40 protein-coding genes are annotated in these 47,830 nt (G+C 33.9%); 23 read left to right on the top strand and 17 right to left on the bottom strand.

Translation table 11 applies throughout. The annotated features are described in order from the left end of the window. Together AC1DVP_RS19640 and AC1DVP_RS19645 are read right to left on the bottom strand one after the other, a co-directional pair. The coding region (locus tag AC1DVP_RS19640) for a hypothetical protein (protein WP_477185174.1) at window positions 1–205 on the bottom strand (205 nt) is incomplete at its 3' end. Window positions 206–561: 356 nt separating this feature from the next. After that, entirely contained in the window at window positions 562–1,779 is a 1,218-nt protein-coding gene (locus AC1DVP_RS19645) for an MDR family MFS transporter (RefSeq protein WP_477185175.1), read from the bottom strand. A 413-nt stretch (window positions 1,780–2,192) separates the two neighbouring features. On the opposite strand from AC1DVP_RS19645, the gene AC1DVP_RS19650 reads away from it, so the two are divergent. The 5 genes from AC1DVP_RS19650 to AC1DVP_RS19670 all read left to right on the top strand — a co-directional run bounded on the left by AC1DVP_RS19650 (window position 2,193) and on the right by AC1DVP_RS19670 (window position 5,970). Next, the gene (locus AC1DVP_RS19650; protein ID WP_477185176.1) at window positions 2,193–2,795 is read left to right on the top strand and encodes a DUF1684 domain-containing protein; all 603 of its coding nucleotides are present in this window, start codon (window positions 2,193–2,195) and stop codon (window positions 2,793–2,795) included. Further along, window positions 2,795–3,448: a TatD family hydrolase gene (locus tag AC1DVP_RS19655; protein WP_477185177.1), complete on the top strand. Its 654-nt coding sequence runs from the start codon at window positions 2,795–2,797 to the stop codon at window positions 3,446–3,448. The genes AC1DVP_RS19650 and AC1DVP_RS19655 overlap by 1 nt, the downstream gene beginning before the upstream one ends. Window positions 3,449–3,560: 112 nt before the next feature. Then, a complete protein-coding gene (locus AC1DVP_RS19660; protein ID WP_477185178.1) occupies window positions 3,561–4,277 on the top strand; it encodes a tRNA threonylcarbamoyladenosine dehydratase in 717 nt (238 codons plus the stop codon). A 119-nt stretch (window positions 4,278–4,396) separates the two neighbouring features. Continuing rightward, window positions 4,397–5,050 (top strand): HAD family hydrolase, encoded by a 654-nt coding sequence (locus AC1DVP_RS19665; protein ID WP_477185179.1) that lies wholly within the window; start codon window positions 4,397–4,399, stop codon window positions 5,048–5,050. Between the two features lie 74 nt (window positions 5,051–5,124). Beyond that, window positions 5,125–5,970: a DUF2911 domain-containing protein gene (locus AC1DVP_RS19670; RefSeq protein ID WP_477185180.1), complete on the top strand. Its 846-nt coding sequence runs from the start codon at window positions 5,125–5,127 to the stop codon at window positions 5,968–5,970. A 118-nt stretch (window positions 5,971–6,088) separates the two neighbouring features. On the opposite strand, the gene AC1DVP_RS19675 is transcribed toward AC1DVP_RS19670, so the two are convergent. From AC1DVP_RS19675 to AC1DVP_RS19685, 3 genes are all read right to left on the bottom strand, one after another. Then, window positions 6,089–7,090: a hypothetical protein gene (locus AC1DVP_RS19675; protein ID WP_477185181.1), complete on the bottom strand. Its 1,002-nt coding sequence runs from the start codon at window positions 7,088–7,090 to the stop codon at window positions 6,089–6,091. 215 nt (window positions 7,091–7,305) lie between these two features. Next, window positions 7,306–9,048: a sodium:solute symporter family transporter gene (locus tag AC1DVP_RS19680; protein ID WP_477185182.1), complete on the bottom strand. Its 1,743-nt coding sequence runs from the start codon at window positions 9,046–9,048 to the stop codon at window positions 7,306–7,308. Window positions 9,049–9,160: 112 nt separating this feature from the next. After that, the gene (locus AC1DVP_RS19685; RefSeq protein ID WP_477185183.1) at window positions 9,161–11,692 is read right to left on the bottom strand and encodes a PIG-L family deacetylase; all 2,532 of its coding nucleotides are present in this window, start codon (window positions 11,690–11,692) and stop codon (window positions 9,161–9,163) included. Between the two features lie 301 nt (window positions 11,693–11,993). Between AC1DVP_RS19685 and AC1DVP_RS19690 the strand changes: the two genes are divergently transcribed. Further along, complete coding sequence (locus AC1DVP_RS19690) at window positions 11,994–12,950, top strand: alpha/beta hydrolase (protein WP_477185184.1); 957 nt, start codon at window positions 11,994–11,996, stop codon at window positions 12,948–12,950. 106 nt (window positions 12,951–13,056) lie between these two features. Here the strand turns inward: AC1DVP_RS19690 and AC1DVP_RS19695 are convergent, their stop codons facing one another. The 6 genes from AC1DVP_RS19695 to AC1DVP_RS19720 are packed head-to-tail and all read right to left on the bottom strand — an operon-like array spanning window position 13,057 to window position 17,017. After that, window positions 13,057–13,584 carry a hypothetical protein gene (locus tag AC1DVP_RS19695; protein WP_477185185.1) on the bottom strand — a complete coding sequence of 176 codons (528 nt, stop codon included), beginning with the start codon at window positions 13,582–13,584 and terminating at the stop codon, window positions 13,057–13,059. 50 nt (window positions 13,585–13,634) lie between these two features. Further along, window positions 13,635–14,168: a mechanosensitive ion channel domain-containing protein gene (locus AC1DVP_RS19700; protein ID WP_477185186.1), complete on the bottom strand. Its 534-nt coding sequence runs from the start codon at window positions 14,166–14,168 to the stop codon at window positions 13,635–13,637. A gap of 16 nt (window positions 14,169–14,184) precedes the next feature. Further along, window positions 14,185–14,766, bottom strand: coding sequence for a Maf-like protein (locus AC1DVP_RS19705; RefSeq protein WP_477185187.1), 582 nt, complete (start codon window positions 14,764–14,766; stop codon window positions 14,185–14,187). Continuing rightward, window positions 14,759–15,691 (bottom strand): geranylgeranylglycerol-phosphate geranylgeranyltransferase, encoded by a 933-nt coding sequence (locus tag AC1DVP_RS19710; RefSeq protein WP_477185188.1) that lies wholly within the window; start codon window positions 15,689–15,691, stop codon window positions 14,759–14,761. Before AC1DVP_RS19710 ends, AC1DVP_RS19705 begins: the two co-directional genes overlap by 8 nt. Window positions 15,692–15,744: 53 nt before the next feature. Beyond that, window positions 15,745–16,272: a KdsC family phosphatase gene (locus AC1DVP_RS19715; protein WP_477185189.1), complete on the bottom strand. Its 528-nt coding sequence runs from the start codon at window positions 16,270–16,272 to the stop codon at window positions 15,745–15,747. Beyond that, window positions 16,256–17,017, bottom strand: coding sequence for a Rossmann-like and DUF2520 domain-containing protein (locus AC1DVP_RS19720; RefSeq protein WP_477185190.1), 762 nt, complete (start codon window positions 17,015–17,017; stop codon window positions 16,256–16,258). The genes AC1DVP_RS19715 and AC1DVP_RS19720 overlap by 17 nt, the downstream gene beginning before the upstream one ends. A gap of 181 nt (window positions 17,018–17,198) precedes the next feature. On the opposite strand from AC1DVP_RS19720, the gene AC1DVP_RS19725 reads away from it, so the two are divergent. The 6 genes from AC1DVP_RS19725 (at window position 17,199) to AC1DVP_RS19750 (ending at window position 24,926) form a co-directional block, all read left to right on the top strand. Next, the gene (locus AC1DVP_RS19725; RefSeq protein ID WP_477185191.1) at window positions 17,199–17,531 is read left to right on the top strand and encodes an ArsR/SmtB family transcription factor; all 333 of its coding nucleotides are present in this window, start codon (window positions 17,199–17,201) and stop codon (window positions 17,529–17,531) included. A 19-nt stretch (window positions 17,532–17,550) separates the two neighbouring features. After that, window positions 17,551–18,018, top strand: coding sequence for a DUF6428 family protein (locus tag AC1DVP_RS19730; protein WP_477185192.1), 468 nt, complete (start codon window positions 17,551–17,553; stop codon window positions 18,016–18,018). A 29-nt stretch (window positions 18,019–18,047) separates the two neighbouring features. After that, window positions 18,048–18,677 carry an arsenate-mycothiol transferase ArsC gene (locus tag AC1DVP_RS19735; RefSeq protein ID WP_477185193.1) on the top strand — a complete coding sequence of 210 codons (630 nt, stop codon included), beginning with the start codon at window positions 18,048–18,050 and terminating at the stop codon, window positions 18,675–18,677. A gap of 5 nt (window positions 18,678–18,682) precedes the next feature. Next, window positions 18,683–19,753 (top strand): ACR3 family arsenite efflux transporter, encoded by a 1,071-nt coding sequence (arsB, locus tag AC1DVP_RS19740; protein ID WP_477185194.1) that lies wholly within the window; start codon window positions 18,683–18,685, stop codon window positions 19,751–19,753. Window positions 19,754–19,967: 214 nt separating this feature from the next. Further along, window positions 19,968–23,165, top strand: a complete 3,198-nt coding sequence (locus AC1DVP_RS19745; protein ID WP_477185195.1) for a cytochrome c biogenesis protein — start codon at window positions 19,968–19,970, stop codon at window positions 23,163–23,165. A gap of 1,215 nt (window positions 23,166–24,380) precedes the next feature. Next, window positions 24,381–24,926: a glutathione peroxidase gene (locus AC1DVP_RS19750; RefSeq protein WP_477185196.1), complete on the top strand. Its 546-nt coding sequence runs from the start codon at window positions 24,381–24,383 to the stop codon at window positions 24,924–24,926. A 100-nt stretch (window positions 24,927–25,026) separates the two neighbouring features. Here the strand turns inward: AC1DVP_RS19750 and AC1DVP_RS19755 are convergent, their stop codons facing one another. From AC1DVP_RS19755 to AC1DVP_RS19765, 3 genes are all read right to left on the bottom strand, one after another. After that, window positions 25,027–25,374 (bottom strand): anti-sigma factor domain-containing protein, encoded by a 348-nt coding sequence (locus tag AC1DVP_RS19755; RefSeq protein WP_477185212.1) that lies wholly within the window; start codon window positions 25,372–25,374, stop codon window positions 25,027–25,029. Window positions 25,375–25,497: 123 nt separating this feature from the next. Then, complete coding sequence (locus AC1DVP_RS19760) at window positions 25,498–26,445, bottom strand: tRNA dihydrouridine synthase (protein WP_477185197.1); 948 nt, start codon at window positions 26,443–26,445, stop codon at window positions 25,498–25,500. Between the two features lie 85 nt (window positions 26,446–26,530). Continuing rightward, window positions 26,531–27,031, bottom strand: a complete 501-nt coding sequence (locus tag AC1DVP_RS19765) for an N-acetyltransferase family protein (RefSeq protein WP_477185198.1) — start codon at window positions 27,029–27,031, stop codon at window positions 26,531–26,533. A gap of 136 nt (window positions 27,032–27,167) precedes the next feature. Between AC1DVP_RS19765 and menD the strand changes: the two genes are divergently transcribed. The 3 genes from menD (at window position 27,168) to AC1DVP_RS19780 (ending at window position 32,001) form a co-directional block, all read left to right on the top strand. Further along, window positions 27,168–28,829: a 2-succinyl-5-enolpyruvyl-6-hydroxy-3-cyclohexene-1-carboxylic-acid synthase gene (gene menD, locus AC1DVP_RS19770; RefSeq protein WP_477185199.1), complete on the top strand. Its 1,662-nt coding sequence runs from the start codon at window positions 27,168–27,170 to the stop codon at window positions 28,827–28,829. 158 nt (window positions 28,830–28,987) lie between these two features. Then, window positions 28,988–31,393 carry a hypothetical protein gene (locus AC1DVP_RS19775; protein ID WP_477185200.1) on the top strand — a complete coding sequence of 802 codons (2,406 nt, stop codon included), beginning with the start codon at window positions 28,988–28,990 and terminating at the stop codon, window positions 31,391–31,393. A 266-nt stretch (window positions 31,394–31,659) separates the two neighbouring features. Continuing rightward, window positions 31,660–32,001, top strand: a complete 342-nt coding sequence (locus AC1DVP_RS19780) for a DUF2853 family protein (protein ID WP_477185201.1) — start codon at window positions 31,660–31,662, stop codon at window positions 31,999–32,001. A gap of 74 nt (window positions 32,002–32,075) precedes the next feature. Here the strand turns inward: AC1DVP_RS19780 and AC1DVP_RS19785 are convergent, their stop codons facing one another. Continuing rightward, complete coding sequence (locus tag AC1DVP_RS19785; RefSeq protein WP_477185202.1) at window positions 32,076–32,954, bottom strand: helix-turn-helix domain-containing protein; 879 nt, start codon at window positions 32,952–32,954, stop codon at window positions 32,076–32,078. 267 nt (window positions 32,955–33,221) lie between these two features. Here AC1DVP_RS19785 and AC1DVP_RS19790 point away from each other — a divergent pair, with 267 nt between their 5' ends. The 4 genes from AC1DVP_RS19790 (at window position 33,222) to AC1DVP_RS19805 (ending at window position 38,072) form a co-directional block, all read left to right on the top strand. After that, window positions 33,222–34,874 (top strand): alpha-L-fucosidase, encoded by a 1,653-nt coding sequence (locus tag AC1DVP_RS19790; RefSeq protein ID WP_477185203.1) that lies wholly within the window; start codon window positions 33,222–33,224, stop codon window positions 34,872–34,874. A gap of 71 nt (window positions 34,875–34,945) precedes the next feature. Then, entirely contained in the window at window positions 34,946–35,290 is a 345-nt protein-coding gene (locus AC1DVP_RS19795) for an L-rhamnose mutarotase (RefSeq protein ID WP_477185204.1), read from the top strand. Window positions 35,291–35,492: 202 nt separating this feature from the next. Further along, window positions 35,493–37,103 carry a family 43 glycosylhydrolase gene (locus AC1DVP_RS19800; protein ID WP_477185205.1) on the top strand — a complete coding sequence of 537 codons (1,611 nt, stop codon included), beginning with the start codon at window positions 35,493–35,495 and terminating at the stop codon, window positions 37,101–37,103. 114 nt (window positions 37,104–37,217) lie between these two features. Next, the gene (locus AC1DVP_RS19805; protein ID WP_477185213.1) at window positions 37,218–38,072 is read left to right on the top strand and encodes a CvfB family protein; all 855 of its coding nucleotides are present in this window, start codon (window positions 37,218–37,220) and stop codon (window positions 38,070–38,072) included. A gap of 62 nt (window positions 38,073–38,134) precedes the next feature. On the opposite strand, the gene AC1DVP_RS19810 is transcribed toward AC1DVP_RS19805, so the two are convergent. Further along, window positions 38,135–38,971, bottom strand: coding sequence for a hypothetical protein (locus tag AC1DVP_RS19810; RefSeq protein WP_477185206.1), 837 nt, complete (start codon window positions 38,969–38,971; stop codon window positions 38,135–38,137). A 1,040-nt stretch (window positions 38,972–40,011) separates the two neighbouring features. Next, window positions 40,012–40,866: a DUF3943 domain-containing protein gene (locus tag AC1DVP_RS19815; RefSeq protein WP_477185207.1), complete on the bottom strand. Its 855-nt coding sequence runs from the start codon at window positions 40,864–40,866 to the stop codon at window positions 40,012–40,014. A gap of 367 nt (window positions 40,867–41,233) precedes the next feature. On the opposite strand from AC1DVP_RS19815, the gene AC1DVP_RS19820 reads away from it, so the two are divergent. From AC1DVP_RS19820 to AC1DVP_RS19835, 4 genes are all read left to right on the top strand, one after another. After that, window positions 41,234–42,268: a LacI family DNA-binding transcriptional regulator gene (locus AC1DVP_RS19820; RefSeq protein WP_477185208.1), complete on the top strand. Its 1,035-nt coding sequence runs from the start codon at window positions 41,234–41,236 to the stop codon at window positions 42,266–42,268. A 250-nt stretch (window positions 42,269–42,518) separates the two neighbouring features. Beyond that, window positions 42,519–44,684, top strand: a complete 2,166-nt coding sequence (locus AC1DVP_RS19825; protein ID WP_477185209.1) for an alpha-glucuronidase family glycosyl hydrolase — start codon at window positions 42,519–42,521, stop codon at window positions 44,682–44,684. A gap of 68 nt (window positions 44,685–44,752) precedes the next feature. After that, complete coding sequence (locus AC1DVP_RS19830; protein WP_477185210.1) at window positions 44,753–45,904, top strand: endo-1,4-beta-xylanase; 1,152 nt, start codon at window positions 44,753–44,755, stop codon at window positions 45,902–45,904. Window positions 45,905–46,026: 122 nt separating this feature from the next. Continuing rightward, on the top strand, window positions 46,027–47,460 hold the full coding sequence (locus AC1DVP_RS19835; protein WP_477185211.1) for an MFS transporter: 1,434 nt from the start codon (window positions 46,027–46,029) through the stop codon (window positions 47,458–47,460). Window positions 47,461–47,830: the final 370 nt, after the last annotated feature.

Raw genomic sequence — 47,830 nt, forward strand, 5'->3', positions numbered from 1 at the left:
ATTGATTGATTGATTGATTGATTGATTGATGATTGATTGATTGATTGATTGATTGATTGATTGATTGATTGATTGATTGATTGATTGATTGATTGATTGATTGATTGATTGATTGATTGATTGATTGATTGATTGATTGATTGATTGATTGATTGATTGATTGATTGATTGATTGATTGATTGATTTTGTTTTAGTACATAACAAACCTACAACTATATTTTTAGTTTACAAACTATAAATGTAGTTATTTAACTAAAAATTTAGTTTTGTACTGGTTTTATTGATATTAAAGCAAATATTAGGCACATAATAAAATGATTTTCACATATTAAATCCTTGAAACATTTTGATCTGTAACAATTTCAGCTTGTAGTTTAGTTTGAAGGTTATTATCTATAAAAGCTGCTTTAATACACAATTGTTGAGGTTTAGAAGCAAACTACTGTAGTAGTGCGTATAGCTCCGACCGCTGATAGGGAAAAGGGCAGTGCACACGGAACTAGCCCTTTTTTTGCCCATACAAGCATCAGAAAACGGATGAAATAATGATTCTTTTGGAATTATTTTTGTGTGTTGTGAATCATTTTGTTGAGCCAAAAACAGCAAAGTAAAGATAGAGCACCCAAAGTTCCCATAACAAACCAATTGACTTGATAGTTATAGTGAGCAATAATTTCCAGACCCGTTTTTGAACTGACAATATGCGCCAGACTGAAACTCATGGTGTAAAATCCCATATATCGTCCTTCCTGACCTTTTGGTGCTCGGTTGAGGGCAACGGCATTGACAAAAGGGAACGAAAAGATTTCTCCAAAAGTGAGGAATATGATGCTGATGGAGAGTATGCCTACCCAAGAATCGAGTAACAAAATGTAATATCCAAGCGTAATGAATAGTGATCCAATTGCTATACTCTTTATTTTGTTGGTTTTTTTTCTTTCCAGCATGCTTACTATTGGCATTTCTAAAAGGAAAACTAACAGCCCGTTGATCGAAAGAAGCATTCCGGTTTGGAATTCGCTTAGACCGAATTTTTCATTATGATATAAAGGTATAGTAGAAAAAATTTGCAGAAAAACCATGAAAGTTATAAAACTGATAAAGAGCAGTAACCAAAAAGCTTTGTCTTTGTAAATGGATTTTGGAATGCTTGATACTGTATTATCGGATGTATTTATTGGGATTTTCTTTTTTTCTTTAATACACAAAGCAAATATCAGAATTGAGATGATGCAGGTGCTTCCATCGACCCAAAACAGGCCTTGATACCCCATTCCCAAAATAATTAATCCACCCAAAGCTGGGCCGGCTGTAAAGCCTAGATTTACGGCTAAGCGAACTAAAGACAGCGCACGAACTCGGTTTTCGGGTTTGGCATACACGCTTAGCGATACAAACATGGCTGGACGAAACATATCGGAAATTGCCATAATGATGAACATTCCAAAGCATAATCCCCAAAAGCTTGTAATATACTGCAGCAGAATAAATAGAATTCCGCTCGTAAAAAGACTAAAAATCATGATTTTATAAAACCCGATTTTATCGCTCAGTTTGCCTCCAATCCACGAGCCTAGCATGGAACCCAATCCAAAAGCAACCATAATCCATCCCACTTCACCGTAGCTGAAATTCAAATCTTCCTTTAAATATTTGGATAAAAAAGGCAGAACCATTGTTCCTGCTCTGTTGATAAAAGTGATCAGGGCAAGTATCCAAACTTCGCGTGTGAAGCCTTTGAAATTATTAATGTAACGACCGATGGCTGTTTTGAGCATGTAGTAAATTCTTATTTATTGCAAATCTACAAAGTTTTTTGGGAGCTATTTCCAGCTATTCGCTGCAATATTTTATTTAAAAAAAAATAAAAAGATTTTCACTGCAAATGAAGTTCACTGAACTCCCATGAAAATAAATGTTAAGTAAGTAATCTGGGCTAGGGCATTCGTTTTATTAAATAGGCTATTTTTTAAAAGAAGCGCAATGTGATTAAATTAAATTTTTTCTCACAAAGTAGCTAAGGTGAAAAGTTTAAAACTGTATTGTTCGCACTTCTGCGTCTTTGCGAGAAGCTGATTCTACAAAATTCTAGCGTGAATATTAGGGTCGGTATGAAAAACGATTGGCTACTAAAACATAAACTTTGCGGCTACGTAACTTTAAACTATTTTTGCATAAAATTTAAATTAATATGAGAGTTGTACCGACTTTGGTTCTGCTGATGCTGTTCAATTTTGGCTTTGGCCAAGAAAAATTTGATGTTACTGTTGTAGAAAAATTCCAAAAAGATCTCAATACCGAATATGCAGATGCAAAGACAAGCCCTTTGACTGCTGATGATTTGGCAAAATTTAAGTCATTAGATTTTTATCCAATAAATGAAAAAGCTTTTGTTGTAGCTCAATTCATTAGAACTAAGAACGAAAAACCATTTGGAATGCAGACTTCAACTGCCAGAAAACCAATATACGTAAAATATGGAGAGGCACATTTTCAGCTGGAAGGAAAAGAGCTTAAACTGAATATTTACCGCAACATTGAGCTTTCAAAAAAAGAGGAATACAAGGATTATTTGTTTTTGCCTTTCTCAGATTTAACTTCGGGTAAAGAGAGTTATATTGGCGGGAAATATATTGATTTGAAAATTCCATCAAGTAACACGATTGTGATTGATTTTAATTTATCATACAATCCGTATTGTGCTTACAATCATAAATATTCGTGTCCAAAAGTGCCTTTGGAAAACGATTTGACTATCGAAATAAAAGCGGGTGTAAAGAAATTTCATGATTAATGAGGTTTTTTAATTTACATACTCACAAATTTACGAATCAGGAAACTGTTTTGGAACTCGTCAATCAATATCCTCAGGAATTTGACGCTTCAATTGCGTATTATTCGATTGGTATTCATCCGTGGTATATCAATGAGGAAAAATTGGAACTCGATCTGCAGATTATTGAAAGTAAACTGCAGGAGAAAAATTGTCTCGCTCTTGGCGAATGCGGATTAGACAAACGTATTGAAAAGCCGCTGGAGTTACAGCAAATGGTTTTCGAAAAGCAATTGCTTTTGGCGCAAAAACACAATAAACCAGTTGTGGTACATTGTGTGGCCGCTTTTCAAGAGGTAATTGCTGCCAAGAAACGGTTGAAAATTACCGTTCCAATGCTGATTCACGGATTTTCGAAGAATAAACAAGTGGCCAAGGAATTGATCGATAACGGATTTTATATTTCGTTTGGGAAATATTTATTGCATAATCCAGAACTTGAAACTGTTTTTCTAAGCATTCCTAATGATCGATTTTTTTTGGAAACCGATACAATAGAAGAAGGGATCGAAGCTGTATATGATTTGGCCTCCCGATATAAAAAGTGGAGTATGGATGAACTCAAACAACAAATAAACAGTAATTTTGCAACCGTTTTTAAAAAACATCTTTAACGATGGGTTTAGATTATGGATTTTGTGCAATGAAAAGATTGAGAAGTTAAACCTTAAAACAGATAACTAAAGTCTGAATAGGGACTACAAACAAAAATAAAATACATTTGATATGGCAGAGTGGACAGAAAGAGCCGAATTATTATTTAAAAAAGAAGGATTACAAAAATTACAGGATGCCCATGTAATGGTTGTTGGTCTTGGAGGAGTAGGTTCCTTTGCGGCAGAATTTTTGGCAAGGGCAGGAGTGGGAACGATGACAATTGTAGATGGAGATGTAGTGGATATTACCAATATAAACAGGCAATTACCGGCATTGCACTCTACTGTGGGAGAACCCAAAGTGACTATTGTAGGAGACCGTTTGATGGATATTAATCCTGAGTTGAAACTGATCAGAGTAAAAGAATTTCTTTCGCCAGAACGTGCTTATGAAATTGTTTCTAATGAATATGACTATGTTTTAGACTGCATTGACAGTGTTACTCCAAAATTAAATCTGATTATTTCGGCTAAAAGAAAAAAAATCCGAATCATAAGCAGTATGGGAGCTGGCGGAAAAATGGAAGCTTCTAAAGTGAAAGTAACTGATATTGCCAAAACCGTAAATTGCCATTTGGCTAAAACGATCAGAAAGCGCTTGAAAAAAGAGAAGATTAATAAAGTCAAAGTAGTTTTTTCTTCTGAAATTCAAGATGAATGCAGTTTGCGCATGACAGATGGTTCTAATTTTAAAAAATCTTTTTACGGAACTAACAGCTATATGCCAGGATTATTCGGACTTCATGCTGCAGAAACAGTTATACGATATTTGCTTAAAAAAGAGTAAAAGTATAGGAGTTTAAAATTGTTTAAACGACTTTGAACAGAATTAACCAATTTAAATAAAACTATAAACAAAATGCTTAGTTTAATAGAAACTCGGCATCTTAGAAATTCAAAAAAAGAATGATACAAACCGTAATTTTCGATATGGATGGTGTGATTGTTGATACAGAACTAGTGCACCGTTATGCTTATTTTAAACAATTTGGTGAACTCAATATTGAAGTTCCCGAAGAAATGTACACTTCATTTACAGGATTGTCAACCCGCAATACTTTTCAAAAATTAAAAGATCATTATCAGTTAGAACAGGAAGTAGAAGATCTGATTTTTAGAAAAAGATCTATTTTCAATGATGCTTTTGACAGCAAAGAAGATTTGGCTTTATTGGATGGTGTAGAAAATTTAATTAAAGATTTTTATCAAAATGGAATGCAGCTTATTGTTGCTTCATCGGCATCAAAAGTGACGATTGACAGAGTTTTTCGCCGTTTTGGTTTACACCAATATTTTACACATATTGTAAGTGGCGAAGATTTTCCAAAATCTAAACCGCATCCAGCAATTTTCCTGCATGCGGCTTCTTTGTCAATTGCGCCAAAAGAAGACTGTATTGTTATTGAAGACAGCACTAATGGGGTGAAAGCGGCAAAAGCCGCAGACATTTTTTGTGTGGGCTATAATAGTCTCCATTCAAAAGATCAGGATTTAACATTGGCAGATGTAGTTGTTAATCATTTTGATGAATTGAATTACAAAATTGTATCACAATACTAATTTTGAATTAAGGAAATATTAACATCATTGATTTTCCGAATTTGTAAATTTGAGCACAAACAAAAAAAACACATATGAAAAAGATTCTTATTGCTTTCGCTTTTATAATAGCGCCATTAATTGCCGAGGCTCAGTTAAAAACGCCTCAAGCCAGTCCAAAAGCTACGGTTTTTCAAACTGTTGGATTGACGGATGTAGAAATTGTGTATTGCAGGCCTGCTGCCAGAGGCAGAGCTGTTTTTGGTAATTTGGTTCCTTTTGGAAAAATTTGGAGAACTGGGGCTAATGAAAATACTACAATCTCTTTTAGTGAAGATGTTGTAATCGATGGCAAAACTTTACCAAAAGGGAAATATGCTTTATATACAATTCCAAAAATTGAAAGTTGGGAAGTGATTTTTTATTCAACCACAAACAATTGGGGAAATCCTGAAGTATGGAATGAAGCAAATGTTGTATTGAGGACTACTGTAAAGGAAGAAGCATTGTCAAAACCAGTTGAATCTTTCACAATTGGTATTGGTAATATAACTGCTGATGCTGCTGACCTGGATATGGCTTGGGAAAATTCGTCTGTTTCAATGAAATTTATAGTTCCTACACAAAAGGAAGTATTAGCAAATATTGAAAAAGTACTGGCAGGTCCGACATCTGCTGATTATTTTTCGGCTGCGCAATATCTTTATCAATCGAATGGTGATAATGCAAAAGCATTGTCTTATATGGATAAAGCTATGGAAATGAGTACAGAGAAACCCTATTGGTACACTCGTTTAAAATCATTGATCCAGGCCAGAGCCGGAGACAAAAAAGGCGCTATTGAAACTGCAAATCTTTCTCTTACGGCGGCAGAAACTGCAAAAAATCAGGATTATGTAAAAATGAACAGAGAAAGTATTGCTGAGTGGAGTAAAAAATAAATACATTCTTGTAGAGATCACTGCAGTGCATCTCACATGTTTAAATCATAAAAAAACCGATTCATAAAATTTTATGAATCGGTTTTTTTTGACAAACTGTTTTTTTATTGTTCAAATGTTAATTTACGCTTGTACATAAAGTTTTTAAGGAAAGCGAATAATCAGGATTTAGAGGTTCATTGGTTTGTGCAAGCCTTTGAGAACCTGTATTTGCAGGACAGGCAATATCATTGGTGGCATCATAAATAAGGTTTTTTCCGTTTAAGCTAATGATGAGTTGTTTTGGAACATAAATTTGAACCTTTGTAATCGAATATCCAGAAGGAATATATCGAACATAATATCCATCAGGGTGCAAAGTCCATATTCCGCTTGGGTAATCGGTTCTTGGTGGTGCAATTCCAGCAAGAATTGCATATTTTTCCATTTCCTGATATGTGTAATTGCCAGAAGTGATTAAACCGCGAATGTTGTTTTCTGCTTCAAAGACAGCTTGTACACTTTCGGGCAGTTTTGTTTTGGCTTGATTGATAATTTCATCGGGTAAAAATCCAAGCGCGCCATCTTCCAGTTGTGTTAATTGTTTTTTGGTGAGCAGTGTTACAGCAGTTAGTTTTATCTCAGTGCTAAAATCGATGAATTTTGTTTTGGCAATTATTGCCCATAATAAAACTTGAATTTTATGCTGGTCTATTTCGGGATGATTTTCAGCACTTTTTAATATTGCGGCAACAATTTCTTTTTTGGAACCGTTGGTAGGAGCATACATATAGCCATCTCCTTTGGAAGGGGCAAATGTTCCTGCATGCAGACAATAACTTTTATTGGTCATTTCATAATAACCCGCACAAAGTATAAAACCTCCAGCAGGTGCTTTTGGCAATAAATATAATGGCTGTGCAGCTTCTAATTTGAAAAAATCCGGCATTTGTGAACCTTCCTTGTTTACGTTTTCAAAAGAGGTTGTTATGGCTGCTGGTTTTTTGAATAGTTTATCAAGGCCTAAGGTTGAAGATCCAAGTTTTAATAAATCGGTTGAAATGCCAAATTGAGCATACGTGCTATTGCTGCATAACATTTGAAATAATAAGGTAAAGCAAAAAAGTTTTAATGATTTCATTTCTAAATGGATTAGTTATAATTTCTAGCTCCAAATGTATTTTTTTAAAATTATATTTTAATGCTGTTTGTATTATTTTTTTTATAAACATTCCTAATAGAATGTTGTAATGTGCAAAGGATGCGCATTGCAGTAGAGATGCACAACAGTGCATCTCTACAAACAATTGTATAAAAATTCTGAATCAATTGTCAATAATACTGCTGCAAATGATTTTATGAAGTTACATTGTCTGTTAATAGAGTTTGCTCTTCATCCTTAAAGACAGTTATTTGAAATGAGTAAGATAATATGATGGTGAGTAATGCGCCAATGAAATTGAGCCATAAATAGCCAAGTTTTTCTGTTCCGCTGGGATAAATAAAGTTGGTAAAATAGTATATGATAAAAATAGCAATTTGACTAATTACAGCACCGTAAAAGATAGATTTTCCCTGAATTTTCCGAATGTAAAAGCCAACAAGAAAAATTCCCAAAACGGTTCCGTAAAAAATAGAGCCTATAATGTTTACCAATTGAATTAAATTCTCAAAAAGTGTAGCAATGCAAGCAAATCCGATTGCGATAATTCCCCACATAAGCGTAAAGAGTTTAGATATATTCAGATAATGCTTTTCACTTTTTTCTTCTTTAACATTACGTTTGTAAATATCAATAGCAGTTGTTGAAGCCAGTGCATTAAGCCCCGAAGCTGTTGAAGACATTGCTGCCGAAATAATTACGGCCAGCAATAAACCAATAAGCCCTTTGGGTAAATAGTGAAGTATAAAATAGAAAAAAACATAATCCTTATCGTTGGTTTCGGCTTTGTTATCGGCTTTCGAAATAATTTCGCGGGCTTGTGCTCTTAATTCTTTCTCTTTGAGAGCCAGATCAACTAACTCTTTTCGAAGGGTTGGATTGTCATAATCCTGATTGAGCTGGTCGATGTACAGCAAATTGACTACTTTTTCATCTTCAGACAATTTATCTAAATCCTTTTGCAGTTTTTGATATTCATTCTTGTATTTTGAGTTTTCGACAGCGATTTTATTGTTTGGATTAAAGTTTATTGGAGTTCCGTTAAATTGAAAAAAGACAAAAACCATTACGCCAGTGAGCAAAATCAAAAATTGCATAGGTACTTTTAAAAGGCCATTCATAATTAATCCCATTTGGCTTTCTCGTACAGATTTTCCCGATAAATAACGGCCTACTTGTGATTGATCTGTTCCAAAATAAGCTAATGCCAAAAAAAAGCCACCAGTGATTCCACTCCAAAAAGTATATTTTTCATCCAAGTCAAAGGAGAAATTTACGATATTCATTTTTTGATTGGCACCGGCAATATGCAGGGCATTGTCAAATGTCATGTCATTGGGCAAATAATCTAGAATAAGAAAAAAAGTAATCAACATCCCAGATAAAATCACAAACATTTGTTGCTTTTGAGTAACATTTACTGCTTTGGTTCCTCCCGAAAATGTATAAATAATAACCAAAATACCAATAATGATATTCATGTAGGTAAGGTCCCATCCCAATAATGCAGATAAAATGATAGAAGGAGCATAAATAGTAATTCCAGTTCCTAAACCTCTTTGAACCAAAAATAAAATGGCAGCTAATGAACGAGTTTTTGGGTCAAATCTTTTTTCTAAATATTCATAAGCAGTATAGACCTTGTATTTATGATAAATGGGAATAAAAGTAACGCAGATTATTACCATTGCGATAGGTAATCCAAAATAGAATTGTACAAATCCCATTCCATCATGGTAAGCCTGCCCTGGTGTGGAAAGAAAAGTAATGGCACTCGCTTGGGTAGCCATCACAGAAAGTCCAACAGTAAACCAAGGTGTTTCATTGTTACCCAGAATATAATCTTCAACATTTTTGCTGCCTCGGGTTTTCCAAGCTCCATAAATTACAATAAACAATAGTGTTATTATCAGTACAATCCAGTCAAATAATTGCATAGCTTAAGAGTATAATTTCATAATTAAATAGAAAATAATGATAAACAAGGCATTGGCTATCAGAACGAGTGTGTAGCTTTTTGACCAAATTTTAGGGTTTTTTGGATCCATGTTATTGTTTTATTTTTTGATTGGGAATGCTTACCGAAGGTTTAATAGAAATCAGGTTTGATAATAATTTATAGGCTCCTGAAACACCTTCCGGCAATTCTCTAAAAAGGCTTAATCCGGTATAAATATAATTTCCTTTTCCGTAAGGAGCAATCAATAATGCACCATTTTTAGGGCTTTCTCCTTTGTCATTTGATGATAGGATTGGAGTAAAGGCTTTATCAAATTCTTTTGGATAATACAGTCCCTGTTCTTGTTTCCAGCCTTTGAAATCATTTTGCGTAATCGTATTAGGATAATTCATTGCTGGATGATTAGGTGCAAGAAAGCGGACTTCAGCATTTTCTTCTGTAACTCTGTCTCTTGAAATTTTCAGAGGATAAGGAGCAATATTAGATGTAACCAAATCATCGGCGGTGTTGTATTGCACAATCATTGTTCTGCCGCTTTTTACAAAATCAAATAAAATATCCTGTTTGTTTGCCAATGCTTGAACTGTATTATAAGCTCGCACACCTGTCATGACAACATCAAATGAATCAAGCTTTTCAGGAGTTATTTCTTCTGGTTTTAGCAGTGTCACTTTATAGCCCATTTGTGTTAGGCTCTTAGGGACTTCATCACCCGCTCCCATGATATAGGCGATTTTTTCTTCATTCGTTTTCAAATCCAACCGAATGCATTTTACTTCAGAAGTTTTTAAAATCTGCTGTTTTGTAATATGGTCATAATTGATGTTAATTTGCTCTTTATCATATGGAACGTCATCAACAGTGGCGATGCTTTTTCCAACAATTTCACTCATTTGCGAAGGAGGCGTAACCTCAAAATATACGGTTTGTTCCATTCCTTTTTTGTCCAATTGAAAAGAAATAGATGCCGGTGAAATTTTCCAGTCTTTGGACAGATCCAGTTTTAAATTTCCCTTGATGTCATTTTTTCCGGCTTTAATGGTGATGCCTACATATTTAGGTTTGGCATTGGGAAAAAGTAATACTTTATCTTGAATAGCAGTAGTCACAATTGGAACAATATCTAAAAAATTATACATTTCTCCTTTTACATCATCGTTGTATTTGTAAACAACTGTTCTTTCGAATGGGATTTCTGTACCATCAATTTTTACGTTGAAAATAACTTTAGTCTCCCGAATAATATCAGGAATTCCAATGTTTTTTTGATCTAATACCGTATAAAGTCCTACGGTGCCTTTTTCTTTTAGCCAATATGGCTGCGTATAGTTTAAGGATTGTGGCAGCTGTAAATCGATTGTGCTGTTTTGTACTGAATTGTTTTTTAAATCGGAGTTTAAAACTGTAGTTTTTTGCTCGGGTAAAGCTGTAACACTTACCAGCTGCATTGGAACAGCGCTTCGGTTGATGGCTTCCAAGTTAAGTTTGACAATGCTTCCAGGTGTTGCTTCTTGGGATGAGGAAACTGCTTCCAGATACAAACCGGAACAAGCAGTAATTATTTTTTTTATTTCTTCTGATTTTACCGCTTTCCAATGATTTTCATCCAATGCCTGAATCATTGTGTATGCTTTGATTAAATTTGGGATACTGGCCGATGGATTTTTAAAATCGTATTGATTGGCAATAGCCGTGATTAATTCACCAATTGGTTTTCCGCCCTTTACGCGATTCCAGCTCGTGTCTATTCCTTCAAAAAGTGATGATTTGTCTTTTATTGGTTCACCTTTTAAAAATTCCAAATATTCTGTGTCTTCTCCGCGGGAACCAGTACTTCCAAATCCTTGTGATTTATGGCTGCTTCGGCTTAAAGAGGCGATTTCCTGATTGGATTTTCCTAAAGTTGGATAATAAATTCCTGTGGGAATTGTAACTAAATTGGTTTTGTCTGCTGAGTCAAATTTTTCTTTGCTTCCATAAAACCACCATGAAGTATTAAAAAAAACGCGTTTGGGCTGCCAAGGTTTTACAAGCTGCAGCTGTTCCGGAAAAGAGGCAGGATTATTAGCCAAATCAAAACCTTCTACGCTCAGCATTGCCGATGCTGTGTGATGGCCGTGAGTGGTTCCGGGCGAGCGGTGGTCAAAACGGTTGATGATTATATCGGGTTGGAATTTTCTGATTGTCCAAACAAGGTCGGCAAGTACTTTTTCTTTGTCCCAAATTTGCAGTGTCTCTTCAGGATTTTTGGAATAGCCAAAGTCATTGGCTCTGGAAAAAAATTGTTCGCCTCCATCAATTTTTCTGGCTTCCAAAAGCTCTTGTGTTCGGATAACTCCCAGTAATTCTCTCAGTTGTGGGCCTATTAAATTTTGCCCGCCATCACCTCTTGTTAGAGATAAATAACCGGTTGTAGCATGAATATCATTAGCTAAATAGGATATTAAACGGGTGTTTTCGTCATCGGGATGTGCGGCTATATAAAGGACAGTGCCTAGAAAATTGAGCTTCTGAATTTGATTGTATATTTCGGCTGAACTTGGTTTTTGTGGTTTTTGGGCATTTGTAATTTGTATAGAAAGGACTATAAATATAAATGATTTAAAAAAAAGCTTTCGCATATAACAATGGGGTTAATTATTTCTAAAAAAAATAAGAATGGCAGGTATTTGTTCAACTTCAAAAATACTAATTAAATTATGGGAATATTTGCGTGCAATTCCAAAATTTATGTTAATGTTTGATTTTTGCTAGGTTGTTTATTGAAAATAATAGCTTCACATTTCTTAAAATTGATAAAAAATAACGCTAATTATGTTAATTAATTAAAATTAGAATGCTAAATTTGAGAATGCTGTGAATTGTGTTTTTCAGAAATAATTTTAAATTTCCTCTTAACCTAATAATTAATCTGCCCTCAAAATGAATATACACTACACGGAAGATACTTTGAAGCATGGTTTTGAACAAACGACTATTTCTCAGCTTGATGATTATGAAGGTAAAGTTGCCACTACACTAATTAGGAAAAGAGGAACATCACAATCGCATAAAGCTGTTTTATGTATTCATGGTTTTAATGATTATTTTTTTCAGGAAATATTGGCAGAAGAATTTTTAAAGAATGGCTATAATTTTTATGCTTTGGATTTAAGAAAATATGGACGGTCAATTTTACTGAATCAGAAACCTAATAATGTAAGGCATTTGTCTGAGTATTATGAAGATATTGATCAAGCTTTGCGTATAATTAGAGATGAAGGTAATGCCAAAGTAGTGCTTTATGGACATTCTGCAGGAGGCCTCATTATCACTTTGTATGCAGTTGATCGAAAGGAAACAGATCTTTTTGATGTACTAGTCTGCAATAGCCCTTTTTATGATTTTAATGTGTCTTGGATCCAAAAGAAAACTGTTATTTCTGTGCTTTCATTATTAGGAAGATTGAGTCCTAATTTGGCTCTGCCAATCGGTTTTTCGAAGTTTTACGGCAAAAGCCTGCATAAAAACGATTATGGTGAGTGGGATTACAATTTGCAGTGGAAACCTCACATTGCTCCATCTATAAATGCAGGATGGATAAATGCGATACACGAGGGGCATTTACAGATTGCAAAGGGGATTTATTTGCCTAAACCAATTTTGATACTGCATTCCTCTCGTTCTGTTTATCCTTCAAAATGGAGTGAAGATATGTTTGATGGTGATGCTATTTTAAACGTAAATGATATTATTGAAAAGTCAAAATTAATTGAATCTCCATGTAAAGAGGTTATTGGTTTTAGAGGAGCTATTCATGATTTGGTTTTGTCAAAAATGCCAGTTCGGGATCAGGTATTTAAAACTATTTTTGAATGGCTGGGTGAATATTTTAAATGATGGTTTTACTGTTTTAATCTGAAGGTAATTATTAAGTATCTAGATGTAATAAAAATAGCACTAATTACAGTGCTATTTTTATTATTGTCATGAAAAGCTGGAATTATTAATGTTTTCCTTTTCCTTCATGTTTGCCATGATTACCATGATTACCATTATCATGATGATCATTTCCTTGATTTCCTCGGTTGTAATTATCATGGTCTCCATTATCATGGTGATCATAATAATCTCTTCTGTTTTTTTGAGGTTTTCCTTTATAGCCTTTGTAATACTTCACTTTGTGGGTATTGAAATAAGTATAAGGGGAATGGCCGTGGTAATCAGTCAAAACTACTTTGTAGCCACTGTATAAGTCATAGTTTCTGCAATAGGGAGGTAAATATCTGGAACGAATCCATCTTCCATTTCCAAAATAAATATACTGTGCTAATCTAATGTCATAGTAAACTTGAATATCTGGCAAATAGTAATATTCTACTTCGTCATAACCAACAGGTCCCCAAACTGGAGGCGTGCCTACATGTACATTTACGTTTGGTGTACCTATGTTCACATCGACAGAAACTTGCGCTTGTGTTGAGCTTCCCGCAAAAAACAGGATTGCTATAATAATTGATTTAATTGTTTTCATAATGTTTAAATTTGAATTGGGTTAATAAATTAGAAATAATTAGAAGTTAGTTAATCAACAAACTCACTATTTGTATTTAATGGTTCTTTAATAATTGAAATCCCTTTTTGAAAAAATAAGTTATTGGGATAGATAACAATTTCGCCTTCTTTTGAACGCAACGTTACATGAAATGCACCAATATCTTCAATTTCACCTTCTACCAGGTAATCTTTATCGTGAATTAAAATAACATCGCCAATCTTGAAAGGAAACGAAAAAAACAAAATAATTCCCGAAGTAATATTACTTAAAATAGACCATTGCGCAAACATTGCTACTCCTATTACCGTGGCTACAGATGAAATTGTAATGAAAATATCTTCTGCTTGGACTCCCCAAATTAATATAAAGGTGATTATGGCCAATACAGTAATGAGTATGTTGATGCATTTGATAACCAAATTTGTTCTTCTTTCAATAATATGGCTTGTCTTTGCATATCGCCTGACTAATTTAGAAACAAGCGTACGCAACAAAATGACTACCAACAGCAAAATCCCTGTGCTGATCTGTTCTTTTAGATATTGATCAAAAAAAATCATTTGTTTTTTCGGTTTTTTACAAATTATTTAAATATTCGTATACTTTATCTGTGGGCATTCCCATTACATTAGCATATGATCCTTCTACTTTTGAGACTCCAATAAAACCAATCCATTCTTGTATTCCATAGGCTCCTGCTTTGTCATAAGGTTTATAATTTTCTAAATAATAAAGAATCGCTTTGTCACTTAACGTATTAAAGGTAACTTTTGTTGTCTCATGTAATACATGAAAAGATGCCTTTGTTTTAAAACAAACCGAAGTTATGACTTCGTGGGTGTTATCCGATAATGATTTCAATATTTCAAAAGCATCTTGATGATCCTTAGGCTTACCTACAGCGCAATTTTTGTGCCAAACAATGGTGTCGCTCGTTATTAATATATCATTTTGCCGTAACTCTCCTTCAAATGCGTTGGCTTTCAGGAGCGCAAGGTAATCAGTGATTTCTGCGGCTTTTAATTCGGGTGGGAAAATTTCTTCAATTTCTTTCAGCCTAATTTCAAAATCTAAATCTAAATCTTTAAAAAATTGCTGTCTTCTCGGTGAACCCGAAGCTAAAATGAGTTTATAGTTTTTCAGTTTTTCTTTAAGCATGGTGATGGTGAAGAATATTATAAGTGACAACAACAATAGAAAATAGCCCAAATAAAATAATCAGTTTTAAAATAGTGCTTAGCTGATGAAAATCTTTCTTCTTTTTTGCATGATCTATTTTTATTGCAAAATAGATTAATGGAGAGACTATACATGTCAAAGCATATAGTGTTGCTAAATGCAAATCATTGGGCAGAAAATAATTTTTGATGTAATATGCAATCATAATCAGAGGTATCAAACTTAAAACAAAGATGATTTTAGAAGTGCGTTTCAATCCCAAAATGATAGGTAAGGTATTCATTCCTTGTTTGTAATCGCCACTAATATCTTCCATGTCTTTTACAATTTCTCTTATAAAATTAATAACAAAAGCAAATAATGCATAATCCAAAAGTATCGAAAACAAATCGCGCATAACGATTTTATTTTCTGGATTGATAACTGGTAAAAGATCGAAAATTCCAATAATAATTACACTAAAAGAAAGTAAAAAAGCAACAACAAAATTCCCGATAAGCAACATCTGTTTTAAGTTTGTCGCATAAAGATATAATGTAGCCGAAATGATAATGAAGATAGCGGCAAATCCTGGTTTTGCAATTACATTTGATAAATAGAAACCAGTACCAACACCCAGTACAGTTACAAAAAAATAAATGTTATACGCATTAACTTCAGATATGCTTTTGCCTACAATAACTTTTTTAGGTTTGTTGTAATTGTCAGTAGCCTGATCCATAATATTATTAATCACGTAACCTCCAGCCGTAATCATAACCGTTGCGAATACTAATAATAGGTATTGCCAATCGTTAAGAGCCAAAGGGATACTTTGATAATTTAAAAAACCGTATCTGATAATTAACTGCATTAAAGCAATCATCAGTAGATTTTGGAAACGTATTAATTTTAGGTATTTCATTTTGAGTAATCAGAAATTGGTTGGTTAGGTAGATAATATAATTTATAGGTTTTTTAATCGAGTTTTCCGTCAAAATGTGTTGTCCATTTTCCTTGTACTTTCATCACTTGTTCAATCACATCTCGAACAGCACCTTTACCGCCATTTTTATGTGAAATATAACCTGAAATTGTTTTAATTTCGGGACTTGCGTCTTGAGGGCAGGCAGGCAAGCCTACTAATTTCATAACGTGATAATCTGGAATATCGTCTCCCATGTATAAAACTTGTTCTGGATTTATGCTATAAACATCAGTATATTCTTTAAACGTTTCTACTTTGTCAGGAGTTCCTAAATGAATATCGGTAATTCCTAAATTTCTCAGTCTAACCCTAACGCCTTCATTGCTTCCACCCGAAATAATGCATACATGATAACCGCTCTCGACAGCTGCTTTCAATGCGTAGCCATCGCGAATATTCATTGTTCTCAGCATTTCTCCTTCATTGGAAACAAATACCGAACCGTCAGTAAGTACGCCATCTACGTCAAAGATAAACGCAGTAATATCATTCATTATTTCTTTATAGCTTTTTGCCATGATTTTGTATAGATTGTGTTAGTATTTTATAAATTGTTGATTGGTTTTCATTGGATAAAAAAGATTTATGAGCTTCGATAGTCGAAATATCATTGCGTTTTGCTGGACCGGTTTGTGCATCTTTTGGAGAAAGCGTCAATAATTTTTCGGCAGTTTCAAGAATCAAAGGTTTTAAAATGTCAAAAGAGACATGGTTTTCGTGACAAATATCGTTTCCTAATTGGTACAGATAATTCGTAAAATTATTCACAAAAACGGCCGCAACATGCAGTGCTTTCCGCTGATGGGAATCAATTTTGTGAATACTGTCAGAAATAGCAGATGCTGTTTTTTCCAGTAATGCATAATCGTTTTCTAATTCGGCTTCCAGACAAAAAGGAATGGTTTTAAAGTCAATTGCTTTTCCTTTTGTAAAAGTCTGTAGAGGATAAAACACGCCTTTTCTGTTTTTATTGTCTAAAGATGCCAATGGCGCACTGCCGGAAGTATGAACGACTAGCCTGTTTTCAAATGGTAATCGTGAGGAAACATCGGCGATAGCATCATCAGAAACGGCTATAATATACAAATCGGCTTCTGCCAAAGCATTCCAATCATTGGTAATTTTGCTTGAATCGAGATTGGGAGTAATTTGTTTTTGAGTTCTTGAAAAAACCTGAATGATTTCTACTGCTTTATTTTTTGCGAAAGCATCAATCAGGTGTTGCGCTACATTCCCGTAACCTATAATCGTTATTTTAATCATTTGACAAAATTAGAAAAAAAAAGTGAAGTGCTGGATTCAATTTTAATCCATAGTATAACTATAAGATGACTTGTTTATTGCTTGTGCACACAAATCTTACTTCAGAATAATTTTAAAAAATATATTTTTTATTTTTGAAAATTAAAATAATATCGTAATATTGCAATATAAATATATTACTATGGGAGCAACTAAAACGGATTTTTATACAGATGATCAAAACGAACTGGCAATTTTGATAAAAGCATTAGGACATCCGGCTCGAATTGCAATTATCGAATACCTTCTAAAGGTTAATACTTGTATTTGCGGTGACATTGTAAATGAATTGTCATTGGCACAGCCAACGATTTCACAGCATTTGAAAGAACTTAAAAACGCAGGGCTAATAAAAGGAAGTGTTGAGGGAAACGCCATTTGCTATTGTGTTGATGAAAAAGGGTTTGAAAAAATTAAAAGTTTTTTTCAAAATGTAACCGAACATATTGAGAAAAAGAAAACGGATTGTTGTTAAAATTTAAAAAATTAAGATTATGAAACTATCACAAATTAAACAGCTATTGAGCAAAGTTGAAACCGTAAATTTTCAATTGCCAAACGGAACATTTGTTCCAGAGCATTTTCACGTTACAGAAGTGGGTTTGATAAACAAAAAGTTTATCGATTGCGGCGGAACTGTACGTAACGAAACAGTTGTGAATTTCCAGCTTTGGGATGCAAACGATTTTGAACACAGGCTGAAGCCTAAAAAACTTTTGGATATTATTCAATTATCAGAAAAAGTGTTAGGCATTGAAKATTTTGAAATTGAAGTCGAATATCAAAATACCACAATTGGGAAATACGATTTAGGATTCAATGGAGAAAATTTTGAATTGATTAACAAGCAAACGACTTGCTTAGCGCAAGACCAGTGCGGAATTCCAACCGAAAAACAAAAAGTAAAATTGTCAGATATGAGTAATAATACTTCTTGTGTTCCTGGAGGAAAATGCTGTTAAATAAATGACTAACTATAAATAAAAATAAAATGACTGCAGCCAAAAGTATGCTCTTTTCAGAAATAGAAAATGTAATTAAGAATTTAAAGATTGAAAACATCACAGCGGAGCGTAAAGAAACGTTACAGCCTCTTGTAGATTTTATTCAGACCAAAGTTGCAAACCAGCAAGAAATCAGACTAAATTTGATTTGTACTCACAATTCAAGAAGAAGCCATTTGTCACAAGTTTGGGCACAGACAGCATCGGCATATTTCAGTATAAAAAATGTATTTTGCTATTCGGGAGGCACCGAAGCAACAGCAATGTTTCCGATGGTTGCAAAAACATTGGAAAAGCAGGGTTTCAAAATCAAAACCATTGCGGATGGAAACAACCCGATTTATAGCATAAAATATGCCGAAAATGAGCATCCGATTATTGGTTTTTCTAAAGCTTATGATGATGATTTTAACCCAGAAAATGAATTTGCGGCAATAATGACTTGCTCGCAGGCCGATGGTGGCTGTCCTTTTATTGCCGGTGCAGAAAAACGTATTCCGATTACTTTTGAAGATCCAAAAGCATTTGATAACACACCGCTGCAAGCAGAAAAATATGAAGAAAGAAGCCTGCAGATTGCAACCGAAATGTTTTATGTTTTCTCACAAATTAAGTAATAATTATGTCAGCAAATAATTGTGTGCCAGTGGCAGGGAGAAAAAAGTTAAGCTTTTTAGATCGTTATTTAACACTTTGGATATTCCTTGCAATGGTGATAGGAGTTTCAATAGGTTATTTTATACCATCAAGCAGCGGGGTTATCAACTCATTTTCTAGCGGAACGACTAATGTCCCTTTGGCAGTTGGATTGATCTTAATGATGTATCCGCCTTTGGCAAAAGTAAAATATGAGCAAATGGGCGAAGTATTCAAGAACGTAAAAATTCTTGGTGCATCCTTATTTCTAAATTGGATTGTTGGTCCTGTATTAATGTTTTCATTAGCATTACTTTTCCTAAAAGGCTATCCCGAATATATGATAGGCTTAATTTTAATTGGTTTAGCACGCTGTATCGCAATGGTCGTTGTTTGGAATGATTTGGCCGAAGGAAATAGGGAATATGGAGCTGGATTAATCGCTTTGAATAGTATTTTTCAAGTATTGCTTTATAGTGTTTACGCTTATTTTTTTATCACTGTTTTGCCGCCATATTTTGGTTATAAAGGTTTTGAAGTAAACATTAGCATTGGTCAGATTGCCGAAAGTGTTGGGGTTTATTTAGGAATTCCGTTTGCACTTGGCATCATCAGCAGATATACGTTAATCAAGTTCTATGGCGAAGAATGGTTTCAGACAAAATATGTTCCAGTGATTTCGCCAATAACTTTAATCGCGTTATTATTTACAATTTTGATCATGTTCAGCCTAAAAGGAGAACTGATTGTACAGATTCCAATGGATGTGATTCGTATAGCAATTCCTTTAGTTATTTATTTTGTTGTAATGTTTGTTGTTAGTTTCTTCATCGGGAAGTATTTTGGTGCAGATTATTCTAAATCTGCAGCAATTGCATTTACAGCAACAGGGAATAATTTTGAATTAGCAATTGCAGTAGCCATTGGTGTTTTCGGAATCAATAGCGGACAAGCATTTGCGGGAGTAATTGGACCTTTGGTTGAAGTTCCTGCATTAATTGCGTTAGTTAACGTCGCTTTCTGGTTAAGAAAAAAATATTTCGGATCAGAAATTTAGAAAAAATAATTATTGAGGCTGTTCTTTCTTTTTGGACAGTCTCATTCCTTTTAGATTTTCGTTTAGAATTATCACCTTATTTATTTGTATTTATGCCTTTTGTTTAGAAATGGAACCTCCTTAATTTTGGATTAAATTAACAATTAAGTCCTTAAACAAATGCACATTTTTGAGTACTTTTGCGACACTTTATTTAAACGAAATTTACTTCCAAATGGATAAAAAATTATTCTCTGTCCTATTTTCTACCCGATTGATGGCTATATTATTCTTGACTTTTGCAGTTGCAATGGGAACAGGAACCTTTATCGAAAGCAAATACAATACTGACACCGCCCGAATTTTAGTCTACAACACTTGGTGGTTTGAAGCTATTATGGGCTTCTTCATGATTAATTTTATTGGAAACATCAAGCGTTATAAATTGTTAAGAAAAGAAAAATGGGCGACTTTGTTACTGCATTTGTCTTTTGTGTTTATCATAGCGGGAGCTTTTATCACTCGTTATATTAGTTTTGAAGGAATGATGCCTATACGTGAAGGCGCTGCAGAGAATCAATTTTATTCGGATAAAACATTCCTGACTCTTTTTGTTGATGGGGAATATAAAGGAGAAATGAAACGCAGGGTTTTTGAAAAATCGGTTTTGTTATCTCCTGTTACTGATAATGATTTTACAATGAAAGGTGATTTTGCCGGTAATCCTTTTGAAGTGCACTATGAAAAATTTATTATGGGTGCCAAAGAATATGTGAAACCTGATCCAAAAGGAAGTCAGTATTTTAAATTGGTCGAAGCCGGTGCTGGTGGCAGAGAAGAACATTTCTTGAAATCTGGTGAGGTTCAGAACATTCATAATGTACTTTTTGCGTTAAATAAATTTACCGAGGGAGCTATTAATATTACTACTACAGGAAACGATTATACGATTCAAATGCCTTTTGAAGGGAATTTTATGCGAATGGCTGATAAACTACAGGGCAAAGTCGTTAAAGACATTGTACAGCCTTTAATGATGCGTTCTTTGTACAGCATTGGTGATATTCGTTTTGTTTTTCCCGAACCGGCTGTGACGGGTGTTATTGATTATGAAACCAAAAATGATTTTAAAGAAAAGAATCATGAAGATGTTTTAGTTGTAAAACTAATTGCCGATGGTAAGGAAGAATTGATAACCTTATTAGGTTCAAAAGGAAAAGTTGGTGATTCTAAAACTGTAAAAATAGGAGGGCAGGAGTATAGCTTTTTCTATGGAAGCAAAGCTTATGTATTGCCATTTAAGATAAAACTAAATGATTTTATTGCGCAGAAATATCCTGGTACAGAAAAAAGTTATTCTTCTTTCGAAAGTCAGGTAACTGTTCAGGATTCTGTGAAACCATTTGATGCCAGAATTTATATGAATCACGTTTTGGATCACGAAGGCTATCGTTTTTTTCAGTCTTCATTTGATCCGGACGAAAAAGGAACTGTATTGTCTGTAAATCATGATTATTGGGGGACAACTATCACTTATATCGGATATTTTTTGCTGTTTTTTAGTATGCTTGCTATTTTGTTTGTCAAAAATTCCCGTTTTTCTGATTTGAAAAGAAAATTGGATGTGGTAAAAAATAAAAAAGCAAAACTATTAAGTGTTTTTATATTGCTGTTTAGTTTGTGTGGTTTTGCGCAAGAACACAATCATGATCACAATCATTCTGCAGAAAAGGCTGATGATTCGCCTATCGAAAGTCCGGCTCATGTGAGGGTAAAGCCAACTCAGAAGCAATTGGATTCTATATTGACTGCTTTTACGGTAACCAAAGAACATGCAGCAAAGTTTGGAAGATTGATTATTCAGGATGCCGGCGGAAGAATGAAACCAATTAATACTTTCTCGTCTGAGTTGCTGCGAAAAGTTAGCCATTCAGATACGTATAACGGAATGAATTCGGATCAGGTATTTTTATCGATGACCCAAAGTGCACAATTGTGGATTGAAATTCCGCTTATTTATATCAAACCCGGAAATGATAGTATTCGAAAAATTATCGGAGTTGATTCCAAAGATACTTACGCTCCTTTTATTGCTTTCTTTGACAAAAAAGGGAATTATAAATTATCTCCATATTTGGACGGAGCCTACAAAGCTGGAAATCCCAATCAGTTTGAGAAAGATTTTGTAGAAACCGATAAGAAAGTAAACTTAATGGAATCAGCCTTGAGTGGCAGCATATTAAGAATTTTTCCAATACCGAATGAGCCAAACAATAAATGGATTTCGTATCTGGAACTGGAACATGCCGGTTTAAAAGGAATGGATTCTACTTACACCAAAAGTATCTTGCCTCTTTATTTTGGAACATTAGGACATGCTATAGAAACTAAGAACTATAAAACAGCCGATGAGCTATTGGAAAGTATTAATGGTTTTCAGAAAAAATTTGGAAGCAAAGTAATGCCAAGCGAGGATAAAATTAATCTTGAAATCGCCTACAACAAATATGATCTGCTTCAGAAACTGCCTTTTGCCTATCTGTTTGCTGCAATTTTGATGCTAATATTTACGATTCTTCAAATTTTTAAAGATTCAAAACTGTTACGCATTTTAGTCAATTCGATGCATGTAATTATTACAGTATTTTTTCTGCTGCATACCATTACATTGGCAGCGCGCTGGTACATTTCGGGTCATGCACCTTGGAGTAATGCGTATGAAGCCATTGTGTATGTGGCTTGGGCAACTATGTTTTTTGGATTGGTATTTGATATAAAATCAAAATTGACGGTTGCTTCGGCCGCTTTTGTCACAGCAATGATACTTTCGGCTGCTTATGCTAATTGGATTGATCCAGAAATAGCTAATTTACAGCCTGTTCTTAATTCGTATTGGTTAATGATCCACGTAGCTGTTATTGTGGCCAGTTATGGCCCATTTGCTTTAGGGATGATTTTAGGTTTTGTATCGCTTCTTCTAATCTTTTTTACCAATGAAAAGAACAAAGCCAAGATGTCTTTAAATATTAAAGAGATCACTTATATTAATGAAATGTCATTAACAGTGGGCTTGATTATGTTGACTATTGGGAACTTTCTTGGAGGACAATGGGCAAATGAAAGCTGGGGACGCTACTGGGGATGGGATCCAAAAGAAACCTGGGCTTTAATTAGTATCATGGTTTATGCTTTTGTGATTCATGCGAGGTTTGTACCTTCATTAAGAGGGAAATGGATTTTTAACCTGATGAGTATGTTTGCGTTTATATCTATATTATTCACCTATTATGGGGTAAATTTCCACTTAGTAGGATTGCATTCCTACGCAAGCGGTGAAGCACATTCATTGAGCTGGATCTGGTATTCATTGGGTACAATTTCATTAATAGGAGCAGTGACTTATCCAAAATACAGGAAGTTTTATAAAAAATAGAATTATTTAAAAATGTTTAAAAAAGGCTAATCCTCCGATTAGCCTTTTTCTGTTTTGAACAAACAAATGTTGTTTAAAGGTTTTGACAGTTGTTTGAAAAATGTCCTCTATATAATTGTGGTTAAGATTAGTAGGTTATTTTTCATGATTTGTTTACAAGCAGCAGTTCAAAGAACTAGGGGGGCTTATCTGATTTTACTGCTATGGTTTCTTATAGATTGCTTTTTGAAATTCTGTTAGAGTGTATGAATATGTTTTTTCGCAATGCATTTTAGAAGCTAAAATCTTACTTTATTTTATATTTAATGTATTTCATCGATTATATTGGTTTTTAATAGGTATTTTATAATTTTATTGTCCTAAATTTGTTTTATACATCTAGAGATAGAGATAGTTTTAAGGATTTGTATTTTTAAGGATTAATTTTAAATTTAGTAGGTTAGGTTTAGGAAAATAAAAGTACATGGGGGCATCCTAATAAGACTATTAATTATTTCATTAAAAGATGTTTCTGACAGAAACATCTTTTTTTTTATTATAATATTAAATTGTTTTCCATTCCAGTCATCGTATAGTTTGTATAATCAATATGAAATTTTTAAAACTTTTATTACAGTAATGAATTTTGAGCCTATTTTAAATAAACTTGTTATTATTTGTAGCTTAAAACTTATATTTTTCATAAAAATATGTATTTAATCGATAAAATAAGTTGTTTTGTAGGATAAAAGATTTAAAATTGTATATTAGCATATCTATTCATAAAAGGATGATTTGTAAGGATTTGTAATTTTTTTAGATTTAGTAGGTTAGGTTTAGGGAAATAAATTACATGGGGGAATCTGATAAGAATTATCAATTAAAGAGGTTTTTTTAGAGCCTCTTTTTTTTTTGCAAATAAGTAAGAGCAATGGGATTTTACGGATAAAGAGTAATGAGCTTAATTTAAATTTATCTTTTTTAATTGTAATTGCATTTTGGCACGTTGTTTGATAATTTATAAATGCAAAATTTGAGTGATTTTGTGTTTTTTAAAATCTATTTGGTTAGTAGATTTAAAGTTAGTTTAGATTGGGGAATCTAAATTTGGTTATTATTTAGTTTAAAAACGCTCCTTTTTTGAGCGTTTTTTTCTTTTTAAGATATCTCATAATAATAGTCATAATAATACTTGGAGAAACAGATATTTTTTTAATTTTATAAAAAAAATTAGCCATGAAAAAAATAGTAGCTGTTATCTGCGTAATGTTTCTTTTTAATATCCAAATTCAAGCACAAGTGAAACAAAACATTTATCAATTTAAAGTAGAAGATTTGTACGGTAAGACTTTTGATTTTGCTTCATTAAAAGGCAAAAAAGTCATGATTGTAAATACTGCTTCAAAATGCGGTTTAACGCCTCAATATAAAGATTTAGAAGCTTTGTATAAAGAATATGCTGCCAAAGGTTTTGTGATTGTTGGTTTTCCAGCCAATAATTTTGCTTCGCAGGAACCAGGGACTAACGAAGAAATTGCAAGTTTTTGCCAGTTAAATTATGGTGTTACTTTCCCTATGATGGATAAAGTTTCAGTAAAAGGAGACGATATGTGTGCTGTTTATCAATTTTTGACTCAGAAGTCTAAAAACGGACTAGAAGATTCAGATGTAAAATGGAATTTCCAAAAGTACCTTATTAATGAAAAAGGAGAATTAGTAAAAGTAATTTCACCTAAGACTTTACCAACAGATCCTGAAGTAGTGAATTGGATTAAGGGATAGTTTTCAGTATTCTGATCAGTTATAAAAAAGAGTTTGCTTAGCAAACTCTTTTTTATGTGAGGAAAATAACAAAATTAGCTTACCAAAAGAAATTCTTTATTTAAACCTTTCCTAATGTATACAATTGTTCTATTGTAGGTGAGGAGCTTCCGCCTTCTGGTTCTAATGTAATTCCAAAAGCTTCGGCAAAACCAGTATCGCTAACGTCGAATAATTTCTGGTCGTTTGCATCTAAATTTTTCAATAAGCTGATACTTGTCGGAGCTAAAACAGGCATTAATTTGAGAGACCAAACTTGGTACACTTTTCCTTTTGGCAGTTTAAGCAAACCCGAAGCATCTACATAAACAGCTTTGGTTTCTTTGTTCCAATATATTTTTGCTGATGAAGCAGGAGAGACAGTTTGCCTTCCTAAGGTTATTACCGTATTTTTTGGGTCACGAATCACAGTCAAACTCGTCCGATAACTTTTAAATTTTATAATTTAATTTTTTTATTGTGAAGTCTGTTGTTGCTAGCATTAGGCACCATTTTTTGTTTTTTTGTAGGGAACACAGAAAATTAAAACACATTAATTCTCTTTAGAGATTACTTCCATAACCGTGGCTTCGTAATTTTTGATGCTTTTGGATTTTTTAATGTTTTTATGGACTTTGTGAGGATTGGAGAAAATAACCGAAAAGTATTCCCATAAATGATGCATTTTCAATAAAATATGGGTCTGACCAGATAATGATTCGCTGTAACCTTCGTATAAAGTATCATGAAAGGCACTGAACAGTTCCATTTTGTTTTTAGGATATTCTGTGGCATTATTTTTTATCATTCCAGGTAAAAAAGGATCGGCAATTAAACCTCTGCCTATCATCCAATGGTCGATGGTAGGGAAACGTTCCTGCATTTCCTTGAATTTGGCCACCGAAGTGATATCACCGTTATAATACAATTTATGTTTGGTATTGTCTATGCATTGCTGAAAAGCATCCAGATGAACGCCTCCTTTATACAACTGTTTGCCGATACGTGCATGAATGGCAATGTTTTTAATTGGATATAGGTCCAAAATAGGCAGCACATCAAGAATTTCTTCGGTCGTGTCGTAGCCCAAACGCATTTTCATAGAGACAATAATATCAGTTTCAGAGTGTGCTCTGTCTAGAATGTGATTGATTTTTTCGGTATTGCTGATAAGACCAGAACCCATGCCGGATTTAGTAACCATTGGGTATGGACAGCCCAGATTCCAGTTAAGTTCTTTATATCCAAGTTCCCGAACATATTTAGCAACAAACAAAAACTCTTCGGCATCATTAGTAATAACCTGCGGTATTACTTCCAATCCCATATTATTTTCGGGAAGCAGATCACGTTCATAAGAGGATTTTATGACCAGTTTTCCGTTCAGTCGAATGTATGGAGAATAAAAAGTGTTTATTCCCCCAAAATATTTATTTTGAGCATTTCTAAAACGAAAATCGGTAAATCCTTGTAAAGGGGAAGAAAGCAGTGTGAAACTCATAGTATTTTATAAAAGTGCAAAGATACTATAAAGTTATAAGTCGAAAGTCATATTCGTAAATATAGAGACTTTGTAACTTTCGACTTTACGACTCCAAAATCAACTGCATAAAAACAGAATGCAGCCAACGGTCAAATTTATACCCCGATTCTTTTATAATTCCAACAGTCTTAAAACCAAACTTTTCATGAAATTCGACACTGCTTTGATTTTCGGCATCGATTACTGCAATCATAGTGTGGAGATTTTGCTGTTTTGCCAATTGGATTAATTCCTGCAGCAACAACTTTCCAATCCCTTTTCCTTGATGGGTATTATCCACATAAACAGAATGTTCAACGGTATATTTATATGCTTCTCGAAATCTAAATTCACTGTACATGCCAAAACCGATGACTTTGTCTTCTTCTACGGCAACAATTACAGGAAAATGTTTATTGATTTTATCTTCCAATATTGCCTTTTGCTGTTCGTAAGTCCGAATGCTGTAATCGTATAAAGCAGTAGAATTTAGAATGTTATAATTGATAATGTCCAATATGGCTTGAGTGTCTTCGGTCTGATAAGGTCTTAATCTGATTTTCATCTGTAATTATTTGTTGTTCAAAATTATGAAAATATGACCAAAATCAGCAGAAAAGCTTTAGCAACTTTGTAACTTTGCAGAACAATTTAAAAGTTTTGTTTTAAACTTTTAAACGTTAAACTTTTAAACCTTTTAAATGACTTACCCCAAAATACCTTTAGCGCAAAGCATACTTCAAATTTTTTTGGCAAAAGGAATCACCAATATCATTATATCTCCCGGTTCAAGAAATGCACCCCTTACGATTGGTTTTGCAAGTAATCCCGCTTTTCAATGTTACAGCATTGCCGATGAGCGCGCCGCCGCTTTTTTTGCCTTGGGAATTGCTCAGCAAACCCGCAAGCCTACAGTGATAGTTTGTACTTCCGGTTCGGCTCTCTTGAACTATTATCCTGCTTTTTCGGAAGCATTTTATAGCCAGATTCCATTAATTGTGGTTTCAGCAGACAGACCGCAAAGCAAAATTGATATTGGAGACGGACAAACGATTCGTCAAGAAAATGTATTTGCTAATCATTCCTTGTATAATGCTAATTTGGTTGAGGAAGTTTCGGCAGAGAATGATCAAAAAATAAATGAAGCCATCAATACTGCGATTGACAAAAAAGGCCCTGTACATATTAATGCTCCTTTTGAAGAGCCTTTATATGAAACCGTTTCGGAGTTAGCTGTTAACAGTACTGTTTTCGCTTCCGCAAAAGTGATGCAGATAATTGAGACTAAAGAGATTATGCAATATGCTGATCTTTGGAACAAATCTACCCGAAAATTGATATTGATTGGCGTAAACGATCCTAATGCAATTGATGATAAAACGATTGAGGCTTTTGCCAATAATGAATCGGTTGTGGTAATGACCGAAAACACTTCCAATGTCTGCCATCCAAGTTTTATAAGTAACATCGATACGATAATTACTCCTTTTACCGCTGAAGATTTTGAGGCTTTTCGTCCAGAAATTCTGGTGACTTTTGGAGGAATGATAGTTTCTAAGCGTATTAAAGCCTTTTTGAGAAAATATAAACCCCAACACCATTGGCACATTGATACTTTAAGAGCTTATGATACCTTTGGCAGTTTAACAAAGCATTTTACAGTAGAGCCAACTGTATTTTTTGACGCCTTTTTGCCTTTGACAGCAAAAAATAAAAGTGATTATTTTTCTCAATTGAATGCCATTAAAGCATTACGTAAAGAAAAGCACGAAATCTATTTGTCCAAAATTCCTTTTACCGATTTTAAGGTTTTTGAAAAAGTAATTCAAAGTTTGCCAAGAAACACTCAGTTGCAAATAAGCAACAGTTCGGCAATCAGATATGCGCAATTAATACCTATTGATGCTTCAATCGAAGTGTACTGCAATAGAGGAACCAGCGGGATAGACGGAAGCACTTCGACAGCTATCGGTGCTGCGGTTGGCAATGCTAAACCAACAGTTTTTATTAGCGGGGACATTGGGTTTTTATACGATAGCAATGCACTTTGGAACAATTATATTCCAAAAAACTTTAAAATCATTTTGATTAATAATGGCGGAGGCGGTATTTTTAGAATTTTGCCAGGACATGAGGAAACACCTGTTTTTAATACTTTTTTTGAAACAAACCATAACTTAACAGCAGAGCATTTAACCAAAATGTATGGTTTGGATTATTTGACTGCCAATGATGAAGCTAGTTTAATTGAAGGATTAAATTCATTATATGTACAAAACGACAGGCCAATAATTTTGGAAGTTTTTACGCCAACATTGGATAATAATTCTGTATTGCTGCAGTATTTTATGGAGTTGGTCTGATTTAGTTTTTGAAAAATATTAAGCAGGTCACTTTTTGATTTTGTAATTGAAACCTAATTGTTTGTGTCTCCTGTAGTGTTTTTTTATTTTGTCAATTAATAAGATTTTTATATATCTTTAGTTTTTATTAAATTGTTTAATATAATTTTAGATTATACATGTTTGAATCTTATTGTAGAAACTGCAGTTACGTTTGTTTTTTATGGATTGTATTATCAATTGGTTTTTTGCACGCCCAAGAAAAAAAGAACCCTGATATTGAAAAAATATACCTTCATACTGACAGGACAACCTATTTTTTGGGCGAAGATTTATGGTATAAAGCCTATAATGTGCGTGCCAGCAATAACTTGCTTTTTGATAACAGCAATATTTTATATGTGGAATTAGTTTCTCCCGATTCTAAAATAATTGCTCGAAACAAAACAAATTTAGAAATAGGTTTGGGGCGTGGTGATTTTAAATTAGCAGATTCACTAGGAGTAAAGCCAGGACGCTACCAAATACGGGCTTATACAAATTGGAATAGAAATTTTGGTGAAGATTTTGTATTTAAAAAAGATATTGAAATATTTGATGTTAAAGCTAATGTAATTCAATCTAATGCTGAGGTAGTCAAAGCTCTTGCGGCTGAAGTCCAAAACACAGTTAAGGTTGATTTTTTTCCTGAAGGCGGCTCGCTTTTACAAAATACTGCAAGTGTTGTGGGCTTTAAGGCTGTCGACAGTAATGGAAAACCAATAGACGTCAAGGGGGAAGTTTTTGATTCGGATAACGAATTGGTTACCTCTTTTGCGAGTCCTCATGATGGTATGGGGAAATTTCAAATTATTCCTATTGAAGGAAAACACTATTATGCAAAAATTAAAACCCCTGCAGGGGCAGAACTCCGCGCAGAACTCCCAAAAGCTTCCAAAGAAGGATATTTGTTAAGTTATAAGATATTCAAAGGTAAAAATATTATAACCATTACTACAAATCCAGAAACGGTATCACATAATCCAAATGCAGCCCTTACGGTGGTTTGTAAGTCAAAAGGGATCTCATATTTGGAAACTATACAAACAGTAAAAGAAACTGCATTATCTTTTGAATTGCCTAAAGATAAAACTCCCGAGGGCATAAGCCAAATAACACTTTACGACAGCAATTCTAAACCGCAAAGCGAGCGCTTGGCATATATAGAAAAAGAGCAGGATTTAGAAGTGTTATTGTTGACAGATAAAGTGACTTATAAGCCAGAAGAAAAAACTACGATAAATGTAACTTCAAAATCTAAAACAGGTACAGCAAAATCGGCAAGTTTTTCATTAAGCATAACAGACATGAATGGGGAGCTGGAGGACAAAGACTTTGGTACAAACATTAGTTCCTATTTCCTGATGGAATCCGATATTAGAGGCAAGGTTCATAATYCTGCCTACTATTTTGATCCTGCTAATTTAAAAAGATTAGATCACTTAGATGATTTGCTTTTAACACAGGGCTGGCGGGATTTTTTATGGAAAACAGCTCCAATGGTTAGCGAAAGTATTAGCTATGCAGCAGAAAAAGGAATTACAATATCGGGCAGGGTAAAGCAGCTCCTTGCTGAAAAGCCATTAGTAAATAATAATATGACATTGGCTTTAATGAATAAAAAGCATTTTAATTTTTTTAATGCAACTACAGATTCTAATGGGGTTTATAAATTTGAAAACCTTATGTTTTCTGGAAAAACTACCATGTATTTAAATTCTAGAAATGAAAAAGGAAAGTTTAGAGGTGAAATAATACCATACCCTATAGAACAGCCTCCAATCCCTGTGTCTTTTAAAAGTGAAACAAGCAGTTTGCCTGAAACAACACCTGGAGCAGTTGAAAATGTGTATAGGAAATTTATAGCTTTTGGTGTAAAACCAGAAAATATTTTAAAAGAAGTTTCAATTAGTGTCCAAAAGAAAAGCAGTAGGCCATCCATGCTTGGAATACCTGATTTTAGTTATGTCGCAGATGAAAGCGCAGCTCAATTTACTGATATCTATCAGCTTATTGAACAAACTGTTCCGGGTGTGACTGTTGATGTTGACTCTGTTCGATTTACACGCTATGAAGGGAGTCCGCTTTTCATATTAGATGGTATTGAGGTGATTGATAAATTGCAAGTAGGTTTTGTTATACCTGCAGATGTAATAAAAATAGAAGCTGCCAAAGGGACGCAAGCAACAGTGTTTTATGGAAATGCGGCTGCAAATGGTGTTATTGCAATTACTACAAAAGAGAATACTGGACAACAACGTAAAAAAGAAACTTTTCATTCTATTAAACAAGAATTAGATGGGTTTTATACGGCACGTGTTTTTTATGTGCCAAATCCAGCAAAACCCAATTTAGAGTTAGATAGTAAAGCGGCTGTAAGAAATACACTGTATTGGAACCCATACGTACATCCTGACAAAACGGGCAATGTTAGTGTAAGTTATTACAATAGTGGTGTTGAAACCAAAGTAAAAGTAGCTTTGGAAGGTATTACTGGGGGTGGTATTCCAGTCGTAAAAAAGACATATTATACAATTAATAAATAAGGGTTACTTGGGTTCTGCTGAATTTTTTTTGGAGTTAAGGATTTTTGAGCCAATATTTAAGAATGGTGCTATTTTATTACATTTTTTTCAGAGTTAATGTGAATTGTAGTAATTCGGTTTAAATTTTATATAGGAACAATCTTGCATGTAAAATCAAGCTGATGATAATTTTATGAAAAAATAATGAATAAAAATCGCACACATAAATAATAAATCACTAAATTTGAGTTAGTTATGAGATGGTTAATAACCTTAATTTTATTATTATGAGCGCAAAAGATGTATTAATTATTAAGTATGCAACAGACTTGAAAGAAAAATGCGGGATTAATCCAGATATGGAGTTATTGACCAAAGTAACGATAGGTTGTGGTCCGTCTATATATAATCCTGATTCTTCAATTATTGCAGGAACACAGCAATCAGAAATAGTTACTGTAAAGAAAAACTTTTTGATTAAGAAATTAGGCTTGCCTGATAGCCCAGCTCTTAAAGCAGGAATTGACGCAGTATTAAGACAATATGGAGAATCCAATAAAAATAAATATCGTGCAGTTGTTTATTATTTGTTAACTCTTCATTTTGGAAGAGAAAGTGCTTACAATTAGAATTTCAGATTATTTAAAATGCGTCTCATCGAGGCGCTTTTTTTGTTTAATACATTACAAATAAGCATACAAAATTATTTTAATTCTGCATTTTGGCGGCGGTATTCACCAGGAGTCAAACTTACTATTTGTTTGAAAATTTTTGAAAAGTGAGGTAAATTAGAAAAACCTGTATCTATGGCAATTTCTAAAAACGTTTTGTTGGTGGTTTCAATCAAGTATTGTGCTCTTTCAATTTTCTTCTCGTGAATGTAGTTTAAAGGTCTTAGGCCAGTATGGGTGAGAAATTGTTTCGAAAAATAATCTTTGTTCTGATTGGCTCTCGAGGCTAATTGCTCCACGGTAAGATTGCCGTTTAAATTGAGCTGTATGTAACTCATGCTGTCAAGAATTTTCGAAGGAATACTATTGTTGTTGTCGGATTTGAAATAATTAGCTTCAAGAAATCTGGAAATTAATTGCAGAAGAATGCCTTGGTTTTCAAATTTCAAATGTATTTTCATTTCTTTATTTAACGAACGATATTCTTTATAGTAAGCCTCTTTTTCGTAAACTTTAGGATTGTCAGATCTGTTAATTCCTCTTCCGGGATTAATTTGATGCATTTTTTTGATAAGTAAAACATCAATTTCGGTAGCTTCAAGCTTCATTATCTTTCGATTCGTATTAAACAAATTGATCCCGTCTGGGGATTCCTCGAAAAATTGTATGAAATATTGACTCAAATAAGTATCACAATTTAAACTGCATAACGTAAAACTGGGAATAAGATAGATGTAGCCAGGTTCTAAAATAAGATTGTTTGAGTTGTCCGAAATTAATCCAAGCCCTTCATCAATATAATACAAACGATAATAAGGGCTAATCACATTGTTATAATTCCAATTGTGATTCAGTTTCACATAATCGATGTGTAATAAGGAGAAGGAATATTTGAAAATACTTTTGAGCATAAACAGTTTTTAAAGTAAAATATCGGTTTTGAATAATAAAATATCGTTTTCAGGTAAAAATAGAATCTTATTATACTATTATATTTGTTATTAATTATTATAAAATTATTTTATATTTTTTTTGATTAGCAAATTTATATGATAAATATTTAGATAATGCTTATTTGTTTGTAGAATTAGATTTTATAGAGTATAATTTTTAGTTCATCGGAAATATATAATTTAAATCAGCCTGTTTATACATCTTTATAAAAGTAAATTAAAAAAATGGAAAGAAGAAAAGCTTTGAAATTAGGTGCTTCTGCAATTGCAGGGCTTTATTTATCACCTCTGTTAGGTAATACTGTGTTTGATGCAGTTCCGTTTGATGGATCTTTTGATGGACCGTTTAAGCCTACTTGGAATTCTCTTGAAAAATATCAGGTACCAGATTGGTTTCGGGATGCTAAATTCGGAATGTGGGCACATTGGGGGCCTCAGTGTCAGCCAGAAGCGGGTGATTGGTATGGAAGGGGAATGTATGAGGAAGGTTCAAGGCAATATAAATTTCATGTAGAAAAGTATGGGCATCCGTCAAAATTTGGTTTTAAAGATGTTATCAATGTTTGGAAAGCAGAGAATTGGAATCCGGAAGAATTGGTTAATTTATACAAAGCAGCTGGAGCCAAGTATTTTATGGCAATGGCAAATCATCATGATAATTTAGATCTTTATGACAGTAAATACCAGCCACATTGGAATTCGACACAAATGGGGCCTAAAAAAGATATTATTGGAGGTTGGGAAAAAGCAGCCCGTAAAGCAGGTTTGCCTTTTGCAGTGAGTGTTCATGCCGCACATGCCTGGAATTGGTTTGATACTTCTAAGGGGAGTGATAAAAACGGTTCTTTAGCAGGAGTGCCTTATGATGGAACTTTGACCAAGGCTGACGGAGCTGGCACTTGGTGGGAAGGTTTAGATCCTCAGGATTTATATGTGCAGAATCATCCATTGAGTTCAAAGCCTTCGGAAAAGTCATCGGTTAACAGCCAATGGGACTGGGGCGATGGAGCTTCCATACCATCAGCAGCCTATTCAGAAAAATTTCATGACAGAACGATCGATTTAATAGATAAGTACAATCCGGATTTGATTTATTTTGATGATACGGCATTGCCATTGTGGCCTGTTAGTGATGCAGGGTTGCGTATAACGGCACATTTATATAATAAAAGCTTAAAGAAAAATAAAACAGTACAGACAGTTGTTACGGGTAAAATACTAACCGAGCAACAACGCAAAACTATGGTTTGGGATATCGAGAAAGGACAAAGCAACAGCATTGAACCCTTGCCTTGGCAAACAGATACTTGCCTTGGAAACTGGCATTATGATAGAGATGTGTATAGCAATAAACGTTATAAATCAGCTAAAACTGTTATCCATACCCTAATTGATGTAGTGAGTAAAAATGGTAACTTAATGCTGAATATTCCAGTGCGGGGAGATGGAAGTATTGACGAATTGGAACGTGCCATTGTTGAGGAAATTGGCGTTTGGATGAAAGCTAACGGTGAAAGTATTTATGGTACCCGTCCTTGGAAAATATTTGGCGAAGGTCCACAGCAGGAAAGTACTGCAGCCTTAACAGATCAGGGATTTAATGAAGGTAAAGGAAAACCTTATACTGCAGCAGATATTCGATTTGCGCAAAAAGGAAAAAAACTTTTCGCTACTGTAATGGCTTGGCCAGAGAATGGTTCAGTTTTAATTAAAAGTTTAGGAAAACAAGCAGATTATTATGCCAAAAATATAAAACAGGTTACGTTGGTAAGTACTGGCCAAAAACTTAAATTCATACAAAAAGAAGAAGGCCTTGAAGTCAATTTTCCTGATCAAAGACCTGATGCTTCTTATGCAAATGCACTAGAAATTGTTTAAATAAAGATTAGTTTATTAGTCAAATTAAAAATAGTTTACAAACTGAATTTTTTAAAATAATGGGAATGATAATGAACAAAAAACGTTTTTGTTTTGCTTGTGATTTAGTAAATGAGCCACAATTAATAGAAGAATATAAAGCACATCATGCTAAAGGCAAGGCTTGGCCTGAAATTACCGAGAGCATAAAAGCAGCAGGTATTTTAGATATGGAAATTTATTTGGCTGCAAACCATCTTTTTATGATTATTGAAACGGATGAAAGTTATTCTCATAAAAGAAAACAGCAAATGGACGCCCTAAATCCAAAGGTTCAAGAATGGGAAAAAATGATGGATAGATTTCAGCAAATACTTCCTGAGGCTAAAAAAGGTGAAAAATGGACAGCAATGGAACAGATCTTTAAATTAGAGTAATCACAATTATAATGGTTCCAATTGATGGTAGCTAAAGTTTAAGAAATTATCAGTGGCAAGCTGTCAGATTTAGATATTAAACAAAAAGTAAAAAGGATTATCTGATGATGGTGATTTTGTAATAATCATTCGGGACAGTACAGGATGATTTTGTTAAAACAATGAATTTATTTTAGCATTGTAAAAAATACTCAAAATAAATATGAAGAATCATCTGAATACATTGGGACTGAAGATAAGGAATACATTTTTAATTATACTGCTGTTTGGTTTGCCGATTATAGTAACTGCACAATTAAAAAATATTAAAAATGATGTGTTTTGGGATACTCAAAAAGGGATGCCTATCTACAGTCAGGGAGGAGGGATTTTTCGTTTTCCAGATCCTAAAACAGGCGTAAAAAAATACTATTGGTACGGAGTGCAGTACAAAGAAGCTGATATTTACCGAAAAAATCCGTCAGTAACATTAAAAAATGCCACTTTTGAGTCGGTTACTTGTTACAGTTCTGGAGATCTTGTAAATTGGAATTTTGAAGGTGATGTTTTGACAAAGGCAACCGCAAACCCTGATGGGAAAAATAGTTGGGTTGGACGATTGGGAGTAGCTTTTATTACTGCAATGAATAAGTATGCACTATTTGTTCAGCATGATGCACAAGTGCTTATTGCTTTGTCCGATTCTCCAACGGGCAATTTTTCATGGCATCAAAAAATTAATATGCAGCCTTTAATTGGCACAACAAATACTGGTGATCAAACCGTATTTACTGACGATGACGGAAAATCGTATCTTATTTATTCTTACGGAAAGGGGCGCAATAAAATCTATGTTTCAGAAATTGGGGTTGTCGATGGGAAAGTAAATCTGCTAGATTGTAATAAAGTTTTTCAGGGAGAGAGCCGTGAAGGGAATTGTATGTTTAAATACAAAAACAAGTATTATATGGCCGCTTCTAATATATACGGCTGGGACTCTTCGTTTGCTTATTATCTGGTTTCAGAAAACATTAGAGGGCCCTATACTCCAGCAAATGACATGCAGATTATGAAAGGGTCTGCCCAGGATTATGCCCATGTCACACAAACTGGCTTTTTTTACACTATAAAAGGAAAAAAAGAGGAAACTGTTTTGTATTGTGGTGACCGTTGGGCTGATTTTGCCGGAAATGGATTGGGTTACAACCAATGGTTTCCACTGTCTTTTGATGGAGATGTGCCGCATTTTAATTCGTTAAGTTCTTGGAATCTCGATGAAAAAACGGGAGAATGGACAGTTGCAAATGATAATAATTTTGTAATGAACGGCAGTTTCGAAGCCGATCGGAATAAAATTCCGAGTAATTTTAAGCCCATTCAAGAACAGCTTTTGGGGTGGAACACTACAATTATAAAAGGAAATAAAATAAGTACAACTGACGAAAATTCGCCAACGTTAAATTATTTTAATTCAGAGCAGGACAGAAAAGAAGTAATCGGTGAAAAAAGCCTGCAGATAAGCGACAAGATTGATTTTAGCCGAAAAATTGCGCAAGTTATTTCTTCATCTCCTTATGCTGCTTTAAAAGACGGTTTGTATACTTTGACCGCCAGAGTAAAAAACTCCAATGGTTTTGAAGACTTGACAATGTATGCTACAAGCAAAAAACAAACATTTAATTTGAAAGTGGCCAAAGAGAATACTGCTTGGGTAACCATTTCTATTTCAAATATTGCTATAAAAAACGGAAGCGTCGAAATTGGTTTTTTAGCTTCTGCTAAAGCAAATTCCTTTTGTATGATTGATGATATTACATTGGTCAAAAACAAATAAAATTTCCGAAGGAGATTTCTGCATCAAGAAATCTCCTTACATTTCTTAGTTTAAACTTCGTATCTTTGCCATTCGAAAAATAGTTTGTCGAAAATGGCAACGAATCTCAAGATAATGATTGAAATAGGAAAATACAATACACTTACCATACTGCGTGATACCAAAGTAGGTTTGTTTTTAGGTGACCCTGAAAAAGATCCGGAAGGAATACACGATATACTTTTACCCAATAAATATGTGCCTAATGAATTTGAAATAGGGGAGGAACTCATTGTTTTTGCCTATTTGGATCATGAACAGCGTCCGGTAGCTACAACTTTAGAGCCTTATATTTTACTTAATGAGTTTGCTCTTTTGCGGGTGAATTATATTAACCAGATAGGGGCGTTTATGGATTGGGGAATGGAAAAGGATATTTTGGTTCCGTTCAAAGAACAGGCTCGTCCTATGGAAAAAGGAAAACGCTATTTAGTGTATTTGTTTTTGGATGAAAAAACCAATCGCTTAGTGGCATCAAGCAAATTAAACCAATTTTTAAAAAACGATCACCTTACTGTTGAAAAAGGGGAAGAAGTAGATTTGATAGTATCGCATATTACCGAATTAGGAATTAATGTAATTATCAATGAAAAGCACAAAGGTTTGTTGTATAAAGATGAGGTCTATGATGATGCTATACGTACAGGCGACCGTATGCGGGGATATATAAAAAATATCAGACCTGATAATAAAATTGATGTTGCACTGCAAATTCAAGGATACCAAAGTATAGAGCCCAATGCCGAAAAAATTCTCGATGAATTAAGGGCAAGCAGAGGTTTTTTGCGCCTAACAGATAATTCGCATCCCGAAGATATCAAAACGGTGCTAAAGATGAGCAAAAAGACTTTTAAAAAAGCAATTGGTTCTTTATACAAGGAAAAATTGATTGAGATTAAGGAAGATGGGATTTACTTGGTTAAGGAATAAAAAAAAGGCTAATCATAAATAGATTAGCCTTTTTTTTGGACATTATTTTTAGAATAAATCTATTAATTATTATTTACGCTTTCAGACTTCAGTATAATCTCTTTAATGACAACATCAAGCTCTTCACTTGAAATAATCAGATTATCCAAAAAAAATATTTTTTCTTCTTCGGTGGTTTTGGAGTCTTTTAAAAGACTGGCAATTGCAAGCAGGCGGGATAATGGTGCTCTGACTACATGCGATTGTATCCATGTTATTTCTTTTAATAAGTTGTTTTGTTTTTCTATTTTTTGGGTATGAAGGATACTTTCTTTGAAACTGTCGTCTAGTCCATTAAACAATTTTGGAATTAAAATGCATATTAAAAAACTTAGAAAAATTAAATTTGAGAAAACTGCAAAAAGTACATTTGATTTAAAATTTTTATCTGTAATTATTATAAAATCATAAGAATACAAAAGAATATAAGAAATGGAAATATAAAGATTTAAAAGTGCTGGTGTGTATTTATTTTTAAAAGAATATATAAAAACCGATAAAAAACAGGAAGCAAGCAGATAGAGAGTACTATTAATGCCAACATAATATAATAAGAAGAAACTAAGAATGTAAGTATTGCCTATAAATAGCAGTTTTCGGTATTTTATTTTCATTCCTTTTTTGAAGCCGACTATTATAATGATAAAAACACATAAAATGTCAATGACGGTCATAACATAGTGACCAGAATCTAGTGCCCATATAATTGAAGGTATTAATGCGATAAAGCTCAAGGGGATGATATAAATGATAATATTCGAAAACATGTCATCTCGCCAATATTTCAAATCTTTATTTTGATTTAAAGAATTCAAGACAGTATTCTTGATTGTCGAAGTATATTTATCCCAAATTTCCATTTGTTTAGTGTATTAAGTTAATAAGCAAAGGATAAGCAGGTAGGTCTGATAGTAAATATAATGAAATTATGCTAAAAATAGTAATAAATAAATAAATCAATTTTTTGTAAGATTCTTTTTTATTGCTTTTCACCTTTTTATTTTTTGCATCAGAATAGATCTGTTATCCCAATCATGTTCGAAATAAAAGAACATGTGATGCTGCAGGTTTAATACCGTCAATGAATAGAACTCAATATCCAAAAAAAGGAACCAATAAAAAGGCGATTGGTGTTTTGGATAAAAAAATGATTGATGAAAGATAAAGAAAGATGGAATTTACTTGATTAGGGAATAAAAAAAGAAAGACTAGTTATTTTTAGCTAGTCTTTCTCTTTTTACTTTTATTTATACCATATAGGTGTAATTAAAAGTAAAACTCTTTTGTACATTTTCAAAAGTATGTTTAACCGCATTTAATACTATTGGTATATGTATACTAGTATTACTGTTTGTAAATCACTTTATTAAATGGATTGTCTATAAATCAAAGTAATGTTATTAATCAATAAAGTCTAAATTTCACATTACGGCCATTGGTTTATCTATACATTTAAAGTTTACATCCGTTATTTTCTTTGTTATGCTACAAATTTTCGGGATTGTAAATCTTTTACTGAACCTCTAGGTGTTACTTTTTATCAATTATAATCTTTAACAGAGACTTCATCTATCGGCTTATATTTTAAAATAGTTTTTGAAAAAATTATATAATTTAAAACCATAAAAATAAAAGCGACAATAATTTTAAATTCACTCAAAAAAATCATTTTTAAAGGTTAATAAATCAGTGAACAATCTGTGCTAATCTGAATTAATAACTAACGATAGTTTTTATTATAAAGTATTGATTAGCAGTAAATAAAAGTAATAATTATTTTTTATCACGAATGTTAAAAACAGATTTTTTTTTAAAATTTAACGCTTTAGTTTCGTTTCAAATTTTAATGAAAGAAATGATTTAATAAAATGGTTTTCAGTGTATTAAAAGTTCTTATAAATTAAAACTGCATGTTGAAGTTTAATCCCCAAATAGCTTTATTGGCTCCTTGATTGAAACCTATCGGAGCTACATTCAGTTGTGTCTTTACTTTTTCCTGATAACCAAAACCATCCAATATAGTATTAAACGGATCTATCAGAACTAAGGCAGTATATCCTAATAATCTGGACTTAAAAATTCGGTGATCGTTTTTCACAATACTTTTTTTAGCATAAAAGAAACCTTCACCAACAACAGATCCCAATACAGGGGTTATGACAAGGTCTTGTTTGGAAGGGATTTCGGCAAAAGCTTCGATTCCATATTCCCAAAAAAAAGTGGACATGAATGCTGAATACAGAAAAGATTCAAAAATATTAAAACCACCGCTTCTTGCAGTCATATAATACACCCCGCCAGAATAGGGATGCGCTATGTAGTTTAAAGTCCAATCATCATCATCCCAAGCTGGGCCAGCTTTTACATTTTCCTTCCATTTCCATAAAACCCCCTTATCTTTAATTCCTTCTTTGTCCCAATTACTGACACTTTTCGGCATAGCCCATAGCATTCCAAAAGCAAGGACAGCTGTTCCTGCATACATTGCAGTTGTTATTCCTAATCGTTTATAATCTCTGTGATCCGGCGGGTAAGTATTTCCATTTTTTAGCCTTACAGTACTGTCTCCCAGAATAAGCATATTGTAATTATTTGCTCTTTCTATTTGAGAGTCAGAATATGCAATTGAATTTTGCGTAATAAATGCAGGCAGATGATTTTGGCTTATTTGTGTTTCTTCTGCTTGTTGTGCAAAACTAATGTTTTGTGAAAGTAAAAGTAAAATAATGAATAAAACGGTTTTAAATGGATTCATTTTATGAATTAAATGCTGTTAAAAGATAACCAATTTGCATTGGATTTAAAATTGAGTATTTGTTTTTTGTCTCTAATAAAAGTTAAATTTTAACTGTTTTTAGATTGAATTAACATAGTTTTAAGACGGCGCAAATATAATTAATTAATTCTAGCTACTGGATAATTGATTGTTTAATTACTGTGCTAATGCAAACAATATATGTGAAGCCATATTGTTAAAGAAAAGCATTCCTGATATGAGTTTGAAGAGTTTAATTAGGTCAAAACTATTTTTGAGCAATTCCCTGAAGCAAACAAAATTTATTTTTGATTCTTAGAGGTGTTTTTAAAATACATATATTTACGGCTAAAATTGTATTGAGTTAATGGAAGAAAATAAACATGTAACGATCTATGATATTGCCGAGAGACTAAATTTGGCTACGTCCACTATTTCTCGAGCATTAAAAGATCATCATACTATAAGTGATAAAACCATAAAAAAGGTTAAAAAAACTGCCGAAGAAATGGGATTTGTTCCCAATACTCTGGCTGCAGGTCTTCGTGGCAACAATACTAAAACGATAGGTGTGTTAATACCAACTGTTACACAGCCCTTTTTGTCTTCTTTAATTAGCGGTATCGAAATTACAGCTCAAAAATCGGATTATACGGTAATAATCATGCAGTCTCACGATTCGTATCTCGAAGAAGTAAATATGGCCAAATCGTTATACAGTAATAGGGTGAGCGGCGTAATTTGTTCATTGGCAATGGAGACGAAAGATACTTCACATTTCCAGCAGTTTACTAATAATAAAATTCCGCTCGTTTTTGTAGACAGGGTTCCTAAGGATTACAATACGTTTAGAGTGGTTATTGACAATTATTCGGCGGGATATAAAGCTACAAAACATCTTATTGAGCAAGGCTGTGTCCGTATTGCACATTTAACTGCCGGGTCAGAATTAGGTAATCTGTACAGTGAAAGAAAAAGAGGTTATATGGAAGCTTTAAGAGACCATAATCTTCCGATAGATGAAGAGCTGATAATTAATTTGAAATCGGTTACATATAAAGAAGGTGTAAAGGCAAGCAATAAATTATTTGATTTAGATCCAATCCCCGATGGCCTTTTTGCACCTGGAGATATAATTGCGGTAAGCGCAGTGCAGACAGCTAAAAAAAGAGGGTTAAAAGTTCCTGAAGATATTGCTGTTATTGGCTTTAATAACGATCCCATTTCGCAGATAATAGACCCTAATATATCTACTATTACACACCCTGCTGAAAAAATGGGAAAAACTGCTGCTGAAATTATTATTACGAGTCTTAGTTCGCTTAAAAAGGACGATGCCAAAGAAATTACATTCCTTAATACTGAAGTTCTTGTCCGTGAATCTTCCAATAGAAATCCGTAAATTTTTCTTTATAAAAATACCTTATTTAATCTGCTTGATGTCATTTTTTGATCAAGCGGATTTTTTTTTGAAAAAAAAGGAGTAAAAATTTTTTTCTTATAATACAATCCCATATTTTTACACAACCGATTGCATAAAGTTGGTAATTTTATAAAATTCATTTTTTTATACAAATTATTATGAAAATAGTAGTGTTTGTATATTCAAAGAATATTTAGGCATAAATTAAAAATAAAGAAAAACGCAAAAAATGAAACATAATAAAATGAACTTTTTGAGACTGATTGTTCTGCTACTGGGAATATCATGGTCTGCAGCTGCTCAAAAAGATTATAAGTTATGGCTTCAATATGATGCGGTAAGCAATTCGGATTTAAAATCGGAATATTTGTCAAATATTCAAGGAATTGTTGCTTTAGGGAATTCTGATACAGAGACGATTGCAACACATGAACTGCAGTCGGCTTTGACTGATATGCTTGGGAAAAAAATCACTGCTGGAAAAAAATTAGAAGTGAATCATACTATTATAATAGGTTCTAAAGCTTCGTTAAGTTCAGAAATTCAAAAATCAATCGAATCTGATTTTAATCAAATTAATGAGGAAGGTTACATTATTAAATCAATTAGCATTAATAATAAAACTCATATTATTATAAGCGGTAAAAAGGAAGTTGGCGTTTTGTATGGAGTTTATGGTTTTTTGAGATTGATTCAGACTAATAAAAGTATTGAAAAACTAAATATTGCCGATTCTCCCAAAACGAATATCCGCATTTTAAATCATTGGGATAATTTAAACCGTACAGTAGAACGCGGTTATGCCGGATTCTCTTTATGGAATTGGCAAAAACTGCCGGATTTTATCGATCAGCGCTATATTGATTATGCTAGAGCAAATGCTTCGATAGGCATTAACGGTACCGTTTTGACGAATGTAAATGCAAATGCTTTGATTTTGACTTCTCAATATTTAGAAAAAGTTGAAGCTCTTGCCAATGTTTTCAGACCTTATGGAATTAAAGTGTATCTAACAGCCCGATTTTCTGCACCAATAGAAATTGGAGGTTTAAAAACTGCCGATCCAAAAGATGCTGAAGTGATTAATTGGTGGAAAACCAAAGCCAAAGAAATTTATGCTAGAATTCCGGATTTTGGAGGATTTCTTGTAAAAGCAAATTCAGAGGGACAGCCTGGACCGCAAAATTATGGCAGGGATCACGTAGATGGCGCCAATATGCTTGCAGATGCAGTAGCTCCTTTTGGAGGTGTTGTTATGTGGAGAGCATTCGTATATTCTGAGCATGATGTCAATGACCGTGCTAAGCAGGCTTTTTCAGAATTTCAGCCTTACGACGGAAAGTTTAGAGAAAATGTTATTGTTCAGGTCAAAAATGGAGCGATAGATTTTCAGCCGAGAGAACCTTTTCATCCATTATTTGGTGCTATGCCAAAAACACCTTTAATGATGGAATTTCAAATAACGCAGGAATATTTGGGCTTTAGCACGCATTTGGTGTTTCTGCCTAAATTATTTCAGGAAGTTTTAGAATCAGATACGTATCAAAAAGGTAAAGGCTCTACAGTTGCAAAAGCAATTGACGGTTCTTTGTATCAAAATAAAATTACCGGTATTGCGGGTGTTGCCAATATTGGAAATGATTTGAATTGGACTGGACATCCTTTTGCTCAGGCTAATTGGTTCGGATTTGGAAGACTTGCCTGGAATCCATATTTAGATGCAGCAACGATTGCAGATGAATGGTTAAGATGTACTTTTTCTAATGATGAAAAATTTATTCGTCCGGTAAAAAATATGATGTTAACATCCCGTGAAGCAGTTGTTAATTATATGACGCCTCTGGGACTGCATCATATTATGGACACAGGCCATCATTATGGACCAGGTCCGTGGGTAAGTAATTTATCAAGACCAGAATGGAATCCTGTTTATTATCACAAAGCAGATAAAAACGGTATTGGTTTCGATAGATCCAAAACAGGTACCAATGCTGTTTCGCAATATGCGCCAGATGCAGCAAATACTTTTGATGATTTAAAGACTTGTCCTGAAGAGTATTTACTATGGTTTCATCATGTTTCTTGGGATTATAAGCTGAAAGACGGTCACAGTCTTTGGGATGGAATGGCTTTAAAATACCAGCAGGGGGTAAACCAAGTAAAAAAAATGCAGGAGACTTGGAATACAGCTGAAAAATATGTTGACAGCGAACGTTTTAAGGAAGTGCAGATGTTATTGAGTATCCAATATAAAGAAGCAAAATGGTGGAGGGATGCCTGTCTGTTATATTTTCAGCAGTATTCTGGCAAAGAACTGCCGAAAGGAGTTGAAAAATCAGCACAGACTTTAGAATATTTTCAATCATTGAAATTTCCTTTTGCACCTGGAAACTAATGATACTGTTTAACACTGCTGAGAAATTTAAAAAAATAGTTTAATATTATCTAAAAAACACATAAATAATGAAATTAATAAATAACAGTATACTGCTTGGATTTCTTTTCGCATTAGGCATCTGTAATTCACAAAACACAAAAACGGCTCAGGCTTCCTTAAAAAATTATTTCAAAGGTGACTTTTATATTGGAACTGCTTTAAATGTTAGCCAGATTGAAGAAAAGGATGCTAAGGCCGACGCTTTAATCAGAAAAGAATTTAATGCTATTACTGCTGAAAATATAATGAAGTCGATGTTTGTTCATCCTTCAAAAGATAAGTATGATTTTGCAATGACCGAGAAGTTTGTAGCTTACGGAGAAAAGAATAAAATGTTTATTCATGGGCATACTTTGATTTGGCACAGCCAATTAGCTCCTTGGATGACTCAAATAAAAGATAGTACCGAAATGAAAGCATTCATGAAAGATCATATCACAACCATCGTTTCCAAGTTTAAAGGACGAATTAATTCTTGGGATGTTGTTAATGAAGCATTGAATGAAGATGGTACTTATAGAAAATCAGTGTTTCTGAATACGCTTGGCGAAAGTTATTTAGCAGATGCTTTTAAACTTGCAGCACAAGCAGATCCTAAGGTTGATTTGTATTATAATGATTACAACATCTGTGAACCAAAAAAGAGAGAGGGCGCAATTAAATTGATAAAATATATTAAAGCGCATGGCGGAAAAATTGATGGTGTTGGTATTCAAGGGCACTGGAGATTAGAAAGCCCGTCATTAGAGGAAATTGAAAAAAGTATTTTGGCTTATTCAGCATTGGGTGTCAAAGTAGCCTTTACTGAGCTGGATATTACGGTACTGCCAAATCCTTGGGATTTACAAGGAGCAGATGTAAATCAAAGCTTTGAGGGAAGTGCAAAAATGAATCCTTATCCAAAAACGCTTCCTGATTCTATCCAGACTAAATTGGCAGAACGTTATGCTTCAATTTTTAAATTATTTTTAAAGCATAAAGATAAAATCAGCCGTGTGACATTTTGGGGCGTTCATGATGGACAGTCATGGTTAAATGACTGGCCAATAAAAGGAAGAACCAATTATCCATTATTGTTTGATACTAATTTAAAACCCAAAAAAGCGTACAATAGCGTTATGCAGCTAAAGGAGCTGGAAAATAACAAGATTGGAAAGAAAAAGGTTTTTAAAAATTAAAAGTAATCAGTTATATAAATAATTAGAGTTTTTTTTTAATACTTTTACACAACCGATTGTTTTAATTAAGTGCTTAAAAGAATCGATTTTAGCATTAACCCCTCAATAAACCAATACAAATAATGAGTACCATTTCACAAAAACTGTCTGTTAAGGAAAAAATCGGATACAGTCTAGGCGACTTAGCGGCAAATTTAGTTTTTCAGACCCTGATGACGTATCTGGCCTATTTCTATACGGATATTTATGGACTGTCTCCCACGCATTCGTCWATAATTATGTTAGCGGTCGGCTTAATAGCAGCTTTTGTCTTCAATCCGATAATAGGTGTCTTGGCCGACAGGACCAGCACAAAATGGGGAAAATTCCGTCCWTGGATTCTGATAACGGCCTTGCCTCTGGGATGTGTCGCTTTGGCGGCATTTACCACGCCTGATTTTTCCTATAACGGAAAAATAGTTTATGCGGCGGTGACTTATACGCTTTTGCTGCTTTTTTACGCGAGCAACAATCTGCCTTATTCGGCTTTAAGCGGCGTGATWACGGGAGATATGTCAGACAGGAACAGTTTATCGTCCTATCGTTTTGTGGCAGTAATGTTTGCGCAGTTTTTTGTGCAGGTTTTTATGCTGGGGATTATCAAGAGCGCCGGCAACGGGGACAAGGCAGTGGGTATTGAAAAAGTAATGACGGTATTGGCCATCATTGGCACTATCATGCTTTTGATCACCTTTTTGGCCACCAAAGAGCGCATTATTCCAAAACCGGAGCAAAAGTCGAGCGTGAGGGAAGACTTGGCCGACCTGATCAAAAACAAGCCTTGGGTAATCATGCTGACGCTGACGACTTTGGTGTTTGTGACACTGGCTCTGAAAGGGGGTTCGTATGTGTATTATTTTGAAAATTATGTGGATAAGAAACAGCTGGCTCTTTTTATTCAGCCGATATTGGATTCATTGTCGAGCGTTGGGCTAAACCATTTTGGGAATGATCCGGTTGCGGCAGGATTTGGACTGTTTAATGCGGGAGGAATTATTTTTATGATTGTCGGGATCACGCTGTCTAAAAGCCTGGCCGATAAATACGGRAAGAGAAACATCTTCGGGCTATTTCTGTTTATTTCGACAGTCTTTATTTTGGCTTTTTATTTTTTTCCGCCRGACAATATCGGGCTTATTTTYCTGTCACAGATTCTGCATGGATTTTTCTACGGAATCACAATTCCGCTGCTGTGGGCAATGATAGCAGATGTTGCCGATTATTCGGAATGGCTCAATAACCGCCGAGCGACCGCCATCATATTTTCAGCGATGATGGTTGGGCTAAAAGCGGGACTGAGCATCGGAGGAGCCTTAACGACCTTATTCCTAGGGTATTTTCAGTATATTCCCAATTCCCTGACTCAGTCGGAGGTAACGATAAACGGCATCAAGCTATTAGTGAGCGTTTTTCCTGCAGTTCCTTTTTTGATAGGATGCGGTTTGCTGTTTTTCTATAAGATAGACAAAAAAATGGAGGTTCAGATTGAGAGCGAYCTAAAAGAAAGAAGAAATTAATTATAAAAAACGTAAAAAAGAGTATGCCAGAAGATAGTATTGAACAAATTAATTTTGAGCAGATTAATAAAACCGCSATTTCACAGCCTTTGGTGTCGCATATGTACACCGCTGATCCCTCAGCGCATGTATTTAACGGCAAGATATACATTTATCCCTCGCAYGATATTGATGCKGGAATTCCGTTTAATGACAACGGAGACCATTTTGGGATGGAAGACTACCATGTGTTTTCAATGGAAAGCATAACGTCGGAAACAGTTGACAATGGCGTTGCCCTGCATGTAGCTGATGTAGCCTGGGCAGAAAAGCAGATGTGGGCTCCCGATGCTGCGCATAAAAACGGAAAGTACTATCTGTATTTCCCGGC

It is taken from the genome of Flavobacterium sp. P3_A6 (genome assembly GCF_056403035.1).

What these genes read in the sequence shown, in the direction of transcription:
- AC1DVP_RS19645 (WP_477185175.1), bottom strand. Translation starts at nt 1,779, where the DNA reads ATGCTCAAAACAGCCATCGGTCGTTACATTAATAATTTCAAAGGCTTC.
- AC1DVP_RS19650 (WP_477185176.1), top strand. Translation starts at nt 2,193, where the DNA reads ATGAGAGTTGTACCGACTTTGGTTCTGCTGATGCTGTTCAATTTTGGC.
- AC1DVP_RS19655 (WP_477185177.1), top strand. Translation starts at nt 2,795, where the DNA reads ATGAGGTTTTTTAATTTACATACTCACAAATTTACGAATCAGGAAACT.
- AC1DVP_RS19660 (WP_477185178.1), top strand. Translation starts at nt 3,561, where the DNA reads ATGGCAGAGTGGACAGAAAGAGCCGAATTATTATTTAAAAAAGAAGGA.
- AC1DVP_RS19665 (WP_477185179.1), top strand. Translation starts at nt 4,397, where the DNA reads ATGATACAAACCGTAATTTTCGATATGGATGGTGTGATTGTTGATACA.
- AC1DVP_RS19670 (WP_477185180.1), top strand. Translation starts at nt 5,125, where the DNA reads ATGAAAAAGATTCTTATTGCTTTCGCTTTTATAATAGCGCCATTAATT.
- AC1DVP_RS19675 (WP_477185181.1), bottom strand. Translation starts at nt 7,090, where the DNA reads ATGAAATCATTAAAACTTTTTTGCTTTACCTTATTATTTCAAATGTTA.
- AC1DVP_RS19680 (WP_477185182.1), bottom strand. Translation starts at nt 9,048, where the DNA reads ATGCAATTATTTGACTGGATTGTACTGATAATAACACTATTGTTTATT.
- AC1DVP_RS19685 (WP_477185183.1), bottom strand. Translation starts at nt 11,692, where the DNA reads ATGCGAAAGCTTTTTTTTAAATCATTTATATTTATAGTCCTTTCTATA.
- AC1DVP_RS19690 (WP_477185184.1), top strand. Translation starts at nt 11,994, where the DNA reads ATGAATATACACTACACGGAAGATACTTTGAAGCATGGTTTTGAACAA.
- AC1DVP_RS19695 (WP_477185185.1), bottom strand. Translation starts at nt 13,584, where the DNA reads ATGAAAACAATTAAATCAATTATTATAGCAATCCTGTTTTTTGCGGGA.
- AC1DVP_RS19700 (WP_477185186.1), bottom strand. Translation starts at nt 14,168, where the DNA reads ATGATTTTTTTTGATCAATATCTAAAAGAACAGATCAGCACAGGGATT.
- AC1DVP_RS19705 (WP_477185187.1), bottom strand. Translation starts at nt 14,766, where the DNA reads ATGCTTAAAGAAAAACTGAAAAACTATAAACTCATTTTAGCTTCGGGT.
- AC1DVP_RS19710 (WP_477185188.1), bottom strand. Translation starts at nt 15,691, where the DNA reads ATGAAATACCTAAAATTAATACGTTTCCAAAATCTACTGATGATTGCT.
- AC1DVP_RS19715 (WP_477185189.1), bottom strand. Translation starts at nt 16,272, where the DNA reads ATGGCAAAAAGCTATAAAGAAATAATGAATGATATTACTGCGTTTATC.
- AC1DVP_RS19720 (WP_477185190.1), bottom strand. Translation starts at nt 17,017, where the DNA reads ATGATTAAAATAACGATTATAGGTTACGGGAATGTAGCGCAACACCTG.
- AC1DVP_RS19725 (WP_477185191.1), top strand. Translation starts at nt 17,199, where the DNA reads ATGGGAGCAACTAAAACGGATTTTTATACAGATGATCAAAACGAACTG.
- AC1DVP_RS19735 (WP_477185193.1), top strand. Translation starts at nt 18,048, where the DNA reads ATGACTGCAGCCAAAAGTATGCTCTTTTCAGAAATAGAAAATGTAATT.
- arsB (WP_477185194.1), top strand. Translation starts at nt 18,683, where the DNA reads ATGTCAGCAAATAATTGTGTGCCAGTGGCAGGGAGAAAAAAGTTAAGC.
- AC1DVP_RS19745 (WP_477185195.1), top strand. Translation starts at nt 19,968, where the DNA reads ATGGATAAAAAATTATTCTCTGTCCTATTTTCTACCCGATTGATGGCT.
- AC1DVP_RS19750 (WP_477185196.1), top strand. Translation starts at nt 24,381, where the DNA reads ATGAAAAAAATAGTAGCTGTTATCTGCGTAATGTTTCTTTTTAATATC.
- AC1DVP_RS19760 (WP_477185197.1), bottom strand. Translation starts at nt 26,445, where the DNA reads ATGAGTTTCACACTGCTTTCTTCCCCTTTACAAGGATTTACCGATTTT.
- AC1DVP_RS19765 (WP_477185198.1), bottom strand. Translation starts at nt 27,031, where the DNA reads ATGAAAATCAGATTAAGACCTTATCAGACCGAAGACACTCAAGCCATA.
- menD (WP_477185199.1), top strand. Translation starts at nt 27,168, where the DNA reads ATGACTTACCCCAAAATACCTTTAGCGCAAAGCATACTTCAAATTTTT.
- AC1DVP_RS19780 (WP_477185201.1), top strand. Translation starts at nt 31,660, where the DNA reads ATGAGCGCAAAAGATGTATTAATTATTAAGTATGCAACAGACTTGAAA.
- AC1DVP_RS19785 (WP_477185202.1), bottom strand. Translation starts at nt 32,954, where the DNA reads ATGCTCAAAAGTATTTTCAAATATTCCTTCTCCTTATTACACATCGAT.
- AC1DVP_RS19790 (WP_477185203.1), top strand. Translation starts at nt 33,222, where the DNA reads ATGGAAAGAAGAAAAGCTTTGAAATTAGGTGCTTCTGCAATTGCAGGG.
- AC1DVP_RS19795 (WP_477185204.1), top strand. Translation starts at nt 34,946, where the DNA reads ATGAACAAAAAACGTTTTTGTTTTGCTTGTGATTTAGTAAATGAGCCA.
- AC1DVP_RS19800 (WP_477185205.1), top strand. Translation starts at nt 35,493, where the DNA reads ATGAAGAATCATCTGAATACATTGGGACTGAAGATAAGGAATACATTT.
- AC1DVP_RS19805 (WP_477185213.1), top strand. Translation starts at nt 37,218, where the DNA reads ATGATTGAAATAGGAAAATACAATACACTTACCATACTGCGTGATACC.
- AC1DVP_RS19810 (WP_477185206.1), bottom strand. Translation starts at nt 38,971, where the DNA reads ATGGAAATTTGGGATAAATATACTTCGACAATCAAGAATACTGTCTTG.
- AC1DVP_RS19815 (WP_477185207.1), bottom strand. Translation starts at nt 40,866, where the DNA reads ATGAATCCATTTAAAACCGTTTTATTCATTATTTTACTTTTACTTTCA.
- AC1DVP_RS19820 (WP_477185208.1), top strand. Translation starts at nt 41,234, where the DNA reads ATGGAAGAAAATAAACATGTAACGATCTATGATATTGCCGAGAGACTA.
- AC1DVP_RS19825 (WP_477185209.1), top strand. Translation starts at nt 42,519, where the DNA reads ATGAAACATAATAAAATGAACTTTTTGAGACTGATTGTTCTGCTACTG.
- AC1DVP_RS19830 (WP_477185210.1), top strand. Translation starts at nt 44,753, where the DNA reads ATGAAATTAATAAATAACAGTATACTGCTTGGATTTCTTTTCGCATTA.